This window comes from Leisingera sp. ABM4_101 (genome assembly GCF_056158725.1).
In genome coordinates this window covers 92,501-147,495 of the sequence record NZ_JBSWTV010000002.1, presented here as the reverse complement: position 1 = coordinate 147,495, position 54,995 = coordinate 92,501, and the positions used below count along the sequence as shown (strand labels likewise).

Below are 54,995 nucleotides of genomic sequence, written 5' to 3'. Positions count from 1 at the left end.
AGCTCGACCGAAATCCGCGCCCGCGGCGGCTGGTCAGCGGCGCAGGGCTGCTGACGCCAGCCCGGCCGACAGCACCACCGCCAGCCCGGCCCAGGTCCAGGTGTCCGGCAGCTGGCTGAACACCGCCCAGCCCAGGCCCACAGCCGCGACCAGCTGGAAATAGACCATCGGCGCCAGCTTCACCGCCTGCACCCGGCCATAGGCAAACAGCAGCAGCAGGTTGCCCATCATCGAGAACGCCGCGCTCCCCACCGTCAGCGCCGCGGTGGAGGGGGTGAATTCCGGCAGGCTGGCGAGGCCCAGCGGCAGCATCAGCAGGGCCGACAGCAGCAATTGCGTCAGGCTCAGCTCCAGCGGTGTGCCGACATGTGCCAGCCAGCGGGAACTGGTCAGGAAGCCGCCGTAGAAACAGCCTGCCAGCACCGCCCACAACAGGTTCACGGAGCCGCCAAAGCCCGGCCGCACCACCATCAGCACGCCCAAGAACCCCAGCGCCATCAGCAGGCTGCGCAAGGCGGTGGCCTGCTCGCGCAGCAAAAGAACCGACAGCACGTAGCTGATCACCGGCCCGATGAAGAAGGCGGCAAAGACATTGGCCAGCGGTTCTGTCTGCAGGGCCAGCTGGATTGAGAAGATGCCGCCGGTCAGCATCCCCGCGCGCAGCCACAGCCGCCAATCGCCCAAAAGAGTAAAGGCGCGGCGCGGCACAAAGGGCAGGATCAGCGCGGTGCCGATGGCAAAGCGCGACCAGGCGACAAAGGCGGGCGTTGCCAGCCCGGCACCAGTCAGCAGTTTCCCGCACAGGTCGCCTGCGGGGATCATTGACATGGCCGCAAACATGAGGAGTACTGCCTGTAACATGGCTGCCAGCGGTAGCAGGACTTGCCACGGTGAAAAAGCCCGGACCTTGCGGCGCAAAGCCACGGACCGGGGATTGAACAAGAGCAGCACCTGACCCTAAAAATGAGTAAGATGACTTCACGCCGGACGTTTCTTCTTTCCGGGCTTGCCGCTTTGGCGGGCTCCTCTGCGCTGGCCAATGCGCCGGCGGTTTCGCTGCGGCCCGTTGCCCGCAAGGTGAGTTCTCTGGCCGCGGGCGCCGATGGCCTCAAAGCCTTGATCGAACGCGCGGGGCTGCGCGGCGAGGCGGTCTGCGCGGTGGCCGATGTGAAGACCGGCAAGCTGCTGGAAGCCTCCGGCGGCGCGCAGGCCCTGCCGCCCGCCAGCGTCGCCAAGGCACTGACCGCGCTTTATGCGCTGGACGTGCTGGGCGCGGATCACCGGTTTGAGACCCGCATCCTGGCCACCGGCGGCGTATCCGGCGGCGTGGTGAACGGCGACCTGATCCTGGCAGGCGGCGGCGACCCGCTCTTGAACACCGATCATCTGGCGCTGCTGGCAAAGTCGCTGAAAAACGCCGGCGTGCGCGAGGTGCGCGGCAAGTTCCTGGTCTGGGACGGCGCGCTGCCATCCGTCAAAACCATCGACCCGGACCAGCCTGATCATGTCGGCTATTCCCCCGCAGTGTCCGGTATCGCGCTGAACTTCAACCGGGTGCATTTTGAGTGGAAGCGCGCCGCCAGCGGCGGCTGGGCGATCACCATGGACGCCCGCACCGAGAAATACCGCCCCGAGGTGGCAACCGCCCGGATGAAGATCCAGTCCCGCGCGGTGCCGGTCTATACCTATGCAGAGAAGGGCGGGGTGGATCACTGGACCGTCGCCTCCAAGGCGCTGGGCAAGGGCGGCGCCCGCTGGCTGCCGGTGCGCAACCCCGCGGCTTATGCGGGCGACGTGTTCCGGACGCTGGCGCGTGCGGGCGGCATTAAACTCTCAAAGCCCAAGGTGATCCGCACGCTGCCCTCAGCCACCCTGCTGGCGCAGCACCACAGCCCGCCGCTGGATGTGCTGCTGAAGGCGATGCTGAAATACTCCAACAACCTGATGGCAGAGATGATCGGCATGTCCGCCACCGCGGCCCGCGCCGCCCGCCCGGCCTCGCTCAAGGCGTCGGCGGCAGAGATGAGCCGCTGGGCCGCGGGCAAATACGGCATGTCCGGCAGCCGGCTGGTGGATCACTCCGGCCTGGGCGAAGACTCGCGGATGACGCCCGCGGATCTTACCGGCGCGCTGGTGGCGGCCTATAAGGCGGGGCAGCTGAAGCCGCTCTTGAAATCTTTTCAGATGCGCGACGCCAAGGGCCGCACCATCAAGGGCCACCCGATCAAGGTCGCGGCCAAGACCGGCACGCTGAACTTTGTCTCCGGCCTTGGCGGCTTTATGACCGCGGCAGACGGCACCGTGCTGGCCTTTGCCATTTTCACCGCGGATCAGAAGACCCGCGGCCGCCTGACCCGGGCGCAGCGCGAACGCCCGCCCGGCGGGCGCAGCTGGAACCGCCGCGCCAAGCAGCTGCAGCAGCAGCTGATCGAACGCTGGGGCGCGGTTTACGGCAGTTAGGGTCTGACTGGTCTGGCAGTTTTTCCCGTTACTGGACGTTTCTTGCGGGCCGGTTTGCGGGCAGACCGGCAGATGGCATCTGACCGCCCGGAGTGCAAAGGACCAGACCATGACTGAGCGTATCAATGACCACGGCCAGCCCATCGGTGCTGCGCTGCCGGACTGGCAGGGTGCGCGCCTGCCCGGCCACGACGGTATGACAGGCCGCTATTGCCGGGTGGAGCCGCTGGATGCCGCCCGCCACACCGCGGATCTGTTAGCCGCCTTCAGCCAGGACCCCGGCGGTGCGATCTGGACCTATATCCCCTGGGGGCCTTTCGGCTCCGAGGCGGAGCTGCGGGCCTGGATCCAGGGCGCCAGCGGCGTTGATGCGCAGCCCTATTTCGCCATCGTCAACGGCGCCAGCGGGCGGGCCGAAGGGGTGGCCAGCTACATGCGGATCAAGCCCGAACACGGCGTGATCGAGGTCGGCGGCATCACCTATGCGCCGTCCCTGCAGCGCACGCCCGCCGCGACAGAGGCGATGTTTCTGATGATGGCGCGGGTGTTCAACGACCTCGGCTACCGCCGCTATGAATGGAAGTGCGATGCTCTGAACGCGCCCTCCTGCCGGGCGGCGGAGCGGCTGGGTTTCACCTATGAAGGGCTGTTCCGCCAGGCCGTGGTCTATAAAGGCCGCAACCGCGACACCGCCTGGTATGCGGTGCTGGACAGCGAATGGCCGCGGCTGGAGGCGGCTTATGCCGAATGGCTCGATCCCGGCAATTTCGACGCTGAGGGGCAGCAGAAACAGAGCCTAAGCAAGCTTATTGCGGCCCATCGGGGGTAGCGTCCGCCACTGTCCGCCCGGTTTGCGGATCATACAATCCGCCGCCCAGATGCGCGTGGCCCCAGCCCATGATCTGCAGCAGCAGCCCCTCCAGGCTGCGGCCCGCCTCCGTCAGCGCATAGCGGTAGCGCACCGGCCTGTCCTGGTAGGCCTCCCGCGCCACCAGCCCCAACGCCATCAGCCGCTTCAGCCTCTCTGACAGCAGGTTGGCGGCAATATGCTCCTCGCTCGCCTGCAGCTCCTGGAACGTATGCTTGCCGTGCCACATCAGGTCGCGCACCACCAAGAGCGTCCATTTGTCCCCCAGCACATCCAGCGTCCGGGCAATCGAACAGCGCGAGCGGAATTGGGTCTGCGGCTGGCTCATGGCGTGCCTCCAAAGGTGTTTTCATCCCGCACAATAAGAGACTTTCAAAATGAAAGCCACTGCCGCATAGTCACTTTAATTTTGAAAGTGAGTCGCGCAGCAAGGGAGACCCGCCACATGAACGCCATCGGAAACACGCCGCTTGTTCAATTGAAGCACCTGACCACCCCGGACATGGCCGAGGTCTGGGTGAAATGGGAGGGCGCCAACCCGACCGGCAGCATGAAGGACCGGATGGCGCTGTCGATGATCGAAGGCGCCGAGCGGCGCGGCGACTTGAAACCCGGCGGCAAGGTGGTGGAATACACCGGCGGCAGCACCGGCAGCTCGCTGGCGATGGTCTGCGCCACCCGCGGCTACCGGGCGCATTTCGTCTCTTCCAATGCATTTTCAGAGGAGAAGCTGCAGACCATGCGCGCCTATGGCGCCGAGGTGGAGATCATCCACGCCGAGGGCGGCATCCTGACCGCCAGCGTGATCGACCGCACCATTGTGCGGGCCAGGGAACTGGCGGCGGAGCCGGATGTGTTCTGGACCGATCAGGTGAACAACATGGACAACAAGCGCGGCTATCACGGTATGGGCCGCGAAATCCTGTCGCAGCTGGACGGGGCGGTGGATGAATTTGTCATGGCGACCGGCGGCGGCGGCTGCATTTCCGGCAATGCCGAGGTGCTGAAGGAGGCCAATCCGGCAACCCGCATCATCGCCATCGAGCCCTATCACGTGCGCAACCTGTCGGGCGGTGATACCGGCGGCACCCACCAGCTGGAGGGGATCGGCCTGTCCTTCCAGCCCAAGATCCTGCGCCGCGACCTGATTGACGATGTGGTGCCGGTCCGGGACGAGGACGCCTTTGCCGCTGCCCGCATGCTGGCGCAGCAGGAGGGCTTGCTGGGTGGCATCACCTCAGGTGCCAACATCTGGGCGGCGCTGCAGCGGGCGCGCGAACTGGGGCCGGGCAAGCGGGTGGTCACCGTGGTGATCGACACCGGCCTGCGCTACCTCAATTCCGCGCTCTACCAGTGACCGGTCTGGCGCAGACGTGAAGCCAGGGGAGCGCGCAGAGGTTTGGCATTGCACAACTCAGGCTAGTTTCCTGCCAATGCAGCCGCCAGCAAGGCGGCGCCAGCCAGGGAGAAGCCCATGTGTGACCATTGCGTAATGAATGCCGTCAAGGACTGGATGCTGTCGCGCCGGTCGCTGTTCAAGGCCAGTGCCGCCGCCGCCGCCGGTGCTGCCCTTGGGGCGGGCGCCTCTGCCCCCGCTGCCGCCATGGCGCACGGCGGGGTGGTGGATATGACCCATGCCTATGACGCCGATTTCCCGACCTATTTCGGCCAGCCCGGGTTGGAGATCACCCAGGCCTTCAATTTCAAGGACAACGGTTTCAACCTGTTCAATCTGACTCTCAACGAGCACACTGGCACCCATATCGACGCGCCGCTGCATTTCTCGGCTGACGGGCAGGCGGTGAATGAAATCCCGGTGCAGAACCTGATCTGCCCGCTCTGTGTGATCGACATCGCCGCCCGCGCGGCTGAGAACCCGCACGCCCAGGTGACGCCGGACGACATCAAGGCCTGGACCGCGGAGCACGGCGACATCCCGGACGGCGCCTGCGTGGCGATGCATTCCGGCTGGGGCAGCAAGACCGGCGGCGACGGGTTCCGCAATGCCGACAGCGAGGGCGTCATGCATTTCCCCGGCTTCCACGTGGAGGCGGCGCAGATGCTGCTGGAAACCGGCGCCGTGGCGCTGGCGGTGGACACGCTGTCGCTGGACCACGGGCCGTCCAAGGATTTTGCGACGCATTATGCCTGGCTGCCGCAGAACCGTTACGGGATCGAAAACCTGGCCAATCTGGACCAGGTGCCTGCCAGCGGCGCCCGGCTGTTCGTAGGGGCGCCTGCGCATCGCGGCGGCTCCGGCGGGCCGGCCCGCATTCTGGCCCTGGCCTGATGTGATACGGCCGGTGCAGGGGGCTGTGCCGGCCGGGTCCCCGGAGAACGCTTGCTCAGGTGCCGGATGGCTGCAGCTTGCCGGCCTTCCGGCGCATCAACTCCCCTGCCAGACCGCTGAGCACCTCCATGCTGAAGCCGCCCAGCTGACGGTGGCGTTCCTGCACTGCTTCCCAGATGTCCTCGCGGCGGATGTTGTCCAGCAGCTCATGGCCGCTCCAGGTCAGCCCGCGCACATGCCAGTTGCCGTTTGACAGGCGGCTGAACCGGGCCAGCCCCGCGCTTTCCAAAAGGCTGAGATGATAGGCCAGCCGGCGGGCCTCGGTGTCGGGCAGGCAGTCCTCCACCGGCAGCATCATCGCCTCGGCAGAAGAGCGCGGCAGGGCGCAGAACGCTTCCCTCCCGCCCTCTATCTCAAGCAGAAGCCTGCGGATTTCACCTATGTCTCTTCGCCATGCAGCCATAACCCAATTCCCGGTACGCGTTGAACTAGCGCGAGATGGGAATGTGGCAAATTTAATGCAAGTTTGCGTTGTGCAACCCCGCCATGCACGGCGGGCAAGGGAAGCAGGGTAAACCTGGCCGGCTCAGACCATGTGGCGCGCCCGCGCGCCGCGCTCAATCGCGGCGGCGTGCAGCCGGTCGATGTTCAGCTCATAGCGGACCTCCGCCAGGAACTCCAATTCGGTCTCGCCCAGGGTGCCATCCGCCGCAGCCACGTCGCAGGACAGCGCGTAAGCGGTTTCAAACAGCCGTTCCGGCAGGTCGCCGCGAATGAGACCGAACAGCGCCGCCAGCCCGTCCTCCTGCTCGAACAGGTCGAACACGGTTTGGGAAATCCGGCTGACCCGGTCGATATCGTAGTTGGCAAACACCGGCAGCATGTTCACCGCCGACTGGATCTTGACCAGCTCGGAAGTGCGGATGTTCTCGTCCGAGGCAGACACCGCCACCATCAGCGCCACCAGACAGTCCTGCGGGGACATCGGGTGCGGGGTTTGCTCACTCATGGACGAATTCCTTGTTTGAAGAAAACTGATGCCAGCAGGATAGGTACGCCCGCAGCCGGGTTCAACGGCAGACCGCGGCACAGCGGCATTTTTTGCGCGGCCCATGGCCGCAAATGCCTGCACCGGCGGGGCTGGCATTATTAACTCATGCTGCGCAGGCACAATAGAGGGAAGGGCCGGGTGCATGGGGCATCCGGGATGATCATGCGGCACCCTGAAGAACTGACGCAACTGCCGCCGATGGAGAACACAAATGTCTGATGTGCGCAACGAGGCTCTTAAGAGCAAAGCCTGGCCGTTTGAAGAAGCCCGCCGGGTTCTCAAACGTTATGCCAAGGGCGCGCCGGAGAAGGGCTATGTGCTGTTCGAAACCGGCTATGGCCCGTCGGGCCTGCCGCACATCGGCACCTTCGGCGAGGTGGCCCGCACCACCATGATCAAGAAGGCGTTCGAGACCATCTCGGACATTCCGGCCAAGCTGATCTGCTTCTCTGACGACCTGGACGGCATGCGCAAGGTGCCGGGCAACGTCCCCAACCAGGAGGCGCTGGCAGAGCATCTGCAGAAGCCGCTGACCTCGGTGCCGGACCCGTTCGGCACCCATGAGAGCTTTGGCCACCACAATAACGCCATGCTGCGCCGGTTCCTGGATACCTTCGGGTTCGAGTATGAATTCTACTCCGCCACCGAATTCTACGGCTCCGGCCAGTTCGACGAGGTGCTGAAGCGCGCCGTTGAGAAGTACGACGACATCATGGCGATCATGCTGAAGTCCTTGCGCGAGGAGCGCCGCCAGACCTATTCGATCTTCCTGCCGATCCACCCGGAAACCGGCCGTGTTCTGTATGTGCCGATGAAGAAGGTCTGCGCCGAGACGTATACCATCACCTTTGACGACGAGGACGGCAAGGAATGGACCCTGCCGGTCACTGGCGGCAACGTGAAACTGCAGTGGAAGCCGGACTTCGGCGCCCGCTGGGCCGCGCTGGAAGTCGATTTTGAGATGTACGGCAAGGACCATTCCACCAACACGCCGATCTATGACGGCATCTGCCGGGTGCTGGGCCAGCGCGCGCCGGAGCATTTCACCTATGAGCTGTTCCTGGATGCCAATGGCCAGAAGATCTCCAAATCCTCCGGCAACGGTATCTCGATCGACGAATGGCTGACCTATGCCTCGACCGAGAGTCTGGCGTATTTCATGTACCAGAAGCCCAAGACCGCCAAGCGGATGCATTTCGACGTGATCCCCAAGGCGGTGGACGAATACCACCAGCAGCTGCGCGCCTACCATGGCCAGGACCTGAAGGCGCAGCTGAACAACCCGGTGTGGCACATCCACGGCGGCGACGTGCCGCGCTCGGATATGGTGGTGCCGTTCTCGATGCTGCTGAACCTCGCCTCCGCCTCCAGTGCTGAGGACAAGGAGACCATGTGGGGCTTCATCAACAAATACGCCCCCAACGCCACCCCCGACACCCATCCGGGCATGGACCAGGCGGCGGGCTTTGCGGTGGCTTATTTCAACGACTTCGTGAAACCCGCGAAAGAGTTCCGCCTGCCCACCGATCAGGAGCGTGCGGCGCTCAGCGATCTGGCGGACGCGCTGAAATCGGCAGAGGCCGCGCTGGCCGCGATTGCCAAGAAGAACGAGATCGCTGGCAACACCGACCCGCTGCCCGAGGCGGATTTTGCGGATGAGGAATTCCTGCAATCCGTCGTCTTTGCCATCGGCAAGATCCACGGGTTCGAGCCGCTGCGCGCCTGGTTCTCGGCGATTTACGAGGTGCTGCTGGGGGCCTCCCAAGGGCCGCGTTTCGGCGGCTTCATCGCGCTTTACGGGGTCGACGACACCATCGCCCTGATCGAAAAGGCGCTGGCGGGCGAGCTGGCGTAAGCTTTCGCAGGCTGCCAATCAGCAAGGGCGCGGCTTTCCGCGCCCTTTTCTTTTGCCTCCATAATGCCTGCGCTTTGCGCAGGCAGGGTCTGAACCGGGCCTCCGTCAAAAAAGTTTTGACGTAACGTCACATCGCCCTAACTGGAGTCTGGCGACCCGGGAGGGGCAGATGCTCAAGGTATTGTTAGCGAGTGTTGTTGTTGTCCTTCTGGCCCTTCCGGCCACCGCGCAAAGGGCGGCTGTCACCGATGTGATCAGTGATCAGATCACGGCTTTTCTCCAGGACGATTTTGCCGCCGCCTTTACCTATGCTTCTCCCAATATCCGCAGGATCTTTGTCACTCCGGACCGCTTCGGGCAGATGGTCCGCCAGGGCTATCCGATGGTCTGGCGCCCGGCTGAGGTGCGCTATCTGGACCTGCGCGAGGTGGCGGGCAACCTGTGGCAGCGGGTGATGATCACCGATGCAAACGGTGCCGTGCACCTGTTGGATTACCAAATGGTTAAGCTGGAAAGCGGTTGGAAAATCAACGCGGTACAGCTGCTCAAAGGGCAGGGTGAAAGCACCTGAGCCCGGGGCAGCGTACGCCCCCCTTGGGCGATGTTAACGCGGAAACTGTACATCCTTTTCCCCGAACGCGAAATGCGCAGCAGGAAAGGGTTTTCCATGAACAAGGCAATCACCGAAGGTCTGCAGCTGATGCCCCCCGCCTTTGCGGACGGCCTGGACGTCTGGTCCAGCGGCGACGGCACCCCCGGCTCAGACACGTATGACGGGGCCGCCAATGCCGCCTTTGTGGCGGCGGACGGGGATTTCGGCGGCTGTTTGGAGCTGCAGAAAACCGCAGCCGTGCAAAAGCTGCGGTTTATGGGGCAAACGCCGGTCAGCCCTGGCTGCTACCTGCAGGTCAAGGTCCGCATCAAGGCTGTCAGCGGCGCGCTGCCTTCAGTCCGGGTTGCGGGCTGGGCGGCGCAAAGCAACGGAAACCACATCAGCGGCGTCACCGAAGTTGCGCCGCAGGTGGCGCTCAGCACCTATGGCGCGGTGGTAGAGGCGACCGGCATCATCGGCAGCGGCAGCCGCGGTGGGGTGGACATGCCCTGGGGCCGAACGGCGGCCTACGGCCATTTCGGGCTCGACCTTACCGGTGCCAACGGCGGTGTGGTGCGGATTGATGACATTGAGATCACCGATATCACCAGCGCTTTCCACCGCGACATGCTGAGCCTTGTGGACGTCACCGATTACGGCGCAGTGGGCAACGGCAGCTTTGACTGCACCGCCGCGTTCGAGGCCGCAGACGCCGCCGCAAACGGCCGCCGCATCCTGGTGCCCGCGGGGGAGTTCTATCTGGCCGGCACCGTGTCGCTGAACCACGAGGCGGTGTTCGAGGGCACGGTTGAAATGCCGGATGATCAGATGCTGCTCCTGACCAAGAACTTTAACTTCCCCGCCTATGCTGCCGCCTTTGGCAACGAGGAGCTGGGGTTCAAGAAAGCCTTTCAGGCGCTGATCAACAATGCGGATCATGAATTGCTTGACCTGATGGGCCGCAAGGTCACCGTCACCGGACCCATCGACATGGCTGCAGCGGTGCCCAACAAGAGCTCCTATGCCACCCGCCGGGTCATCCGCAACGGCCAGCTGGAGGCCGCAAACAGCGCTGCCTGGGACACGGATGTGGTGACTTCGCAGGCGAGCTACAGCGCGTCGGACTCCAAGAAGCTGACCAATGTTGCCAATATCGCCAATATCGCTGTCGGCGCGCTGGTCGAAGGCGCCGGCGTGGGCCGCGAGATCTATGTCAAATCCAAGAACACCGGCGCTGGTGAGCTGACCCTCAGCGGTGCGCTTTATGATGCCGAGGGCACCCAGAATTTCACCTTCCGCGACTTCAAGTATCTGGTGGATTTCAGCGGCTTCAGCGCGCTCAGCAAATTCGGCATGGAAGGGATCGAGTTCCAGTGCAACTCCCGCTGCAGCGCCGTGCGCCTGGCGCCGGCCGGGTCGGTCAACGCCTTTGACAGCTGCTTTATCTCGCGCCCCAAGGACCGCGGCATCACCTCCACCGGAAGCGGCTGCCAGGGCATTCTGATCGACAATTGCCAGTTCCTGTCGGCTGAGGATCCGCTGGATGTGCCCGACCGTGCCAGCATTGCGCTGAACGTTAATTCCAATGACGCCAAGCTGCGCAGCAACCGGGCCACGCGGTTCCGCCATTTCGCGCTGCTGGCAGGCGGCAATAATACGGTGACCGGCAATCATTTCTTCCAGGGAGACAGCATTGCCAACGGGGTGCGCACAGCCGGGCTGGTGCTGGCCTCCAACAACTGCACCTCAACCGTATCCGACAACTATATCGACAATTGCTTCATCGAATGGACCAATGAACGCGATGCGACGCCGGATTTCACCGGCGGCTTTTCCTTCAGCGCACTGTCGGTCACGGCCAATGTGTTCCTGTCGGGCGATGTCGCGCCCTGGTTCAGCTATATCGTGGTCAAACCCTATGGCAGCGGGCATTTCCTGAACGGCCTGTCTGTCACCGGCAACAAGTTCCGCTCTCTCAACGGCAGCATCGACCGGGCTGAGCGGGTGGATACCAGTTTTTCGGATCTCGACTTCAGCCGGTCCAAGAATGTCGATTTCAGCGGCAACATGTACCACAATGTCTCGGTGCAAACGGCCAATCCCCTGCGGGTGTGGCATGACCAGTCTTCCGCCTCCTCCTCTTGGACGGTGCCGTCAGACGGGATGCTGCCGTTTCAGGGATTTGCCCGGTACGTGGACAGCGTGGTGCCGCTGGGACCGCTGCGCACCAGCGGCAACAGCACCCGATATGTTGTGCCGTATACGGAAACGCAGCAGGGGTCCGGCAACGACCAAATCCGCCTGCGCTGGGGCGAAGCGGTCAAGGGCGAGGTGCAGGTCCTCATGCGGATGGACAGCTGATCCTAGCCCGCCCCGTGCAGATCGGTTCTGGCAAAGCGGAACGCCTTGCCAAAGCCGCCGTTCAGATGCGCCGCCGTCACGCCAAAGCGGACAAAGGTGAAATCCGCAAGCTGCAGGTACAGCTTTGCCTTCGGCTGGGCCTGCAGGTAATGCGCCGCCAGCGCCGTGTGCTCCGGGGTGGCGCGTTCCAGGAAACGGGCCTGGCACATCAGGCTGAGGCGCGGATGCGACAGCGGATCGCCCTTGGCGCCCGGCTCCCCGACCAGCAGCGAACAGGCGGGATTGCGCCGCAGCGCTGCCGAGTGCAGCGCCAGGCCGGAGATCAGGCTGACCGGCTCCCCCTGCGGGTCCAGGGCAAAGCCGATCCGGGTGACCAGCGGGCTGCCGTCCTCCAGCAGCACGCCGAGCGCGGCAAAGCGGGCCTCAGCCATCAGGCGCTGGGCCAGGGCGCGGGCGCCGTCGTCAGCAGGGCGGACCGGATCGGGCATGTTGGGCGCTTATCTCCGTCAGGGTTCAGAACCTCTGCCACAGCCCCAGCTCCAGGCCAAGGCTTTGCTGGCCGGACTGCCGGTATTCCAGTCCCAGGATCAGCTCCCGCCGCTGCTTCAGCGGGTAGCGCAGGGCGGGGGTCAGCGCATAGGAGAACCGGCCGCCCTCGGGTTTCGAGGTTTCGATCTGCAGCATCGGGGCGGCTTTGCCCCTACGGTTCAGGCCCAGGGTGGCGTCCAGTTTCCAGGCCGCATCCAGCCCGTTGTTGCGCAGCTCATAGGCGGCTTCAATGGACAGCCAGCCATCGCTGCCCGCCGCCCTGATCGTCTGCCCGTAGGAAAGGGTTGTCTTTTGCATCATCTGCCACACGCCGCCCGTGTGATTGCCGCCAATAGCCACCTCAGCCGCCAGCCGGTAGCGGCTGCTGCTGTGCAGCGACAGCCGGGCAAAGACCAGCGCATGGCCGGAGACCTCCGCCGCCTGGTTGAGGTCCGCCCCGAGCGTGAGCCTGGGTGTCAGCCCATAGGCCGCATAATAGCCCAGCTCATGGCTGCTGCCGTTTCCTGCCTGCCGGTAGGTGGCGCTGACTGATGCAAATCCCGCACCCGGCTGCTCCAGCCACGCTCCGGCCTGGACCGGCTGCGCCGGAAGCGCAGCCAGGACCAGGCACAGTATCAGAACCGGGCGGGCGGCACTGGCGGAAATCATCCCAAGGCCTCTTGTCGGACACAGCGTGGCAGGTGAAGTTTCTTAAAATTGAATGAAAATCGTTAACCGCTCTTTAAAGGTGTGTTTCCAAAAAAGACGTGCGCTTGGCGCGCGAACGGGCGTAGGCTGGGATCAGTCAACGGAGGAGCCAATGCCAAAAATAGCAAAAACCGCTGATATCCAGACCGTTATCACCACCTTCGAGATGTCGCCGGGGACGTGCCAGGATCTGCTGGAGGCGCTGCAGGACGCCTATTCCGAATTCATCTCGAAACAGCCCGGTTTCATTTCTGCCGGCCTGCATGTGAATGATGCGCAGACCCGGATAGCCAATTATTCCCAATGGCGCCGCCGGGAGGATTTCATGGCGATGCTGCGCAGCCCGGAGATGCGCGAACGCAACCGCAAGATCAACGAGCTGTGCCGCAGTTTTGAACCGGTCATGTATGACGTGGCTGAGGTGTTTGACAGCTAGGGCCAGACCCCTGGGCCAGGCGGCCGCATTGCCCCCTTCCGCCTGTCTTGACGCCGCTCAAGGCAGGCATCCGCTGATACTGTTATGCTTGCACAGTCATCAACCGATGGAGGTTTGCCATGTATCACAACATTCTGGTGCCCGTGTCCTTTGACCCGGAGCGGGATGTGTCCGGACCCCTGAAGGTGGCCCGGCTGCTGTCCGCGCCCGGCGCCAAAGTGACATTGCTGCATGTGATCGAACAGGTTCCGGCCTATGCGATCTCCTATATCCCGGCGGACTTCATGGAGGGCACCCGCAAGGCGCTGCAGGCCGAACTGGACGGGCTGGCCCAGACCCTGCCCAATGCCCAAGGCGTGCTGATCGAGGGCCATTCCGGCCGCACCATTCTGGACTGGGCGGAGCAGAACAGCCCTGACCTGATCATCCTCGCCTCGCACCGTCCGTCGATGCAGGATCTTTTGTGGGGGTCAACCGCCGGCCATGTGGTGCGTCACGCGGCCTGCGCTGTGCATGTGGTGCGCTGAAGGGGGGGAGGCGGTCAGACTGGAACCGCCTTTTTGAGAAGCTGCCAGGCGAGCCGGACCGCAGCCCCCGGCAGCATTGCTGAGCGCAGCAGCACCTTGTTGGAATTCACCGCCTCGGCGATGCGGGCATAATGCACCTTTTTGTCCGAGGGGGACCGCAGCAGGATGGTCTCTGCCTGCTGCATCGCCCGTTCGGTCTGCCGCTTGATCTGCGGCACGGCGGCGGGTTTGACCGCGCGGTAGAGGTTCAGCCCCTTGCGTTTGGGGTTCTGGCTGGGGTCGAGGTTCTGCTTGACGGCCCGGGTCAGGGTATCTTCCACCAGTTCCAGCGCCTTGGTGGCTTCGGCGTAGGAATGGTTGCCGTCCAGCTTTTGGGCGGCCAGCCTGTAGGTCTGGCGGAAGCAGTCGAATTTATAGACCTGAGGCAGGGTTCCGCAGCGGTCAAAACCGCGGGTCAGGGTGGTCACAACAGCTTTGGTGGCGCGGGAATTCAGCCCGCTTTGCTGGCCGCCGCCACGGTTCATTCCGCTGTCCCGGCTGCCGCCGCCGCCGCCTTCGCCGGCAAATGCCGGGGTGCTGGCAAGGATCAGGGTCAGGACACCCGCCTGGATGGTCTTGCTGCTCATATGCGCCTCCTTGGTTCTGGGGGAAGCTTACCATGGGTCAGGCATCTGAAAACGGGCGGAATCCCGCAATCCCCGGGTTTTTACGCTGCTGTTGCCTTGCAAGCAGCCCCGGCGCTGCCCACCTGAGACGCAGCAGTTGTGCAAGGAGAGATGAATGCAGTGCCCGATTGACGGAACCGAACTTGTCATGTCCGACCGCGCCGGCGTGGAGATCGACTATTGCCCCAGATGCCGCGGCGTGTGGCTGGACCGGGGCGAGCTGGACAAGATCATCGAACGGTCGGCACAGCCGGTGCAGCCTGCGCCGCAGCCGCAGCGCTATGAGGAGCGCGGCCGCGGCCGCGATCATGAGCCGCGCTATGAGAAGAAATACTATAAGAAGAAAAAGAAGAACTTCCTGGAAGATCTGTTCGACTTCTGACAATTGCCGGACGGGCCGCCCCAGCGCGGGGGCGGCAGGCCGGGGTGTCAGCGCCCGGTCAATGCATCGTGCAGAAGGAGCCGTGTTTGGCATCCTTCATCAGGGTGTCGAAATCGGCGCCCTTCATTTCCACCAGCGTCTTGTGGTCGCCGGCCTCGAACCAGACCTTGTCGAGCCCGGTGAGGCTGTCGTCGATGATCGTGGGCACCATATAGGCGGCGCCGACGCAGGGCGCCGCGCCCGGGTCGCAGTCGTCAAAGACCTGATCGAGTTCAATCTCCGGTGCCAGGCCCAGGCGGCGGTCGACCATCGACTGCAGCTTGTGCAGATCGACCTTCTGGTCGGAGGGGATCACCGCCAGGAAGGGGCCTTCCTCCATGTGGATTAGCACCGATTTGGCCAGGTGGCCGCCCGGCACATGGGCGGCTTCGGCGCACTCAGAGGCGGTTGCGGTATAGGGGTGGCGGACGGTGGCAAAGGGCAATCCCTGTGCCTCCAGATGATGTTTCAGGCGTGAGGCAATCATCGAAGGGTCCTCCTGTCTGGGGCGGGACCCCGGCCGCTGGTGGCGCAGGTCATGGGCGCCGCGGGAGCGTTCTGGCTCACTGATCAGGCGGCGGCAGCAGCCCTGGGCGCAGCAAGCGGCAAGCCGGGGCGCGCGCAGGTTTACGGTGCCTGACAGTGTGGGGCAGGAGGGGTGAGTCGGGCAAGGGGGAGGGGCGGCGGAGGGGGGCGGGATGTAAAGGAAAAGGGGTTTCGCTGCGAAACTTTGTTTGTTAGCAGATGGTTAATTGGTTCTCGTGATTTTTCTGAGGAGTTGCAAAGTAAAACTGTGTATCGTTCTTTTGTAAGGTGACGGTTGTGAATGTACCAAATGACGTATTTTAGGTCTTGAGTACACGAATTGAGTTCTAACTCACAGCCAGCTGCACTTAATATTGCAATTTGAAGTGACCTGAGCTAACAGAATTATTGTGGTCTGCTAGAGTGTGGGGGTGGAGTCCACCTCTAGCAGAGCCGCGGTGTGCGGGTATTCCCGCAAGGCGATCTCCTTTTGGACGGGAGTGCCAATTCCTTCAATTTCGCTTGCCTTTAAAACCGGTTTGCAATTGCTGCTCACCAGTGCGTGTCACAAAAAACAAGCTTTTGTCCATTGGATCAGTACCAATCCAACCCTTGTCCATCGCTGTCTGGAAGTCTCTTGAATAGTTCTTGGGAAGAGCTTCCCCGGCAGAAGGGAACTTGGGTTTTATGTGATCACGCTTAAATCTTTCTAGGCTCTCATGGTCCGCCAAGTATTGAGCAATACATAAGATGATTTGAGCGTTAGTTTTGGGTTCAAATTCATTTACGTATTCCCTCAAAGAGAGCGGTTTTTCACGCGGTGGCGCCGGCATCTGCGGTGTCGGTAATTGAGCAGTGTCCGAGGAGAAAGAGCCCTGTGGTGCTACAGCAGGCGGGAGGCGCCCAGACAGGGGGTGGCCGACTATTTCCTCTGCTTGATTATTGACATCATCCCGCGGTGCTGGCGCACCTCTGTGGGAGGTTGGCGCCAGAACACTATTCAAAATCGCTAGGGCAGTGGCGCGATCTACGGGACGCTTCACCGTAATCCCGTCCCCTTCCAATGTAAGCATGAAATCTTCCATTCTTGTGCCCTCTGGTGTGTCTTGCACAATATATAGCGCGGGCTGGTGGTGGTGGCAATACCTGATTACGCCATGGAGTGCAAATTCTTCAATTTGACGTATGTGTATGTCTACTGTACGTACACTAAACATTTTGATTTGTGTAACATGTTGAAAATAATCAGTAAAATAGCGCAAGAGAATTTGGTGGATGCAATCATTACCCGAGGTGACGGGTCTCTGTCGGCCTTGCTTGCTGAATTTAAACAGAAAAATTCTTCGATGCATGGAGTGGGGAGGTCCAGTGCACGGTAGAAATGATTCGAGTAAAAGGAGAGGTCAACTTAGTGCCCTCTCAACGCGAAACCAACGCAGCCCTTTTCAGACTAGTGGCTCCCTACGAAAACTTCTTCTGCGATTTCCCACTGTACGCCCGCGTCCCGGCCTTGCCGGCCGTTGACCGCCCGCGCGATTTGACTGCGGCCTCGGACGCGGCCTCCACCGCCGATTGCCGCGCCAGCGGGTCGTCGGAGATGGCGAGGTCGACCGCTTCCAGCCGTTTGACCTCGTCGCGCAGGCGGGCGGCTTCTTCGAATTCGAGGTTCTCCGCGGCCTTGCGCATCTCGTCGCGCAACCCGTTCAGATGCGCCTCCAGGTTGGCGCCGTGCATCGGCTTGTCGACCGTGGCGGTGACGCAATTCATGTCCACATCGCCCTCGTAAAGGCCGGCCAGAACATCCTCGACGTTTTTCTTGACCGTTTCGGGGGTGATGCCGTGCTCGAGGTTGTAGGCGATCTGCTTTTCGCGGCGGCGGTTGGTTTCGCCGATCGCACGCTCCATCGAGCCGGTGATCTTGTCGGCATACATGATGACGCGGCCGTCGGCGTTCCGCGCGGCGCGGCCGATGGTCTGGATCAGCGAGGTCTCGGAGCGCAGGAAGCCTTCCTTGTCGGCGTCCAGAATGGCGACCAGCCCGCATTCGGGTATATCCAGGCCCTCGCGCAGGAGGTTGATGCCGATCAGCACGTCGAAGGCGCCGAGGCGCAGGTCCCGCAGGATTTCGATCCGCTCCAGCGTGTCGATGTCGGAGTGCATGTAGCGGACCTTGATGCCCTGTTCGTGCAGGTATTCAGTGAGGTCCTCGGCCATGCGTTTGGTCAGCGTGGTGACCAGGGTGCGGAAGCCGTTTGCGGTGACTTTGCGGATTTCGTCCAAGAGGTCGTCCACCTGCATGCCGACGGGGCGGATTTCGACCTCCGGATCCAGAAGGCCGGTGGGGCGGATCACCTGTTCGGTGAAGACACCGCCGGATTGCTCCATCTCCCAGCCTGCAGGCGTCGCGGAGACAAAGACCGACTGCGGGCGCATGGCGTCCCATTCCTCGAACTTGAGGGGTCTGTTGTCCATGCAGGACGGCAGGCGGAAGCCGTGTTCGGCCAGGGTGAATTTGCGCCGGTGGTCGCCCTTGTACATGCCGCCGATCTGCGGGACGGAGACGTGGGATTCATCGGCAAAGACGATGGCGTTGTCGGGGATGAATTCGAACAGGGTGGGGGGCGGCTCACCCGGGGCGCGGCCGGTCAGGTAGCGGGAGTAGTTTTCGATGCCGTTGCAGTGGCCTGTCGCCTCCAGCATTTCGATGTCGAAGTTGGTGCGCTGCTCCAGCCGCTGCGCCTCCAAAAGTTTGCCGTCGTTCACAAGGCCGTCGAGGCGCTGTTTCAGCTCGGCCTTGATCGAGATGACGGCCTGGTTGAGGGTCGGCTTGGGCGTCACGTAGTGGGAGTTCGCATAGACGCGGATCTGCTCAAACGTGCCGGTCTTTTCGCCCGTCAGCGGGTCAAACTCGGTGATCTGCTCCAGCTCCTCGCCGAAGAAGGAGAGTTTCCAGGCGCGGTCCTCGAGGTGGGCGGGGAAGATTTCCAGCGTGTCGCCGCGGACCCGGAAGGAGCCGCGCTGAAAGGCCTGGTCATTGCGTTTGTACTGCTGGGCGACGAGGTCAGCCATGATCTGGCGCTGGTCGTACATTTCGCCCGCCTTCAGGTCCTGGGTCATGGCGGAGTAGGTCTCGACCGAGCCGATGCCGTAGATGCAGCTGACGGAGGCGATGATGATCACGTCGTCGCGTTCCAAGAGGGCCCGCGTGGCGGAGTGGCGCATCCGGTCGATCTGCTCGTTGATCTGGCTTTCCTTCTCGATATAGGTGTCGGAGCGCGGGACATAGGCCTCCGGCTGGTAGTAGTCGTAGAAGGAGACGAAGTATTCGACCGAGTTCTCCGGGAAGAAGCCCTTGAATTCGCCGTACAGTTGCGCCGCCAGCGTCTTGTTGGGGGCGAGGATGATCGCCGGGCGCTGGGTTTCCTCGATCACCTTGGCCATGGTGAAGGTCTTGCCGGTGCCGGTGGCGCCCAAGAGCACCTGGTTGCGCTCGCCCTCCAGCACGCCCTGGGACAGTTCCTTGATCGCGGTGGGCTGGTCGCCTGCGGGATCGAAGGTGGTATTCATGACAAACCGCTTGCCGCCCTCCAGCTTGGGCCGCTGCTGCGGCGCGCGCTGGGTCATCATCGGCATGGTCTTGTCGGAATGGGCATAGGGCATCGGGCGACTCCTTGGAACGGCGCTGATTTTGGTCTGTTTTTGTTCCGGTTCAAGGGGCATTCGGAGCCACGAGGCCTAAACACCTGTGGCAGCGGCGCAAAACCACAGAAATGCGGTGCATTTGCCACCTTGCCGCAGCGGCGCATCCGGCGCATAAAAGACCCGGATTGAGACTCAAGGAGAGACAGCCCATGCAAGCGCGGATTTACCGGCCGGCACGCAACGCCATGACCTCGGGCATGGCGAAGACGCGGAAATGGGTTCTGGAATACGCGCCTGCGTCTGCCCGGGAAGTGGATCCGCTGATGGGCTGGACTTCTTCCACCGACACCCAGGCGCAGGTCAAACTGCGGTTCGACAGCAAGGAAGCGGCGCTGGAATACGCCAAGGACCACGGCATCGACGCCCAGGTCGTGGAGCCGAAACTGCGCAAGGCCAACATCCGCGCCGGCGGCTATGGCGAGAACTTCGCTACCAACCGCCGCGGGCCCTGGACGCACTGAGGCTGTATGTAAATCTTGATCGAGTTCCCACCGTTTCGGCATGAGTTCTCGCCAAGATCTACATATAGGGCGCCCGGCGGGCGCCTTTTCTATATCTGGGTTGGAGCATTGTGGCAGAGGCCGACTGCATTGCGGAAACAGAGCACAGGCGCTTTCGTTTTGCTGCGCCTGCATATTCGGGGGCCAGGTAGCTTCATGCACGGCGATGGGGGCAGCCGCCGCTTTCTGCAACAGTGAAAAGATAGAGTTTCACATCAGCCTGCTCCAAGACAGCAGTTAGTCCAAACTTGCCGTTAAGTTGACATGCTTGGCGCCGATCGCTGCATGTGCGAGCTTTTCCGAGCCTTCCAGCAAAAGCGGACCTTCAGCAGGGCGCAAGCACTTGTTTTGATACCGCCAGCTGGCCGAAGGCAGCCCCTTTGTGGTGCGCGGCTTGGAAATGATGCAGGCCAGTGTTGAAAACCCGGTCCCCGGGCGCTTGCTGGCCAAAGCCCTGGAGGTGCCGCCGCGCCAATTTGCGCGCAGTTCCCGCAGCAAGCTTGGAGAAACCCCGATGGCCGTCTGCCGCAACATCCGGCTGGAGCACGCGCATCAGCTGCCCAGCCAGACCGATCTGCCGATGCTGGAAGTTTGCATTGCCAGCGGCTTTTCCTCCAAGTTCAACTTTGCGAATTGGAACCGGGAGCACGTCATGCAGATGCCAACCCAGGCGCGTAAGTTGCGTTACACCGGGGCGGCTGTCAGACAAGCAGAACCCGGCCCCGCTGCAAGAAACCCTGGTATTCGCTCTTGGGTACCAGACACCCGCCTGTGGCCCACATCACATGAGTGCCTTGCCCTGCGGGGGGCACTAGCCCGTGCTGCGCCAAGTAGCCTTGGCCTTCCGCAGTTGAAAACAGCATCTGCGGCCCCCCAAGGCAAGCTGCCGCCGAGGGTTCCAGCTGCAGCCCGGCATGGTCCTGCGCCAGCGCAAGCCAGCGGAACAGGTCATCGTCGGCCACCGTATAGACTCCGCTCAGCAGCGGCCGCATGACTTGGGCCACAAACTGACTCACCTCGGCCACCGCCATGCCGTCAGCTTCGGTCTTGTTGGTGAGGCCCGCGTCATAGACATTGACCACCTTCTCCAGCCCCGAAGCCAGCTGCACCAGCGCGCAAGGCGATTGGACCGGCTCGGCAAAGAAGCAGTGGGCATGGTCGCCGAACACCTGTTTCAGACCGTAAGCCACGCCACCCGGTGCGCCGCCGATGCCGCAGGGCAGATAGAGGAACAGCGGATGCTCTGCGTCCACTGTGATGCTTCGTTCTGCCAGTTGATCACGCAGTTCAGCGGCGGCGGCGGAATAGCCAAAGAACAGCAGCTCCGAGCGCTCGTCATCTACGAAATAGATCGAGGGATCCGCCTCCGCCTGCTGCCGGGCTGAGGCCACCGCGGTGCCGTAATCCGCCTGATGCTGCACCACCTCAACCCCATGGCGGCGCAGGCGCTCGACCTTCCAGGGTTTGGCATCCGCCGACATATGCACCACCGCACGGAAACCAAGCGCCCGGGCGGCGATCCCAACACTCAATCCCAGATTGCCGGTCGAGCCTACCGCCACCGTGTAGCTGCCGAAACGATCACGAACGGTCCCGGACGCCAGCGCTTCCGGTGCGGCATCCGGTGCAACCAGCCCCAGCTCCCGTGCAAGTGACAATCCATGCAGGAAGACTTCGTAAACACCGCCGCGCGCCTTGACCGAACCAGCAACCGGCAAGGCATGGTCGCCCTTTATAAAATACCGCCCGGCGCCGTGCCCCATGGCCACGGCCAGATCCGCCGATTCGATGAGGTCCGAGGCAATCACGCCGCCGCTTTGCTCCAGTTCAGCAAAGCAATGCTGCAGCAGCGGGGCCAGCGCGCGCCAATTGGCTTCGGCTTCCGCCACTTGTTCTGGCCGCACCGGCACCTGTGCTGACGCAACAGGGCCCGCCACGGGGTTGATCCACATCAGCGGCTGCAGCGATTGCAGACGGCGCAGCAGGGTTTCATCCATATCCTTGTCCTCTTGATTGCAGGCACAATGCCTGGATTCGCCGCAGCCGCCACCTGGAAATGCGCCGGGCAGGAAACGTGTTTGCGGCAGGAAAAAGCCCCGCCGCGAAATGGAGCGCGGCGGGGCCGGGTCAGCAGGCCGTGGCTGGCCTGCCGGGGAGAACGCGGGCGTCAGCCGCGGTAGACTGGGAAAGCGGCGCAGAGCCCGGCCACTTGCGCGGCACAGTGCGCCACGGCGGCATCCGTATCCCCGGCCGCCTCTGCTTCCACCAGGTCCGCGATCATTTCACCCAGCGCCTCGAACTCCGCCTCCTTCATGCCGCGGGTGGTTGCGGCTCCGGCGCCGAGCCGCAGGCCGACCCACTCGGGCGGGCGCGGGCTGTCGTTCGGGATGGCGTTTTTGTTGGCGGTGATGTTGGCTTTATCCAGCACCGCCTCTGCACGTTTGCCGGTGATGCCCTTGGGGCTGAGGTCGACCAGCACCAGGTGGGTGTCGGTGCCGCCGGAGACGATCCGCAGGCCGCGCTTTTGCAGGGTGGTTGCCAGCGTGGCCGCATTGGCCTTCACCTGCGCTGCATAGGCCTTGAACCCATCCGTCAGCGCTTCGCCCAGGCAGACCGCCTTGGCCGCCAGCACCTGACTGTGGATCGAGCCCTGGACACCCGGGAACACCGCCGACTGGAGCTTTTTGAACCATTCCTCGTTGTTGGTGAGGATCAGGCCGCCGCGGGGGCCGCGCAGGGTCTTGGTGGTGGTGCAGGTGACGATATCCGCATGCGGGAACGGCGATGCATGTTCACCGGCGGCAACCAGGCCCGCGATATGCGCCATGTCGACGTGGAACCAAGCGCCCACCTTCCTGGCAATCGCCCCCATGCGCTCGAAATCAATTGCCCGCGGATAGGCTGAGCCGCCGGTGATGATCAGCTTGGGCCGGATCTTTTCGGCTTGGCGTTCCAGCGCGTCATAGTCGATGACTTCGCTCTCTGCATCGACACCATAGTGGTGCGGCTCAAACCAGCGGCCCGAGAGATTGGCTTTCAGGCCGTGGCTCAGGTGGCCGCCCGCAGCCAGATCCAGTGACAGCACCTTGTCGCCGGGCTTCAGCAGCAGAAAGAACACCGCCAGGTTGGCCTGCGAACCGGAGTGCGGCTGCACATTGGCATAATCGCAGCCGAACAGCTGCTTGGCGCGGCTGATGGCAGCCTCTTCCACCACGTCGACAAAACGGCCGCCGCCGTGGAAGCGGTTGCCCGGGTAGCCTTCCAGCGTCTTGTTGGTCATCTCGTGGCCAAGCGCATCCAGCACCGCGCGGCTGACGATGTTTTCAGAGGCAATGAGCTCGATCTGATCCTGCTGACGGGACTTCTCGCCAGCCAGGGCTTCGGCCACCAGCGGATCGGCGGCGGCGACGGTTTGGGTGAAATGCTGCGACATGAGGGCTCCTCCGCATCACATGTGGAACTGCCCAAAGGATGCGGTTTCAGGCCTGTTCACAGCAAATCAGTATTGCTATTATTTTGGCGTAGAAAAACTCAGGCTTAGATCATGGCGCTTGCCCCCATCCGCCCCAAAGGGCCGCATCTGAATGCGTTGCGCGCCTTTGAGGCCGCCGCCCGGCTGGGTAGCTTCACCGCTGCGGCGGATGAACTGTCGGTCACCCCCGGTGCGGTGACCCAGCATATCAAGTCTTTGGAAGCCTGGGCCGAGGCGCCCTTGTTCTACCGCAATGCCCGCGGAGTGGTGCTGACACCGCTGGCAGAGGAACTGCTGCCGGGGTTCACTGCGGCCTTTGACCAGCTTGGCCTGGCGGTGCAGGCGCTGCGCACCAAGGCCGCGCCGGGCAAGATCAAGGTTGCGGCACTGCCGTCGATTGCCCAGCTGTGGCTGCCGCCGCGTCTTGGCCGGCTGCGCAAGGCCGCACCGGAGATTGCGGTGTCAGTCGTGGCGATGGAGACCCCGCCGAATCTCACGCGCGAACCCTTTGACCTGACATTGTTCTACAGCGCCAGCCCGTTGCGCGCCGATGAAACGGAAGTTTCAAAAGACAGGATCTTCCCGGTTTGCGCGCCGGAGATTGCCGCCCGCCTTAGCACGCTAGCCGATCTGAACAATGAGACGCTGCTGCATGACGGCGCCTGGGCCAAAGACTGGGACATGTGGCTCAGCGCCCAGCCCGATGGCAGCGCCGTCACCCGCAGTGGCACTGTGCATTCGCTGTTTGCCGTCGCCCTGGAAGAAGCGCGCCATGGCGGCGGTGTCCTGATCGCGCATGAGGCCCTGGTGCAGCCGCTGCTGGAAAGCGGCGAGCTGGTGCGCCCGTTTCCAGCGGGCCTGGAGCTGCCCGCCAGGATTGTTGCAAGAACCGCCCCGGCCTTTGCCCGTTCCCCCATTTTCAGCCAGGTTCAGACCTTCTTGCTGGGAGCTGTCCAGGCACCTGCAAGCGACCGTTGATCAGCCCGGCCGCGGTTTTGGCGGCCGCTGCGGAAGTCAGGCTTGCCTTCAGTGGTCCGGAGTTCCGCAAGATCGATGTGAACGAAGCAAATCGGATTGCGTGCGTGCCCTCCTGGCAGATTTGTTGTGCAAATCGCCTGCCGGCAGCATTACGTGGCGCATCCATGGCCTAACTGTCCCGTAGGGCATCCTTCCATTCCATCGAATGGATCGCACCATCCATCCATGGGATCAAACACCTAGGTCTTGAAAAAGCTGCCTGCGCGCCTCCGGTCCACGTCAGGATAGCTGTTGCTCTATGGCAGAACGTAGTTTCGCGGCAAACAACGCACCCTGTGCGCGCACTTCCCGCGGCCCTTGAAGGCGACGCTGACAATTTGCTGAGACGTGCGGCAAGGCCGCCATCCGCGATTTTGGGGCGAATGGCGGCGCAGATGCTTAGTAGGTCTGTTTGATACCGCTGTATGCGCCGCGCAGGCGGACAGTAACAGTGACGTCGTTGCTGGTGCGGTTGCGCCAGAACCAGCCGTGGTTGCCAGTGAACTCTGCCTTCAAAACGCCGGTTGCACCCGGCACGCCGCGGCCTTTCTCGTAGGAAATCGAATTGCCGCCGCCGTCGCCGTGCAGGTCGTAGTTCACCACGCCCTCGGAAACTGACCAGTCAAAAACCGCTTCCGCGTCCTTGTCCATCACCAGCTTCCACTCAACGCCCTGGCCGGGGGTGAGGGTGAAGGAAAACTCATCCTTCCAGGCCGGGGCCTCTTGCGCCTGGGCGCTGGAGGCGAAGAGGCTCATGAAGCCGCCGGACGGCTGCAGCCCGGCCTGCTGGTCGGCTTCGGCCTCTTCGGCAAGCTGGTTTTTGATCTCGCCCATTTCGGTCAGGCCCAGCAGGCGGCCGATGCCGGTGGGGTCGATGGCGTATTCCGAGGGCAGCACCACGGTGATCAGGATCGCTGCAGCCGAGGCGGCGGCGATCACGGTGGATTTTACCAGTTTTTCCGGGGTGGGCAGGTCTTCGGCTTTGGGTTTGTCTGCGTTGTACATGTTTGAATTTCCTATGATCAGAGGGAGAGGGCGAGGCCGGTCAGCTGATATCCCATCAGCACAAAGCCAGCCGTCATCATCACGACATTTGCGGTATAGGCGTGGCGCCAGAAGCTGTCGGAGCGGCGCCACCAGCTCATCCCGATCAGGATGGCCGAAAGCGCCAGCACCTGGCCGATTTCGACGCCGGCGTTGAAGGCCAGGAGGTTGACCAAGAGCCCGTCGGGGGCGATGTCGTAGTCGAGGATCTTGGTCGCCAGCCCCAGCCCGTGGAAGAAGCCGAAGATCAGCGTTGCGGCTTTGGTATTTGGCTGCACCCCGAACCAGTGCTTGAAAGCGCCGAGGTTGTCGAGCGCCTTGTAGACCACCGAAAGCCCGATGATGGCGTCGATCAGAAAGGCGTTGACGTGCCAGCCGAACCAGACGCCAAGCAGCATCGTGGTGGAATGGCCGAGTGCAAACAGGCTCACGTAGATTGCCACGTGGTTCATCCGGTAGAGGAAGAAAACCACGCCGAAGAGGAACAGGATATGGTCGTAGCCAGTGACCATATGCTTGGCGCCGAGATACATGAAGGGGATCAGCTTCACCCCCCAGATCTCCTGGATATAGCCGGCATCGCCGGGAGTGACGTTATGGGCAGCCGCCATTGTGGCGCTGAAGATCAGCACCAGAGCCGCCAGCAGGACAGGACCCGGGCGCGCATGGCGCTTGGGCCTGCCGAAAGGGGCAGAGTTCATTGATATTCTCCGTTGGTTTGGATGTGTTCTGAGGGTTGGTCAGGACATCCAGACGCGCGGAGGCCGCTTGTTGAGAAAAACGGGACCCGGGCGCCATGACGGCCCGGCGGCAGAGACCGCCGCTTCGGGGATATCCGGCGCTTCGGAGAAGGCGCCGCGGACAAGCAGCACCGGGCTGTGGTCATGATCGGCAACGTCATGGCTGTGGCCATGCAGAGCCCAGGCGAGATCTTTTTCGAACCCGTGGCTATGGCCATGGGATTCGATGATCTCCCCATGGTCCTGGATTGCAGCAAGCGCATCCGGGATGTGGGACCTGACTGGCAAGAAAGACCAGCACACAAAGCACAGGCAGAGGAGAGCGGCCAGGCCCCGCTGCACCAATCCCGTCCATTTTCCGGCAATTCGCGCCTGTGCCATGTCCCTGCCTTTGGCTCTTGCCATCTTGCTTTATCCTCCCTGGGAGGATAGCTCGTTCTTATGATGGAAATACACCGACATGCAAGCCACCCCAAGCTCTCCGCGCGGCTGAAACGTGCCGAAGGCCATTTGAGATCTGTCATCGGCATGATTGATGACGGGCGCCCCTGTCTCGACATCGCGCAGCAGCTTCAGGCGGTGGAGAAAGCCATCCGCAACGCCAAGCAGGTGCTGATCCATGACCACATGGATCACTGCCTGGACGGGGAAAACTCCGAAACCGACCGGGCCGAACTCAAGGCCATCTCACGCTATCTTTGAGGCAACCATGCTGGACGTTTTGTCTGACCGCACCTACCGGCACCTCTTCCTGGCCCAGCTTGTGGCACTTCTGGGAACGGGCCTTGCGACTGTCGCACTCGGGCTGCTGGCCTACGATTTGGCGGGCGACAGCGCTGCGATTGTGCTGGGCACGGTCTTCACCATCAAGATGGTGGCCTATGTGGGGATTGCCCCGGTTGCGGGTGCCTTTGCGGACCGGGTGAACCGCCGCCGCCTGCTTGTCGTGCTTGACCTGGTGCGGGCGGGGGCGGCGCTGGCTTTGCCCTTCGTGTCCGAGGTCTGGCAGGTCTATGTGCTGATCTTCCTGCTCCAGTCTGCCTCGGCGGCCTTCACGCCGACGTTCCAGGCTACCATCCCCGATGTGCTTCCCGACGAGGCGCGCTACACCCGCGCGCTTTCGCTCTCCCGGCTTGCCTACGATCTGGAAAACATCATCAGCCCGACAATGGCGGCGCTGCTGCTGGCGCTGATGAGCTACAATACGCTGTTCCTGGGCACTGCGGCGGGCTTTGTCGCTTCCGCGCTTCTGGTGGTTTCAGTGATGCTGCCGAGCCCGCAGGCCGCGCAGCCGCGGGGAATTTATGACCGTACCACGCGCGGAATACGCATCTATCTGGCTACCCCGCGCCTGCGCGGCCTGCTTGCGCTCAACCTTGCGGTTTCGGCGGCCGGGGCGATGGTGCTGGTCAACTCGGTCGTGCTGGTGCGCGGTTTGCTCGGCCTGCCGGAAAGCGCGCTGGCCTGGACGATGTTCGCATTCGGGGCGGGCTCCATGGCGGCGGCGCTGCTGCTGCCGAGGCTTCTGGACCGGGTGCCTGACCGCCCTGTCATGCTGTCGGGTGCTTGGCTCATGATCCTTTCGTTGCTGGGGCTCGCTGTGGTCACTGCCGCATCAGGCCTGCACTGGGGGGCTCTGCTTTCCGCCTGGCTGCTTGCGGGCTTCGGGTATTCCGCAGTGCTGACCCCTTCAGGCCGGCTGCTGAAACGTTCTGCGCACCCCGAGGACAGGCCAGCGGTGTTTGCCGCGCAGTTCGCCCTGTCGCATGCCTGCTGGCTTGTCACCTATCCGCTTTCCGGCTGGCTGATGACACAGTTCGGCGCCATCCCCGCGCTGGTGGTCCTGGCCGCGTTGGCTGGAACAGGGATCGTGGCCTGCCTGGTGCAGTGGCCAGGCGGAACAGCCGGGGAAATAGAGCATACCCACGACGATCTGCCGCCTGATCATCCGCACCTGCGGAAGCACGGAACCAGCGGCCACAAGCACGAGATTATCATAGACGATCTGCACCGCAGCTGGCCCATGCGCTCCTGATATGCCCACCTTAGCCGGTCTATTCGCGGCGGCCTTTGTGGCCGCAACGCTCTTGCCTGCACAGTCAGAGGCCGTGCTGGCTGGAATGCTGATCGGCAGCAGCCACCCGGCTTGGCTGCTTCTGGGGGTGGCAACGGCTGGAAATGTCCTGGGTTCAATCGTCAACTGGGCGGCGGGGCGGTATCTCATGCATTTCTCGGACCGACGCTGGTTCCCGGTTTCGCCTAAGCGGCTGGATCAGGCTTCGGCGTGGTATGGAAAATGGGGCCGCTGGAGTTTTTTCGGGTCCTGGGTGCCCGTGATTGGAGATCCGCTGACGCTGGCCGCGGGGATCTTGCGTGAACCGCTTTGGCGCTTTGCGCTTATCGTGACCATTGCGAAAGGCGGAAGGTATCTTGCTGTTGCGGCTGTTGCGTTTTCCGCAACCTGACACCTACCGGCTCCGTATCCAGGTTTGTCTTTGACCGGAACATCGGCCGCACCCTGTTCCGGCTGCGGTTTTGAAAGCGGTCAGCAGCCAGGCGTGAGGCACCCGTTTCCGGAACCTTGCCGATGTGCACGCTGACCGGGACTGGCGGCTGCCGCCAAGGGCGGATTAAGGGTGCTTGCGGTTGCGAGGCTAGTTGCTCAGCAACTCTTGGATATTGGCATCCAGTCGCGCGGTAAAGCCTGCGTCATTGCCCGGATTGGCGGCGCAATGGCCCCAGGGGGAGTTATAGGGGCGGAAGATGGCGTTGGGCATATGGCGGGCCTCAAGCTCGTTATCTGCGGGCGGGAAGTAGAGGTCTTGGGTGCAGGGCATCAGGATGGCGCGGGCCTTGATGGCTTTCAATGCGGCTTCGAAATTGCCGTTGTAGAGTGGCCCGGCAGAGATGTCGCCGGCCTGCCAGGTGGCGAGCTTGGACAGCAGGTTGTTGGCGTCCCAGCCCTGCACGTGGTCCTGCTCCCAGTCCTGCAGCAGGTCCTCGATGGTTTCAAACCCCAGCTGACGGTAAAGGTGCGCGCGGTAGAAGGTTTGCGAAAACGCCCAGCCGGCATAGACCCGGCCAAAGGCCTTGAGGCCTGCCTCGGGCGGGGTGGTGTAGTTGCCGTCCTGCCAGGTTTGGTCGGCGCAGAGGGCGGATTTGACACCTTCGAGGAAGACGAAATTGTGCGGCGAGGTTTTGGCCGAGGCGCAAAACGGCAGGATCGCCTGCACCATGTCCGGGTATTGCGCCGCCCATTGGTAAGACTGGCAGCCGGCCATGGACCAGCCTGCAACCAATGCGATTTGTTCGATGCCCAGGTGATCATGGATCAGCCTGTGCTGGGCGGCGATGTTGTCCCACATCTGCACCAGCGGAAAGCGCGGGCCGTCTTGCGGCGCAGGGGTGTTCGACGGCGAGGAGGAGCGCCCGTTGCCAAACAGGTTGGGGCTGACGATGAAGTGCTTTGCCGGGTCGATGGCGCGGCCGGCGCCGAAGAAGCCCTCGTTGCGGGAATTGGTGCCGGTGTAGAAGGTGGGCAGCACGATGACGTTGTCGTGCGCGGGCGACAGGGTGCCATAGGTCTGATAGGCGAGCTTGGCGTCTTTCAGGACGTCGCCTGACAGAAGCGGGAAGTCACCCAAGGCAAGAATTTCATAGTCCGGCATTTTGAGGCTCTTCTTTCATGAAAATGGGATGCGCCCCGGCCTGTTCCCAAGCCGGGGCAGGGTTTTATTCGGCAGGGCTGCTTGCGTCCTCGCCGTGGCGCGCCCGCATGCCGTCGCGGATCACCGCCTTGAACAGGGCGATTCCCATCAGCGCCATCACCACTGAAAACGGCAGCGCACCGATGATCATGGCGGTGTTGATGGCACCCAGGCCGCCTGCCGCCAGCAGGGTGCCGATCACCAGCGTCAGGGCGGCGCCCCAGACGATGATGTGGATCTTGGGTTTCTGCTGGGCGTCGCCGCCGGCCGCGATGGTGTTGATGATCAGCACCGCCGAGTCTGCCGAGGTCACCAGATAGGTGAGCAGCAGCACCACGATGACGGCGGTCATCAGCAGCGCGAGGCCGGAGGGCAGCATGTGGTTGATCATCGCAAACAGCTGCGAGGAGAGGCCCGCGCCGGTGATCGTGCCGCCTGCATCGCCGTTTAGGGTCAGGTCGATGGCGGTGCCGCCGACAAAGGTGAACCAGACAAAGCACATCAGCGACGGCACGATCATCGCGCCCAGAACGTACTCGCGGAAGGTCCGCCCGCGGGAGATGCGGGCCAGGAACAGGCCGACAAAGGGCGCGAAGGCGATCCACCAGGCCCAGTAGAAGATGGTCCAGCCGCCCTGCCAGCCGGCCAGTTGCGTTGCAACGCTGTCCGCCACGCCGTCACCTTTCCAGACGGTGACCGCCATGGCCGGGAAGCTGATCAGATAGTCCCAGAGGCCGATGAACAGGCTTTTCAGCGCAAAGGCGGTGGAGCCGAAGATCAGGAAGAACGCGAGCAGGAAGAAGGACAGCCCCATGTTGATGTTGGAGAGCCACTTGATCCCCTTGCCGACGCCTGAGAGCGCGGAGAGGGTGGAGGCCAGCATCACGATCCCCAACGCGACGATCATGGCGGTGATGGTGGGGGTGCCCTCGGCGTCCATCATCCATTCGGCGCCGGTGATGTTGAAGATGCCGGAGGCAAACTGCGAGACGCCATAGCCCAGCGTCACCGAGACACCGAGGATAGTGGCAATCACCGAAACGATGTCGATCGCATGGCCCAGCGGGCCGGAGAGCGCATTGCCGAACAGCGGCGTCAGGCCGGAGCGGATGGTCAAAGGCAGCCCGCGCGAATAGCTGAAGAAGCCGAGTGTCAGGCCGACAATCGCGTAGCAGCCCCAGGCGGAGAAGCCCCAGTGCATGAAGGACCATTTGTAGGCGGAGCGCACGCTGCCGGCGGTGGAGCCTTCGGCCTGGCCCTGGATCACATCCGGGTTGGTGGCAAAGTGGTAGATCGGTTCAGCGGTGGCATAGGTCAGCATGCCGATCCCGATCCCGGCACCGAACATCATGGAAAACCAGGAGAAATTGGAGAACTCCGGCTTTTCATCCGCAGTGCCCAATTTTAGCCGGCCGGTGGCAGGCCAGGCTGCCAGCGCGACGCAGACCACGATGTAGAACGCCATCACATACATGTACCAGCTGCCGGTATTGGCATCGATGGCGCCGCGGATGCTTTTGAGCACCGCGCCCGCCTGATCCGGCCAGACCGCGGCCCAGAGGATCAAGAGGCCGATGGCGATCTTGGAGCCGAGGGCGACCATCCTGTTGAACCCGCGGTAGAACCCCTCGTCATGGGTGTCTATGTGCAGATCCGTCATCGGTGGCTTTATTGGCATGTGTCTTTCCTTCCTGTCGGGAGTTTTGGTGCCTTGCGTTTGCCGCAAGTGCGGTTTTGCGGCCCGTTCGGGCCTGCGGAATGCGTGAAGTCCCTATTTCACGGATGGGTTCAGGCGTCCTCTTCCTGTTTGGCCTCATTGCGCATCAGCTGCATGATTTCGCGCTCGCACTCGGGGTAGCCTTCAAGCTCGACCAGATCCTCCTTGCTGCGGATCTCTTTGCCCTTCTTGAAATTCAGTTCGAGGATGGTCTTGAGGCGGCCCGGATGGGACGAGAGGAAGACGATGCGGTCGGCGAGAAAGATCGCCTCCTGAATGTCGTGAGTGACCAGCAAGATGGTGGTTTGCGTCGTGCGCATGATGTCCAGCAGCATTTCCTGCATGTGCCAGCGGGTTTCGGCATCCAGCGCGCCGTAGGGTTCATCCATCAGCAGGATTTCCGGCGCATTGGCCAGGGTGCGGGCGATGGCCACCCGCTGTTTCATGCCGCCCGACAGGGTCTTGGGGTAGGCGTCGCGGAATTTCGTCAGATGCACCAGATCGATGTAATGCAGCGCGCGCTCGCGGCGTTCCGCCTTGGGGATGCCGTTCAGCTTCATGCCGTATTCGACGTTTTCCAGCACCGTCAGCCAGGGAAACGACGTGTAGCTTTGAAACACCATGCCGCGCTCGCGCGCAGGGCCGTGGATCGCGCAGGCCCTCCAGGCTGAGGCTGCCGCTGGTGGGGGTGTGGAGGCCCGCCACGATGTTCAGAAGCGTGGACTTGCCGCAGCCCGAGGGCCCCAGCAGCACGCAGAGCTCGTTGCGGGCCACCGAGAAGGACACATCGCGCAAGGCCTCGACCCCGCCGCCGCGTGTGGGGAATGTCTTGCAGACATTCTGGACGGATAGAATGGTGCTGGATTGCATGATGCGCCCCTCTTTGCTGGTTCGGTCCAGGGTGAGTCAGCCGCGGTAGCCGCTGTCATAAAGCTCCTTGTGCAGGCTGCATTCGACACCGGTTTCAGGCGCCTTGACCTCCTGGATCAGGCCGAACTTGACCCACCATTCGCTGACCAGGTTCCAATGGTCCGACATCTGGCCGTTGGTCTGTTCAAACGGCGGGTTGCCCGGGGCCGCGCCGCAAAATTGCGCCGCTTCGATGAAGTCGTAGACATATAGGCCCCCGTCCAGCGAAGTGCCGTCCTTGCCCAGCACCAGTTCGACGTCGGCGATGCTCATCCCCATGCCCTTGGCGATGATCTCGTTGCCCTCGGCTGGGTTCTGCTTCCACCAGGCAATGGCGTCATACATGGCCTGCATGGTCTTCAGGGCCACATCGCGGCGGTCGTTGATCAGGGCGTTGCTCATGTAGTGGCCGTCCGCGACAACGGCGTTCTTCAGCCAGAAGGGTTCGTCCGACTGGGTCAGGATGCTCGAACCTTCCAGCGCTTTCAGCGTGTTGGTGCCGTAGGGTTCCCAGAACTCTGAGGCCGCCACGCCGCCGCCGATCATGGCAGCAAAGGCATCGTCGGCGATGATGTTGCGGTAGACGACGGAGTCATAGGCGGCGCCGTTCTGCTCCAGCCACATGGCGACATAGATTTGCGCCAGGCCGCCTTCGAGCACGGCAACCTCTTTGCCGGCCAAGTCGGCGGCGCTTTCGATACCGGGGCCAGCAACAACCTTGTCGGTGCCGTTCGAGAGGTTGCCAAAGGCCACGAGCTTGACCGGCAGGCCGCGCTCGACCCCTACGGGGGTGAATTCAGCGGTGGAGGAGACCACATCCAGCTGGCCGGCGGCAACCAGATTGAAGCTTTCATAGGGGTCTTCGATGGTCTGGTACTGGATGTCCAGATCCGGGGCGAGGCCCTTTTCCGCCGCGATGTGCCAGAAGCCGTAGCCCGGCCAGGTGAAGCCCGCGATCTTGACGTTTTCTGCGGCCCATACGGGGGCGGCGGCGCCTGCCAGTGCGAGGGCTGCAATGCAGCCACTGGCGGATTTCAGCAGTTTCTTGGTCATCGTCACGATACCTCCCTTGCGACGTCGATTTGTTATTTGGCTTGTTGTTCTCGGGTTCTGCTCCGGCTCCTCAGGAATATTCGTCGAGATACTGGAACGCGCGGCGGTGCAGCGCCCGCAGCAGGTAGTCGAAGACCAGCCCCAGCAGGCCGATTACCAGGATGCCGGCCATGATCTGATCCACATGCAGGAAACGTTTGGCGCGCATCATCATGGCGCCGATGCCGGCGTCGGCGGCGGTGATCTCGGCGATCACCAGATAGGTCCAGCTGACCGCCAGCATCTGGCGCATGGCGATCACGATGTTGGGCAGGGCGGCGGGGACCACCACCGTGCGCAGCACCTGCCAGCGGGAGCCGCCCAAGGTCACGGATGTATTGATCAGATCCTTCGGCACCGCCTTGGTGTGGTCGGCGATCAGGGTGATCAGGAACCAGATCACGCCGATGAACAGCAGTGCCAGTTTTTGCGCATCGCCCGCCCCGAACCACATCAGCAACAGGGGAATGAAGGAAGGGGCGGGCAGGTAGCGCCAAGCCGAAACGAAGGGGGAGAAAAACGCTTCGACCGACTTGAACGCGCCCATCAGGATGCCAAGCGGCACCGCCACGGCGCAGGCCAGAGCAAAGCTGAACATCACCCGCCAGACACTGACTAGCACATCACCAAGGAAACCGTTCTCAGCAAACAGCGTGTAAAGCGCTGTCAGGACCTTGCCAGGCCCTGGCAGCAGGATTGCGGGCATCACGCCGGACCAGGCGGCGATCTGCCAGATGGCAAAGAACAGGACCCAGACCGCCACCCCAAGGGTGAGGCGCCAGGATGCGGGGATGTCCGATTTGAATTCGAAAATCCGCAGTTTCGGGCGCGTGTCCTTGGCCCGGGTTGCTGGTATCGTCCGAAGGGCCTGGGTCATGGGTCTGTCCTTTGCTGGGTCGCTTTAGTAGAGGCGCAGGTATTCCTGCACTTCCCAGTCGGTGACCGACTGGTGGTAACGCTCCCATTCGTCGTTCTTGTATTCGAGGAACGATTTGCGCATCACCGGGCCCATCACATGTTCGGCCATCTCGTCATGGCGCAGCGCCTCAATGGCGTTGAACAGGGTGCGGGGCAGGCGGCGGATGCCCAGTTCGGTGAGCTCGGCCTCGGTTTTCGAGTAGAGGTCGAAATCAGTGGGCTTGCCCGGGTCGATCTTTTTCTTGATGCCCTTCAGCGCGCAGCTGAGATGCATCGCCATCGCCAGGTAGACGTTCATGGTCATGTCGCAGGCGCGGTTTTCGATGCAGTGGCGGCTTTGCGGCAGGCGGAACTGGGCCGAGCGGTTGTTGAAGCCGTAGGTGATGTTGGTCGGTGCCCAGGTGACAGTGCCACCTTCAAAGCCGCCCACACGCGGCACCAGGCCGTTGTAGGAGTTCACGGTCGGGCAGGTGATCGCGGTGATCGCCTCGGCGTGCTGCATCAGGCCGCCCACGGCCCAGCGGCTTTCGTCGGACCAGTCGCTGCCATCTGCGGTTTCAAAGATGTTCTCGCCAGGGCGGCTGTCGTGCTGCATCGACATGTTGATATGCGCGCCGGAGCGCCAGTCGCCCACGGTCGGCTTCGGCATGAAGGTCACAAACATGCCGTGCTTCTTGGCCACTTCCTTGAGCGTGATGCGCAGGAAGGCCAGCCGGTCGGACATCTCCAGCATGTTGGTATAGTGGAAATCCAGCTCGAACTGGGAATAGGCGCCTTCGGCCACCACGTCATGCAGGTTCCAGCCCAGGTCCTCGATGATGTCGATCATGTCCTTGAGGAAAGGCATGGAGTCGATGGAGTATTCCACGTCATAGCCAAAGGCCTGGCGGCGCGGGCTGATCGCCTTGCCCAGATCGTCGTCGAAGGCTTTCACCGGCAGGCCGTTTTCATCGTATTTCATTACGATGAATTCAGGCTCAACCCCGGCATAGCCGGTATAGCCTTCCAGCTTGGCCTCATGCATGGCGCGCTTCAGCGCCTGGCGCGAACAGACGTTGTAAGGTGCGTCTTCCCAGTAGAGATCGGAGAAGATGATCGCCATCGAATTGTCCCAGGGGCAGACATAGACGGCGTCGAGATCCGGCACCACCACCTGGTCGCTGTCGGCGGGGCTGAGCTCCGGCACGAAGGAGATCGAATGCACCGCGAACTGCGGGCCCTTGCCCAGGCAGAGCGGCTCAAAATCGCTCATCGGCACCGGTTTGGTTTTGGGGATGCCGTGCAGGTCGATCCAGGCGGCCATCACGTATTTGACGCCGGCCGCTTCCAGGCGTTCGCGCACTTCGGGGATGCGCGGGCGGTTGCGCTCCACAGCGTCGTGGAAGCTTTCGTAGTAGATCTTCTCTTCGGGATTGGCCTTCAGCATCGTTGTTCCTCCCTTGGAAAGGCAATCGTTTTCTGTTCGCTGCCCGCGGCCGGTCAGCGTTGTTTTGGTTTTGTTTTCTGCAGTAGCCTGGCGGAAAAAAAGGGGTGGGCAGCCCGTCGCCCGGGGTCAGACTAGGGCGCCCAGTCACCAGGAGTTGCGTGTGTTAGCCCGGAACGAAGTCCGAGGGATCAATGCCCGGTACCTCGGTGATCCCGGCCAGCTGTTTCCAATTATGCGGATAGGCGGCGTAGAAGATCACGCATTTGCCGTCCGCCTCGTAAGAGATATGGTTGTCCTTGGGCACAAACAGCACGTCGCCGCGGTTGCAGATGTATTCCTTGCCGTCGCAGACCAGGCGGAATGTGCCCTCCAGGCAGTAGATGATCTCGTCGCAGGTCAGGTCCCACGGCACCTTGATGTTGTTCAGCACATTGATGCCGCCGCACATGGACTTGCTGAATTCACTGGTGACCATCGGCTTGATGTAGGTGTCGCTGTCGCCCATGGAGTCATAGCGCTCCTGGACCAGGTCGAATTTGAAGAGTTGAGGTGCGTCGCCCATGGGTTAGTTCCCCTCGCTGGCAAGGTGTTTCAGGATGCTCTCGTTCAGTTCGACCTTGTAGCCGTCCGGGTCCTCGCAAAAGGCAATAACCCGGGTGCCGTTCTTCATCGGCCCCGGCGGGCGGGTGATCTTGACGCCCGCCGCGGCCAGCTGCTCGCAGGCGGCATAGACGTCCGGGGTCTCAATGCAGATGTGGCCCCAGCCGTTGCCCTTGTCGTAAGGCGCTTCCTGGTCCCAGTTGGCGGTGAGTTCCAGGGTCGGGAACTCTGCCTCCGGGCCGTAGCCGATAAAGGTGTTGGTGAATTTGCCTTCGGGGTAGTCGGTGCGGCGCAGCACCTCCATGCCCAGAATTCCGCAGTAGAATTCCAGCGATTTCTCCATGTCCATCACCCGCATCATCGTGTGGGCCAGGCGGAAACCCTTGGAAATGGGTTTGCTCATTTGTCTTGTTCCTTGTTTTTCACTGTTGGGCCGGGGCACTGGCCAGGTCGCGTTCGATCAGGTCCTGGAAGGCGCGGACACTGTCCTCCCAGGCGGGCGACAGCAGGCCGCCGCCGGCTGCAACCGGGGATTTGCGGCCCTCGTACATGCGCTCGACCATCTCGTGGTCTTCCTTGTGGACGTCCCACCAGAGGTCCTTGAGGCCCTGAACTTCCTCGGCGGTCAGCTGCTGGCCTTCGGTGGTGTAGAGCGCGCGGTACTGGCGCATCTTGCCGGGGCCGATGGGGACATTCAGGTAAACCCCCAGCTGGTCGGGGAAATACCGGCCCAGGATGAAGTTGGGATAAAGCGTCAGGTAGCGGGAGCTGACGCCGAGGCTGCCGGAAGTGCCGATCTCCTCTTTCAGGTCCACGGCGCTGCCAATGCAGTTGCCGTCGGTGATGGTGTAGTGATCCTCCAGCGGCTGGTCGGTGGTCGAGGAATGCACGAACTGGACATGGTAGGGCTCGATGAAGTTCTCCATGATCAGTTTCCAGTTGGTGCCGATCTCGCCGAAATCGAGCAGCCCGACAGGTTCCAGCTTGCCGTAGTCGATACCTTCCAGGCGGCTGATCAAAGGCGCGGCATAGTCTTCGAACTCAGGCGCTGTGCCGTCCAGGTTGACGAAGATCCAGTCGTGCCAGACATGGGTGCGGACCGGCTTCAGGCGGTGCTCCTTGAGGTCAAAGCCGTCAAATTCCTGCTTGCCGGTGCCGGCGAAGTGCGGCGCTGCGCGCAGGCGGCCTTCCAGGTCGTAGGCCCAGGCGTGGTAGGGGCAGCGAATGAGCTTGCCCACATTCTTGGGCTTGTCGACCAAGGTCATGCAGCGGTGCAGGCAGACGTTGTGAAACACTTGGATGCTGCCGTCCTGGGCGCGCACCGTCAGCAGTGGCAGGCCTGCGCAGCTGACCGGATTGGCGTCGCCCGGATTGGCGATCTGATGCGCAAACCCAATAAACACCCAATTCTGTGACAGGACCGTCCGGCATTCCTGCTGCCAGATGTCTTCGCTGCGGTAGGCGTCTGCAGTCAGGCCATGCTGCGGCCCGCCGGCTACCCGCGTTTTTTCTTCGGCAATTGTCATTCGTCCTCCCTTCGACACTGCCACATGCTGCACGCCCTTGGGGGTGTGTGCATGGAAACTGTCCCTGTGCCGGCTGCCCCTATTGGGATTTGCGCCATTCGCAGGGATTGAACATCATGCTTGCGAAAATCGTATGCTTTGGCAACAGTTTTTTACGATTTTCGTTACATTGCGGAATTTTCAGGCAAGAATCAGGAGAATGCTGTTCAGAAAACGCCATGAGGGTGCGAAATTCGCATGGGGTGGCCATGTTGCAGCCGGGAATCGCAATGTATAGCAAGGGAAAAAGCCGGATTTCGTGCCTGCCGCCGGGATTGCTTGGTGTGGCAGGGTAAACCGCGGGTGTCTGGACCTCCGGCTGCTTGTATTTCTGCATGAGTGGTTTGCGGATTCCGCTGTGGGTGCCTATGATCGGCTGCGGATACAGTAACCGGGCAGCAGGCAGATGGCAGGCAAGCAGCAATCATCGGCGCGCAGCAAGCGCGCCAGTCAAAGCATCCGCTCTCCAGGGGATGATTTGAACCAGCAGATCATCCGGCTGCTGCAGCAGGACGGGCGGATGGCCTTTTCGGAAATTGCCCAAAAACTGGACGTCTCCGAAGGCACCATCCGCAACCGGGTGAGCGGCCTGAGGGAAAACAACATGCTGCGAATCGTGGCGATGTCGGACCCGGTGGCCACGGAATACACCACCGATGCGATGATCGGGCTGAACGTGGCGGCCGGTGTTACCCCGCGGCAGGTGGCAGAACGGCTGGAGAGTGATCCGCGTGTTGTTTTCATACTTTGGGTCGCGGGACGCTATGACCTGATTGTCGAGCTGGTCAGCGATGACGCCGATGCGCTGAAAGCGTTTCTGGAGCATGAAATCCACGCCAGCGACGATATCGCCAAGGCGGATGTTATGTTTGGTTTGAAGAACTTTAAGAACCAATTCCTGCTGAAGCGGGATGTGAAGGACTGAGGTTAGGCTGCCGTTTGCGGTTGCCCGTAAATTGGGTTCACAGCGGTACAAAAAGGGAAGGTGGCGGTGCGCCTGCCATATTTAGCTCCAAAGACCTCCGTCCGGGCCTGAGCACTAGCTGCTGCAACCGGTGTTTCTTCGCACATAGCATTTCGGCCTTCCATCTGGCAGGGGTGCCCGGGTAGGAGAGCGCAGCGCAGGCCGCCGGTCTGCAGATCGTTTCAGCCACAGGGGGTCAAATGACCGTTCAGCACCTTGTCACCCATTCCGGCGGATTTCATGCGGATGAACTGCTGTCGACTGTGATCCTCAGCCGGTTGTACCCCGCGGCAAAGCTGGTCCGAAGCCGGGCGCAGGAGTGGATCACGCCGGTGCCGGACAAAGTCATCTATGATGTGGGCCGCGGCTATGATGCCAGGGCCGGGATCTTTGACCATCACCAGCGTCCCAATCCGCTGCGGGGGGACGGCCTGCCCTACAGCTCCTTCGGGTTGATCTGGAAGCATTTCGGCCACGCCTATCTGCGTGACCTGGAGGTGCCGGAGCAGGATCTGGAGGAAGTCCACGGCAGCATAGACCGCAGCTTTGTTCTGCCGGTCGACCTGATGGACAACGGGGCGCTGGAGCCATCCGCGGCGGGGCCTTTGACAGCGCTGACTTTGCCGGTGCTGCTGGAAAGCCTGAAACCGGTCTTTGACGACCGCAGCCCGGAAGCGGAGGACCAGGCCTTTGCCGCGGCACTGCCGGTGGCGCGCGCCTTTGTCGAGGCTGCGGTCAAGGGCCAGGCGGCCAAGCTCCGGGCAGAGGCGGTCGTTATAGCTGCCATCGAGGCGGCCGGGCGGTCGCACATCCTGGAACTGCCGGCGGGGATGCCTTTCCGTACAGCCATCGAGAAGGCCGGTGCGGCACATCTTCTGTTTGTCATTCACCCGCGCGGCAGCGACTGGGCGCTGACCACGATCCGTAAGAGCGGCGACACTTTCGAAAGCCGTGCTGATCTGCCGGCGGCTTGGGCTGGTTTGACGGATGCCGCCCTGGAAAAGGTTTCCGGCGTGCAGGGGGCCAAGTTCTGCCATAATGCCCGCTTTATCGCTGTCGCTGAGACACGCGAGGCGATCATTGCGATGGCCAGGTTGGCGGTGGAGGACTGCAGCTGACAGGCTGTCCGGCTTCGTGCCAATGAGGCACAACCTTGCATCCCATTCGACTCTCATCGGCACGGCGCAAAAATATGTTCTTAATCAACTTTTTGCTGCTTTCTATTCTGCTCGCTGAGGCAAAAGCAAGCCTTCCCTTAGCCAAGAAAAGGGCCCGCGAATGCGAACCCTTTGTGCGGCTTTCGGTTTAGCCGCATCTGCTATGGCTTGCTGATTACCTCTAGGCGCTTCGCCCGATCGGCGATGTTCCGGTAGTCTGGCGCTGTGAAAATTGATAGGGCTTTGGGGAGACTGGGGCCCTTCTTGAACGCTTTCTAGATCATCTCGAGCGTGGCGATTTCCTTTCAGCGCCTCCGGCACAACTCGAATGCCCCAATCATGAGCTCAATGACCAGTGCCCGGCGTGAGCAACATTCAAAGCCCATCCGCTCCAGGAAGCCGACATTCACTACCGCCTCGACATCCATCTCAGCAAGTTCGGCATTAGCATAAACAAGTTTGTTCAGCTCGATCATGTCAGGGCCTTGGCCGGATCAGGAGGAAAGCCGCCTTTCCGCTAAGATCAGGTTTGCGGTCGTGGTGATTAGCGTTCCCGGAAGGCGCGCCCAATCGGCTCGGTTATGGGCGAAAGCACATAGTCAAGCACGGTACGTTCGCCAGTCCGGATCGCTGCATTGACTTCCATTCCGGCAGTCAAGCGGCGGCTTAGGGCCGCTCCTGGCGCTTTGTCATCTGCAAAGGAAATCCGCACCTCGAAGTAAGCCTCTTTGCGGTCATTGAGGCGTGAGTTTGGCGAGATTTCGAACACCTCACCCGCTTGCACGCCATACCGCCTGGGATCAAAAGTCGTCGACTTCAGTTCAACCGGATCACCCACCGCCACATGGCCGATGTCCTCCGGCCGGATTTCCACTTCGGCGATCAGGCGGTCCTGGGTTGGCAAAATCTCGGCAATCGGCTCACCTGGGGCAATGACCTCGCCCGGTCCGGTGACATGCAGCTTTTGAACAATTCCCGGCACCGTTGCCAGAATCGTCAGCCTCTGTTGCCGTGCAGCGTTGTCTGCCAGGGCTTGGGCGACCAATGCCAGAGCCTCTTCCTCTGCCTCCAGTTCCGACAGCAGGCTGTCCTTGATCCCCGCGACAAATTCCTGTTCTTGGCGGCGGGCCTCGTGCAGGTTGCGCTCGCCATCTGCCAGCGCAGCGAAGGCGCGCAAACGATCGCCTTCGATCTCCAGGGTCTGAGCACGCAGACGGCTCAGCGCGGTGGTGCTGAGCAGCCCCTTGCGGTGCAGGGTGCTTGCGGCAGATTGCTCGATTGCAAAGGCTTCTTCCCGGCGGCGCGCATTGTCGAGGATTTGCTTACGGATTCCCAGCGCCCGCTCCAGCTCCTGAACTCTGGCCTGATGGCGGACACGGCTGGCCTCAAACGCATCAAGCTGCACCAGCAGCCTGTGCCCCGGTTCCAATTGGCCACGGGCTGCGCTCGCGGATAAGGTGCCGCTGATCACCGCCACAACTGCCTGCAAGCGGACCGTGTCCCGCTTCAAGGCAGTTTCCCGCAGGGACAGCTGCCCCTGTTCTTCTGTCAGCAAGCGTGCCGAAAGGCGGGCGACCGGAGCGCCCGCCTCCAGGAAGTCGCCTTCGCGCACAAGGATTTCGGCCAGAACACCGCCATCGGGATGTTCTACCGGGCGGGCGTTCGACGAAGGTACGATACGCCCCTTGGCATAGGTCATTTCAGGCAATTCCGCATGCCAGGCCCAAACCGCCGCCGCGAGCAGCGCAGCCATCAATATCCGCGCCACCTGGCGGGCCGTGCCTGTGACTGGCGTGTGGATGACATTCAGTCCACGCTTTTTCGCCTCATCCAGGCTTGGTGTCCAAAAGGCTGTTGACCTCTGTTCCATCTCGCGTTCTCCTTACCGATCGCCGCTGGCATGAGGGCCGAACAGGTATGCGGAAACCTTTTCCCGCCCCTTGCGGCCCTTACCGTTCAGCACTGTCCGCCCTTGCTGCAAGACTGAGAACTTGTCGCCCAAAGCGAGATCCTCGGGCCGGTTCGAAACCAGCAGTGTGGCGCTGCCCGCCCGCCGCCGGGCAATCGCGGCGCGGATCAGGCTGGCATGGCCGGAGGCCAGCCCCTCGCACGGCTGATCGAAAATGCGGACCGGGCCGGGATGCAGCAGCGCCCGCGCCGCAGACAGGCCCTGCAGCAATTCATGCGGCAGGCGGCTGCAGGCCTCGACTGTGAGGCGGGTGTCCATGCCCTCTGGCAAGGCGCCGACTTCGCGCTGCACCCCGGTTTCCTCAAGAACATCCAGGACCTGCCGCTGGGAAACGCCGGGCAGCGCCAGTTCGAAATTCTGCCAGATGGTGCCATAGACAAAGGCCGGCTGCTGTGGGGCAAAGGCAATGGCCCGGCGCAAGTCATCGACCGGGATCTGCCGCTGGTCGGTGCCATTGAACAAAACCCGCCCCGCAACAAGCTGATGCAACCCGGCGAGGGTTTCTGCCAGCAGGGTCTTTCCGGACATGTTTGCGCCCGACAATACCGTTATTTCATCCGGTTGCAGCATCAGACCCGCCCCGGCCAGAACCAGATCGCTGCCGCCGGGCAGCCGCAGCGCTGCCTGCTCCACAACCACCGGTGCTGCAGCAGGCGGTGCGGTCCGGGGGGCTGCGTCGCGGCGCAGCTCTTCCGGCTGAGCCAGCACCCGGTCGATATCCCGCAGGCTTTGACGGACCGCCATCGCCTGTCCGGCTGCCCTCGCAAGCGACTGAACTGGTGACAGAAACCGCCAGATCACCACAAGAAGGGCGACGAAGCCGCCGATGGTGAGCTCCCCCTGGATCGCCATCCTGGATGCCAGCAGCCCGCCGGCGACACCGGAAAGCAGGATCAGAAGCTGCGAGGCATGGGCCGAAAGCTCAATCAGGTATTGCTGCCGCATGGATGCGTTCAGGACATTGCCGAGCGCAGAGTGGAACCGGCGCTGCCAAGGGGCGGTGCAATTCAGCCGGCGCAGATGCCAGCGCTGCGCCGTAACCGTCTCGCAAAGCTGGCGCCATTCCCGTGCAGCATCGTTGGCACGCACCTCCTGGCGGCGAAGATGCGGAGCGAAGGCCAGCAGGAAAGCAACCTGCGCACCCGCCGCAGCCAGCGCCGCGAACCCAACCGGCGGCGCGATGTAAAACAGCAGCGCACCAAAGATCAAAACAAAGGGCGCATCCAGGCCAACTTGCATCAATGGCCCCACCAGCGCATCCCGGACCGTTTCGAACTGCTTGAGCCGGGCCCGCTGCTGTTGCGTGGTTGACTGCTGCTGCGCGGCATCCGGCAGCGCCATCAGCTTTTCCAGCAGTGCGAGGCTCAGCCGGTGCTCCAACTGCGCAGCCAGGCTGACCAGCGTGCGGCTGCGGATCCGGCGAACCGCCAGTTCGGTTGCCAGCCCAAGGAACAGGCCCGCGGTCAGCACCGCAATGACCCCCGGCACGCCCGCCGGGATCGCGCGGTTGTAGACAAGCACCACAAAGACCGGTGCCAGCAGACCGGCAAAGTTTATTGCGGAGGAGGCAAACAGAAGCGGCCAGACGTGGTCCTGTACGCCTTTCAACAGTGCAGCAGTGCTGTGCGCGGCGGGCCTGCGGCTCGCGGCAGCGGATGGCAGCACCGATAGCCGGGCTTCCTCCGGGCTGGCCGCCGCGGCGGCGGTCCCATCGGGATAGCCAAAGACCCGGAAGCTTCCGTCCGGAGATATGAGTAAACCAATTTCAGGATCGTCCGGACCGGCCGGCGAAGTGTCCTTGCCACGCAGGAACGGCACTCGAAGCGCAATAAGCGCATCGCATAGGTCCCAGCCATCATAGCGGTCCCGCGCGTGCGGCAGGGCAGCCCGGACCTGTGCCTCGCTTGCTTCCCAGCCGCCAAGATGCAGCAGGGACGCCAGCAGCGCCGCGGCACGGGCCGGTTCCGCCCCGTCCCGGCGGTCTGTTGCCCAGTCCAGCAAGGCTGCGTTCGGCAGGAGAGCCTGCGCGCTGTGCCTTTGCCCGATTCCGGTGCTGATGCTGTTCATAGCTGATTTTCCCCCTGCTGTGTCATGCCGCCCCACTGGAATCCGCTTTGCCGGGCTCCAGCCGGATGACGATATCGGCAGCATCGAGAACCGCCTGCGTCGGACGGGTTAAAACGCAGGTCGTCTTGCCGCGCAGCGACAGCAGCATAGTTTCGAGCGCGCGGGCACCGCTGGGATCCAGATCCGCAAACGGATCCTCCAGCAACAAGACGACAGGCTGCGCTGCAAAGGCCCGTGCCAGCGACAGGCGCCGGAAGAAGCCCGGGCTGCCAACCCCCTGGCCGTCGCGGGCAACCCGGCTGTGAACACCCTCCTGGAGCAGCGCCAGTTGGCCGCTGATCCCCAGATTTTCAGCCGCGCTTTGCAAGGCCTCAGTGTAGCCTTCCGGATTGAAGGCCGTGAGGTTTTCCAGGATGTCGCCATCCGTGACCACGGGCTGCCGGGGTTCGAACACCAGGCCTGGCGGTGCCGTAGGGGCATGCGGGTCCGCATCGCCGGCCCCTTCAAGCAGCACTGTCCCTTTGTCTGCACGGGTTTCACCCGCAAGGATCTGCAGGAACACGCCGCTGCGGCAACCGATCCCGCCGTCGGCGGCAACCAGTTGGCCCGGCGCAGCCGCAAAACTGATGTCTTGAAACCAATTCCCCATTTGACCGGGGCGGCTGAGCGTCAAGTGCTGCACGATGAGCCCGCCCGTGGCGGCCGTCCGGTAAGATCCCGCCGCGGCGTCCGTCACCCCTGTAACTTCTGCCAGCCCTTTGGTCCGCGCGGACGCATCATCCTTGACGGCGCTGAGGAACGTCAGCTGGATCACCGGCTGCACTGCACGCCCGGTTAGCAGCATGCAGGCTGCCAGTTCTGCCACCGGCAGTTTGCCTTGGATGGACAGCCAGCCGCCCAATGCGCAGGTCAGAACAGTCGCGATCTGGGAGCCTGCGCTTACCGCGGCCTGCCCGCTGCTGCTCAGGCGGATGATCTTTTCGCTGGCGGCAGAGGCGCTGGCATGCAGCAGCTCATACCGGCGCAGCATTTGATGTTCCAGGCCAAGCAGCTTGATCAGCCGCGCGCGCCGCAGGATTTCCTGCAGGAACGACAGCCGGCGCTTGTCGTATTCCCGTTGCAGGAGCGAAGCTTTGCGGTAGGGGCGACGGAGCAAGGCAACTGTCAGCAGCAGCCCGGCAATAACTGCAATCGGGGCGGCAACCAGCCAGCCTCCCAAGGCCAGGATGATCAAAAGGAAAAATACAGAAAACACCAGGTCAACGGAAACCTTGACAAATTGCTCCCGAACCGCGTGGCGCAACCCGAGCACCCCCATCAGGCGGTCGACCGTGGCTTCCTGCCCCAGTTGTTCCAATGCTTCCGGCGACCCCTCAAACAGCGCATCCGACAAGGCTTTCCCTGCCTGTTCACCTTCCGCGCATGCCGTTTCCAGCACGTAGTGTGTCCGGGCGGCCTTCAAGGTGAAGTCGATCAGCAGGACGGCAATCAGGACCAGGAATATTCCAAACAATGTGCTGTGGGATGCATTTGGTATGACCCGGCCGAACACAAGCAGCATGCTTATTGGAAGCGCAAGCGTGAACAGGTTGATCACGATTGCCGAAAGGATTGAATCCGCATCAAGACTTTTCATGCCTGCCCAAAGGGCGGCAGCATCTGGCGGGCGTCTCCCCATCATCGTTACCCTAACACTAATAAACCACTATAGATTGAGTATCCGGAATCCCCCTTTATCGCTGGTAAAGACACGCGCCTTAATGGGGACAATTTTACAGCAAGTGAGTCATCTAATTAATCGCTCTCAGCGTGCGCCGATGGTATTAACAAAATGAAAAGCTACTGGCGGCCGGTTCTTTAACACCCCTCCGTCAAAGCTCAGTGTTTTGCGTTTTGTGGCAGTGTTTGCCAGGGAGGCCGTATTGGCTGAAGAAAATCCGTTCGGCGCTGGGAGCGCCGGAATGACCGGTGGTGGACCGGTTGAAAACCGCATCGAAGAAATGGAGCGCGAACTGCGCACAAAAACTGCCAACACCGCACCGAAGTTCGGTGAGGGGGATGGTACGGACGATGGTGAACGGCAGTCGCTCTTGCACCGTGGCACCATGGATTATCCCGGAATGGAACGGGCCGGGCGCGATGACTGGGACATTTTTCCGAAGGAAGATGAGAGTTCGATTGACCAATCCGCACCCCGGCCGCCCAAAACCAGTCAATTGGAAGACCTGCAAAACACGCTGCCTGAGCAGATGGGTGTTTCACAAGAGTTTTCCAAAGATCCCAGGGATGGCGCCGGTGACGTCTTTGATTTGCCGATGGCATCAACCGAAGCGGCTTCTTCCGGCAGTTCACCCAGAGAAATTGAGCCGCTGTCCCGGCCTGCGCAGAATTTGGCTTCTACCGGCAATCCGCCGCTCTCTGATCCAGGCCCGGTGGACCCGAACCCTACCGACCCGGACCCGGTGGATCCGAACCCGACTGATCCAGACCCGGTAGACCCGACACCGACCGATCCGGACCCGGTGGATCCGACACCGATCGATCCGGACCCGGTGGACCCGGACCCTACCGACCCGGACCCGGTGGATCCGAACCCGACTGATCCAGACCCGGTGGATCCGGACCCTACCGACCCGGGCCCGGTGGATCCGACACCGACCGATCCGGACCCGGTAGACCCGACACCGACCGATCCGGACCCGGTGGATCCGAATCCTACCGACCCGGACCCGGTGGATCCGGACCCGACTGATCCAGACCCGGTGGATCCGGACCCTACCGACCCGGGCCCGGTGGATCCGACACCGACCGATCCGGACCCGGTGGATCCGAATCCTACCGACCCGGACCCGGTGGGTCCGGACCCGACTGATCCAGATCCGGTAGACCCGACACCGACCGATCCGGACCCAGTGGACCCGGACCCTACCGACCCGGACCCGGTGGATCCGAACCCGACTGATCCAGACCCGGTGGATCCGACACCGATCGATCCGGACCCGGTGGATCCGTCACCGATTGATCCAGACCCGGTGGACCCGGACCCGACTGATCCGGATCCAGAGGAACCCGAAGTCAACAGCGCTCCCGATGAGCCGGCCTTGGATAACGCCGTGGTCGCCGAGAATGCCGCGGGCGCCGCCATCGGCACGGTCTCGGCCAGCGATCCCGACGGCGATGTGCTGAGCTACAGCGTCGATGACGCCCGCTTCGAGATTGACGGCACCACCCTCAAGCTGAAGGACGGCATCAGCCTCGACCATGAGGCCGAGCCCACGGTCGAGGTCACCGTCACCGCCACCGACCCCGGCGGCCTTGCCAGCAGCAGCTTCACGATCACCGTCAGCGATGTCCCGGTTTCCCCTGCGACTGTAACGGTCAGCACGGGTTTTCTTGTGGAACAGATCGCAGTTGCCGATGGGGTTCTTGGCCTCCTCGGAGTGGACTACGGCAGTGCGCCAGTGGATGATTTCTACACATCGGCCATCGACTTCCCGAGTACCCCTTTCTCTTTCTTTGACGCCACGTCAGCCGATGTTTTTGCAACCCGTGTCACCGGGCGCATCGAAGTGGAAGACCCGGGCAGCTACGAATTCCGCCTGACAAGCGGAGATACCGTCGTCATGTGGATTGACGGGGATCCGGTTGTCATCAATGCGGTCGAAGGGCTGGCCTCCGTGCAGCTTGGAACGTCCAGCTTGAGTGCCGGCGAGCATGAAATTGTCATTCACCATCTCGATCTCAACGGGGATGCAGAAATGACTCTGGAATGGCGCGGCCCGGGCGAGACGGATTTCAGCCTGGTCACGCCGAGTACAACCGGCACGATCGAGGATGACGATGACGCAGGCTTCATAGTCGATATCGACACTGGAACCAGCAGTCTTTTAGGGGTCAAGCTGACAGATGTGCCTGACAACTGGGTGATCAGTTCGCAGGACAATGCGGGGGTCCCGGCCGATGGAGAACTGGACGTCACAGGCTGGGACTTGTCGCAGCTTAAAATCGCGCCGGCTACCGGCGATTTGGGTGCCGTATCAATCAATGTCGAGACGACCCTGCAGGCAGCGGATGGAGAAATCGAAACATCTGCCAGCAGCTTCGATGTAACGGTTGTTCCGGAAAACGGCATCGTGCTTGATCTCGATCTTGGACTGGGCGGGCTCCTGGCGCCACCCCCGCCTGATCTGAGCCTTTTGGCCCAAGCCTCTTTGCCGGAAAGCGGAGACCTCGCAGATCCTAAAATCGAAGACGTAATTGAAACAACTGATCAGCCTCCTGGTGCGCACATTTTTCCTGGCGCAGAACTGGATGTGATTTAGCCTGTCTGAAAGTCGAAACGCCGGACAATGTGGAGACCGCAACCAGAGGGGCTTTGACGAGCGCGCTGGCGGGTGTGACGAGTTTGCGAGCGGCGGGCGTGATAATGACTTTGTGAGGTTTGCCTGCATCGCGAAGCCGGTCGGTAAAGACTTTCAGGACCGGATTGCGATGGCGGGCAACGTTAGCGCCTGGAACATCACATGCCGCAGAATTCGCCGTCCCGCCGCCGGTAATGCGCTTGCCTTTCAGTGCGCCGCTGCCGTGTGCAATGGGAGCGAGGCCAGTCAGAGTGAAGGCCTGTTTTCGCGGGAGATGGCCAGGCAAAGGCGTTCGCCATTGTGCCCGAACCAGTGGCGCATCAATGGCTCACTCTGTGCGGGTGGGAATTGCCGGGTCCGGGCGTCCGCTGCATCCAACGCTGCCCATAGCCGTCATTCCTGTCCACCGCCGCTCGGGAAAACGATTCCCCGGATCGTTCTCTGTTCCTCGCAGCACTCAAAACAAAAGGGCGCATCCTGCGGCATGGCCACCCTGACAACTTTCTCGTCACCATCCGCAGTGTTTGACCGCCTTGCGCGCTCACCATTTGGTATGCTCAGGATTTAATCCGGGGGATCAAATCAACTGAAAAGGGGCGGCATGAACTCCAAGCAGCATGCCATCTGTAACTGCCAGGGCCGGCCGCTCAGATCGTTCGTCGCCGCCGGGCAAGTCAGCTGGTACATTGGAGCACGGGCACTGCTAAGCAGCTTGCCGAAGGTGAAGTGGCTCCTTGGCGATAAAGGCTGCGACGCCGGCTGGTTCAGAGAAGCATTGAACGACAAAGGGATACGCGCATGCATCCCTGATCGGAAAAAGCGCAAAAAAGCAGGTCAGATACAGCAATCACCGCTACGAACACCGCGACCGCCCCTCTCGGCGATGCTTTGCGTTGCCTGCCGGCAGTTGATGCCCAAAGGTGTTTTTCTACGCCATCGCTCTGGCTGCAACGGTCACCGGCTGGCTCTGAAACTCAAAGTGTCCAGACCCTGCGTGAGGTTGCGCCAATCCTGAACACGCTCATGAGCTGAGATTTTCCGGGTGGCGCCCTGGGGCCGGTCGAGGGGGGAAAGTGTATTCTCCCTGAGCCTTTCCTACTCTTAATTTCACTTGGCATTTTCCACTTCACACAGGGTATGCATCAAAACCCCTAGAAGTGTGCAAGGCTATGCCTAATTGGCAGTTTTGGACGGTATGGCGATCCCTTGAGGACTCGAACCCCAAACCTGCTGATTAGAAGTCAGCTGCTCTATCCAGTTGAGCTAAGGGACCGCTTGAGGCCTGTTATGACAGCCTTGGGCCAGGGGTCAAGCGGCTGTGCGCAGATCCAGGTGCATGAAAACGGACCAGGGATCTTCGGCATAACTGCCAAAGGGGCCGCATTGGACAAACCCGAAGGACTCATAGAGCTTGCGCGATGGCAGGAATTCGGTGGTGGAGCCGGTTTCCAGATAGACCCCTGCAGCCGCTTCCTTGCGGCACTGGTCCAGCAGGAAGCCCAGCATCGCACGGCCGGCGCCGCCGCCGCGAGCCTCTGCTGCGGTGTGCATGGACTTCAGCTCCAAGAAGCCGTCGCCAAGGGTTTTCAGCGCCCCCATGGCGATCGCCTGGCCATTCTGACGCAGCAGGTAGAACTGCACGTCAGGGTCTTCCAGCCCGCTGGTCCCCAAGGCGTGGCAGCTTTCGGCAGGGGATTGCGCCGCCATCTGCTCCAGGTGGCGGCGGATCAGGGCGGAGGCATCCGGTCCAGCCGGGTCGGAGAGGCTGATGTCAAAACGGGGCATAGGCGGCAACTCCTGCGTTAGGGGCGAATCCGGATGGCAGCGATCCGCTCCCGGGCCCAGAAAGTCAGCCGGCCGGTTGCAGTGTCAAGCCCGTCCGGAGCCGCCGTCCTCCCTTGCCGCTGCCGGGCGTGCGTGTTTGGGCCAGGTAAAACGGACTTCGCAGCCCTCGCCTGGGGCGGAATGCAATGCGATTGCGCCGCCGGCTTGGTCCACATGCTTCTTGACCAGCGCCAGACCGATTCCGCTGCCTTCGACCGCGTCGCGGGATTTGAGCGTTTTGAACATTTTGAAGACTTGTTCGTGAAACTGCGGGTCGATTCCCGGGCCGTCATCGGCAACAGAAAATTCGTAGTTGGTGCCACACTCCCGGGCGCTGAGGCGGATCAGCCCGGTGCCGGTTTCACTATGTTTGATCGCGTTGGAAATCAGGTTGGTGAAAACCTGTTTCAGCGGCATGACCGGCACCTGAAGGCTGCTGAAGCCGGGATCCGTGGTGATCGTAAACCCCTGGGGCTTGTCGACCAGCAACAGAACTTCGCGGATCAGGTCTTGGCCGCTGACCAACTGTTTGTATGTGGCGTCTGTTTTACGTCCCGCACGTGCGTATTCATGAAGGTCATCCAGCAGCCGTTCCATCCTGGATACCCGCGACAGCATCAACTGCAGATTCTCGCGGCTGTCTTCGTCGAGCATGGGATCCAGGTCTTCTTCCAGCCAGCGGGCGGCATTGGCGATCACCCGCAGCGGCGCCCGCAAGTCGTGAGAAGCGACATAGGCGAAATCGTCGAGGTCCCGGTTTGAGCGGGACAGATCCTGGATCAGCCTGTCGTTCTCCGCCTCGGCCTGCTTTTTACTGGTGATGTCTCGGACGATGCCGCTGAACAGGTGCAAGCCGCTGGAACGGATCTCGCTCACGGACAGTTCAAGCGGGAAAATACTGCCGTCCTTGCGCAGGCCTTCGACCTCCCGGATGGTGCCTATTATCTTCTTCTCGCCGCTTCGGCGGTAGTGTTGCAGGTAGCTGCCGTGTTCTGCGCGGTAAGGTTCTGGCATCAGCAGAGTGAGGTTCTTTCCGATAGCCTCCTGTGCGGAATAGCCAAAAATTTCCACACACGCGCGGTTATAACTATGGATGGTGCCGTCGCTGCCGGCGGAGATCATGCCTTCGACTGTATTGTCTTGTATTGCCGCCAATTCGCTTTGTTTGCGTTCCAGGGAAATCTGGATGGATTTCTGCCGCGCGACGATAAAGGCAAAGGTCCAAAGCGCAACAATTGTTAAGGCCCTGTTTGTCAGGACAATCCATTCATGAATTCCGATCCGGTGAAAGATAACATAGCCGAGAACTGTGAGTGTGCTGCCCGCAGCGGCATAGAGGTATGCCTTTCCGGGAGTGCCACCCCAAAGCGCGCAAAGGACCACTGCCGTATAGATCAAGCCGCCTGCCACGCCCAGCGGGGTCAGATAGTCAAACAGAAACCCGGCAATCACCAGCAGGGTTGCACAAACTTGATACCCGGGGGCAATAGCTCCGAGCCGGAAGTCGCGCCGCTGACCGGTGGTGTGCTTGGCATAGGTCATATCTGCTGCCCCTTGCTGCTGCCGTGCAGGCCCCAGGGCGGGGGACCGCAAAACCAGGGGCTTTTTCTGCAACTGCGGAAAAATTGTTCATGCAGACAACAGTATAGAGGCCATATGTAAACATGTAGTCAATCTATTGCTGTTTGGTTGGCGCTTAATGCAACTCTAAGGTTGTGCGCGAGACTGCAACCCGGGCCGCGTGCATTAAGATTTTTCTGTTGGTTTCACGCTACTCAATGGCCGAGTCATTGAGAATCAGAGACGCGCGGAGAAATTCATTGTTTTTCAAATCCAAGGCGGCCAAGCCCGCAGAGACGGGCTGCAGCGGCAAGATCATCGGGGAAATGGTCAACCGCACGCAGGCTACGGTTCAATTTAATCCGGATGGCACGATCCTGACTGCGAACGAAATCTTTCTGTCCGCAATGGGATACAGGCTGGAGGAAATTGAAGGCAAGCACGAGTCGATGTTCGTGGCCGAAGGCCTGTCCGCCAGTCCGGACTATCAGGCGTTCTGGCGGGAACTGGCGTCGGGCAAAGTGATCACGGATCAGTTTCCCAGGGTGGCCAAGGATGGTTCCACGGTCTGGATCCAGGCCACATATGCGCCTGTACCGGGGCCGGATGGGGCAGTTGAACGTGTAGTGAAAGTGGCGACCGATGTCACTGTGCGGCGGCTGGGATTGCAGGAAATCGCCCGCGGTCTGGAGGCTATGAGCCAGGGCGACCTGGGGGTGCGGGTCACCTTGTCGGAGCAGGCTGATATTGCGGCGTTGGGCGAGGCCTTCAACCGGTCTGCAGAGCAGCTGGATACTGCCATCGGGGCGGTCACTCAGGTATCGCAGGCGGTCGGCCGCACGGCAGATGAGATTTCGCGATCCGCCGGCGACCTGTCTCAGCGCACCGAAAGCCAGGCCGCAACGCTGGAGGAAACAGCTGCTGCGATCGAGGAGTTGACCAGCACAGTGCATTCTGCGGCAGAGGGCGCGGGCAAGGTAGAAGGTATCGTCGGCGATGCCAAGACGGCAGCAGAGCGCAGCGGCAAGGTGGTGAGTGACGCCGTGGATGCCATGTCCGAAATTGCAAACTCCTCGGAAGAGATAGCCAAGATCATCGGCATGATTGACGACATCGCCTTTCAGACCAACCTGCTGGCGTTGAATGCCGGGGTCGAGGCCGCGCGCGCGGGTGAGGCCGGCCGTGGATTTGCTGTTGTCGCATCCGAAGTGCGGGCGCTGGCGCAGCGCTCGGCCGGGGCGGCAGGCGAGATCAAGCAGCTGATCAGCCAGAGCAAGCAGCAGGTCGCCAGCGGTGTGGATCTGGTGGGCCGCACCGGCGCGGAGCTGAAACAGATCATCGAAAGCGTTGGCACAATCTCCACCCACATTAGCGGCATCGCCACTGGCGCCAAGGAACAGGCCACCTCGCTGAGCGAAATCAATCTTGGGGTGTCGCAGCTGGATCAAGTGACCCAGCAGAATGCCGCGATGGTGGAGGAAACCTCTGCCGCCAGCCGCCAGCTGTCGGCAGACGCGGGCCAGCTGACCCGGGAAGTGTCCAAGTTTAAGGACGGCAAGGCTGCTTCCGCTGCTGCCTCTGGTGATGTGCTGGCGTTCCGGCGTCCGGCTTCCGCCGCCCCGGCCGCAGATGGGTTTGCCGGCGCAGCCATTGCCGCGGCGCAGGGCTGGGACGACTTCTGAGACGGTCCGGCAGCATCGCTTGCTGCCGGCGCAGCGGCTTGCCCGAATTGACGTGTTGACACTCCCCGCCTGCGCCGCAACGCTGGCCGCAAAAATGACGGGGTGAAAACATGAACAGCCATGATGCCGCCGCCTATCCGCTGGTCCGCCGGGCCGGGCTGAGCGGGCTGCTGGTCAGCTTTGATGAAAGGCTGAGCGAGTCGTCAAACCGGGCCGCTTTGGCGTTCCGCACTGCGGTGGAGGAACTGGCATTGGATGGCGTGGTGGAAACCATGGCCTCGCTTGCCTCAGTCTTTGTCCGGTTTGAGCCGTCGGTGCTGCCGCACGACAGGCTGGAGGCTGCGCTGCAGGATTTGGTTGCCGCGCGGGACTGGCTGCAGGCGCCGCTGCCGGCCGGGCGGCGGTTCTGGCGGGTGCCGACGGTTTACGGCACCGACCTGGCGCCGCAGCTGGCAGAGGCCGCCGATGCCGCAGGAATGAGCGAGGCGCAGGCTATCGATAGCCTGAGTGCGGCACGGGTGCGGGTGCTGACCATCGGTTTTGCGCCTGGCCAGCCCTATCTCGGCTCGCTGGGACCGGAGTGGAACTTGCCGCGCCAGACCGAACTGACCCCGATGGTGCCGCGCGGCGCGCTGGTGCAGGCGATCAGCCAGTTCGTGCTGTTTGCAAACCCGGCGCCAACCGGTTGGCGCCATGTCGGCCAGACCGGGATGACGGTGTTCCGGCTGGAGGCGGAAGAGCCCTTTGCCTTGCGGCCCGGTGACGAGATGCAGTTTGAGCCGGTCTCCAAGCCGGAGTTTCTTAATCTATGTAGTGCCGATCCGCATCTGGGCGGCGCTACGGCTGAGGAGATCCAGTCATGAATGGCCTCAGGATCCTGCGGATTGGCCCGGCGGCATCGGTTCAGGACCGTGGCCGGCCCGGGCTGCTGGGGCAGGGGGTATCCCAAGGGGGGGCGGCGGACCCGTTGGCTTTGGCTGAGGGCGCGGCGCTGCTGCGCCAGGATCCGGGCCTGGCAGCGCTGGAAATGGGCGGCATGGGCGGCGAGTTCGAGGCAACCAGGCCACTGCGCATCGCCTTGACCGGCGCACCGATGGCTGCGGCGCTGGACGGCGAAGCGCTGGTCTGGAACGCCTCGCACCGGATGGAAACGGGGCAGCGCCTGACCATCGGTGTCGCCCGCGCAGGCGTTTACGGCTATTTGCATCTGGGCGGCGGCATTGCCACGGAACCGCTGCTAGGCGCGCGCGCCGTGCATCTGATGGCCGGGTTGGGCAGGGCGGCTGAGGCCGGTGACCTGCTGCCTGCCGGGCCGGATCCGAACAGCGAAACCGGGCTGGTGCTGGAGGCCGAGGACCGGTTCAAGGGGGGCGAGCTGCGCATTGTCGAAAGCTTCCAAAGCCACTTGTTTTCCGAGGCGGTCCGGGCCCGCTTTGCCGCCACGGCTTTCTGCCGTGGCAGCCGCGCCAACCGGATGGGGGGCGAAATGGTCTCGGACGGAGTAGGGTTTGCCGCCGAAGGCCAGCTCAATATCCTGTCCGAGGTGATCCTGCCCGGCGACGTGCAGATGACCGGCGACGGCAAGCCCTTTGTGCTGCTGCGCGAGTGCCAGACCACCGGCGGCTACCCGCGGATCGGCACCGTGCTGCCCTGCGACCTGCCCAGGGCGGCGCAGGCCCAGGCCGGAGCGGCGCTGCGCTTCCGATGGATCAGCC

The 54,995-nt window shown here is 62.3% G+C and carries 53 protein-coding genes, 1 tRNA gene and 3 pseudogenes (2 of these 57 running past the window's edge); 24 read left to right on the top strand and 33 right to left on the bottom strand.

Features of this window, described 5'->3' with window-relative positions; translation table 11 throughout:
• On the top strand, positions 1–54 hold the end of the coding sequence (locus ACXAEK_RS01765; RefSeq protein WP_475039484.1) for a nicotinate-nucleotide adenylyltransferase. The gene continues 579 nt to the left of window position 1, outside the view; only the last 54 of its 633 coding nucleotides appear in the window; its start codon lies beyond the left edge, outside the window; the stop codon is at positions 52–54.
• Here ACXAEK_RS01765 and ACXAEK_RS01760 read toward each other — a convergent pair.
• Positions 34–840, bottom strand: coding sequence for a DMT family transporter (locus ACXAEK_RS01760; RefSeq protein ID WP_475039482.1), 807 nt, complete (start codon positions 838–840; stop codon positions 34–36). The genes ACXAEK_RS01765 and ACXAEK_RS01760 overlap by 21 nt on opposite strands.
• Before the next feature lie 132 nt (positions 841–972).
• Here ACXAEK_RS01760 and dacB point away from each other — a divergent pair, with 132 nt between their 5' ends.
• Together dacB and ACXAEK_RS01750 are read left to right on the top strand one after the other, a co-directional pair.
• Positions 973–2,460, top strand: a complete 1,488-nt coding sequence (dacB, locus tag ACXAEK_RS01755; protein ID WP_475045159.1) for a D-alanyl-D-alanine carboxypeptidase/D-alanyl-D-alanine endopeptidase — start codon at positions 973–975, stop codon at positions 2,458–2,460.
• Between the two features lie 109 nt (positions 2,461–2,569).
• Positions 2,570–3,289, top strand: coding sequence for a GNAT family N-acetyltransferase (locus ACXAEK_RS01750; RefSeq protein ID WP_475039481.1), 720 nt, complete (start codon positions 2,570–2,572; stop codon positions 3,287–3,289).
• Here the strand turns inward: ACXAEK_RS01750 and ACXAEK_RS01745 are convergent.
• On the bottom strand, positions 3,267–3,656 hold the full coding sequence (locus ACXAEK_RS01745; RefSeq protein WP_475039480.1) for a winged helix-turn-helix transcriptional regulator: 390 nt from the start codon (positions 3,654–3,656) through the stop codon (positions 3,267–3,269). The genes ACXAEK_RS01750 and ACXAEK_RS01745 overlap by 23 nt on opposite strands.
• 117 nt (positions 3,657–3,773) lie before the next feature.
• Here ACXAEK_RS01745 and ACXAEK_RS01740 point away from each other — a divergent pair, with 117 nt between their 5' ends.
• The gene (locus tag ACXAEK_RS01740) at positions 3,774–4,685 is read left to right on the top strand and encodes a PLP-dependent cysteine synthase family protein (protein ID WP_475039479.1); all 912 of its coding nucleotides are present in this window, start codon (positions 3,774–3,776) and stop codon (positions 4,683–4,685) included.
• A 117-nt stretch (positions 4,686–4,802) separates the two neighbouring features.
• Positions 4,803–5,618 (top strand): cyclase family protein, encoded by an 816-nt coding sequence (locus ACXAEK_RS01735; RefSeq protein ID WP_475039477.1) that lies wholly within the window; start codon positions 4,803–4,805, stop codon positions 5,616–5,618.
• A gap of 55 nt (positions 5,619–5,673) precedes the next feature.
• Here the strand turns inward: ACXAEK_RS01735 and ACXAEK_RS01730 are convergent, their stop codons facing one another.
• Positions 5,674–6,081, bottom strand: a complete 408-nt coding sequence (locus ACXAEK_RS01730) for a DUF2513 domain-containing protein (protein WP_475039476.1) — start codon at positions 6,079–6,081, stop codon at positions 5,674–5,676.
• Between the two features lie 123 nt (positions 6,082–6,204).
• A complete protein-coding gene (locus ACXAEK_RS01725) occupies positions 6,205–6,627 on the bottom strand; it encodes a tellurite resistance TerB family protein (protein ID WP_475039474.1) in 423 nt (140 codons plus the stop codon).
• 253 nt (positions 6,628–6,880) lie between these two features.
• Between ACXAEK_RS01725 and ACXAEK_RS01720 the strand changes: the two genes are divergently transcribed.
• The 3 genes from ACXAEK_RS01720 (at position 6,881) to ACXAEK_RS01710 (ending at position 11,477) form a co-directional block, all read left to right on the top strand.
• On the top strand, positions 6,881–8,524 hold the full coding sequence (locus tag ACXAEK_RS01720; RefSeq protein WP_475039472.1) for a lysine--tRNA ligase: 1,644 nt from the start codon (positions 6,881–6,883) through the stop codon (positions 8,522–8,524).
• 169 nt (positions 8,525–8,693) lie between these two features.
• Entirely contained in the window at positions 8,694–9,095 is a 402-nt protein-coding gene (locus ACXAEK_RS01715) for a DUF4864 domain-containing protein (protein ID WP_475039470.1), read from the top strand.
• Between the two features lie 96 nt (positions 9,096–9,191).
• The gene (locus ACXAEK_RS01710; protein WP_475039469.1) at positions 9,192–11,477 is read left to right on the top strand and encodes a right-handed parallel beta-helix repeat-containing protein; all 2,286 of its coding nucleotides are present in this window, start codon (positions 9,192–9,194) and stop codon (positions 11,475–11,477) included.
• Positions 11,478–11,479: 2 nt separating this feature from the next.
• On the opposite strand, the gene ACXAEK_RS01705 is transcribed toward ACXAEK_RS01710, so the two are convergent.
• Both ACXAEK_RS01705 and ACXAEK_RS01700 read right to left on the bottom strand, forming a co-directional pair.
• Positions 11,480–11,965 carry a HugZ family pyridoxamine 5'-phosphate oxidase gene (locus ACXAEK_RS01705; protein WP_475039467.1) on the bottom strand — a complete coding sequence of 162 codons (486 nt, stop codon included), beginning with the start codon at positions 11,963–11,965 and terminating at the stop codon, positions 11,480–11,482.
• A 25-nt stretch (positions 11,966–11,990) separates the two neighbouring features.
• Complete coding sequence (locus tag ACXAEK_RS01700) at positions 11,991–12,674, bottom strand: hypothetical protein (RefSeq protein WP_475039465.1); 684 nt, start codon at positions 12,672–12,674, stop codon at positions 11,991–11,993.
• 151 nt (positions 12,675–12,825) lie between these two features.
• Here ACXAEK_RS01700 and ACXAEK_RS01695 point away from each other — a divergent pair, with 151 nt between their 5' ends.
• Positions 12,826–13,149 carry an antibiotic biosynthesis monooxygenase family protein gene (locus ACXAEK_RS01695; RefSeq protein ID WP_475039463.1) on the top strand — a complete coding sequence of 108 codons (324 nt, stop codon included), beginning with the start codon at positions 12,826–12,828 and terminating at the stop codon, positions 13,147–13,149.
• 119 nt (positions 13,150–13,268) lie between these two features.
• The gene (locus ACXAEK_RS01690; RefSeq protein WP_475039462.1) at positions 13,269–13,676 is read left to right on the top strand and encodes a universal stress protein; all 408 of its coding nucleotides are present in this window, start codon (positions 13,269–13,271) and stop codon (positions 13,674–13,676) included.
• Positions 13,677–13,690: 14 nt separating this feature from the next.
• Here ACXAEK_RS01690 and ACXAEK_RS01685 read toward each other — a convergent pair whose 3' ends face one another.
• Entirely contained in the window at positions 13,691–14,302 is a 612-nt protein-coding gene (locus ACXAEK_RS01685) for a hypothetical protein (protein WP_475039460.1), read from the bottom strand.
• Positions 14,303–14,456: 154 nt separating this feature from the next.
• Here ACXAEK_RS01685 and ACXAEK_RS01680 point away from each other — a divergent pair, with 154 nt between their 5' ends.
• Entirely contained in the window at positions 14,457–14,723 is a 267-nt protein-coding gene (locus ACXAEK_RS01680) for a TFIIB-type zinc ribbon-containing protein (protein WP_475039458.1), read from the top strand.
• Positions 14,724–14,781: 58 nt separating this feature from the next.
• On the opposite strand, the gene ACXAEK_RS01675 is transcribed toward ACXAEK_RS01680, so the two are convergent.
• The 3 genes from ACXAEK_RS01675 to uvrB form a co-directional block, all read right to left on the bottom strand.
• Positions 14,782–15,249 carry an aminoacyl-tRNA deacylase gene (locus ACXAEK_RS01675; protein ID WP_475039456.1) on the bottom strand — a complete coding sequence of 156 codons (468 nt, stop codon included), beginning with the start codon at positions 15,247–15,249 and terminating at the stop codon, positions 14,782–14,784.
• A 550-nt stretch (positions 15,250–15,799) separates the two neighbouring features.
• Positions 15,800–16,372, bottom strand: a complete 573-nt coding sequence (locus ACXAEK_RS01670; protein ID WP_475039455.1) for a basic helix-loop-helix domain-containing protein — start codon at positions 16,370–16,372, stop codon at positions 15,800–15,802.
• Between the two features lie 376 nt (positions 16,373–16,748).
• Positions 16,749–18,947 carry an excinuclease ABC subunit UvrB gene (gene uvrB / locus ACXAEK_RS01665; protein ID WP_475039453.1) on the bottom strand — a complete coding sequence of 733 codons (2,199 nt, stop codon included), beginning with the start codon at positions 18,945–18,947 and terminating at the stop codon, positions 16,749–16,751.
• A gap of 191 nt (positions 18,948–19,138) precedes the next feature.
• Between uvrB and ACXAEK_RS01660 the strand changes: the two genes are divergently transcribed.
• Both ACXAEK_RS01660 and ACXAEK_RS01655 read left to right on the top strand, forming a co-directional pair.
• On the top strand, positions 19,139–19,450 hold the full coding sequence (locus ACXAEK_RS01660; RefSeq protein ID WP_475039451.1) for an ETC complex I subunit: 312 nt from the start codon (positions 19,139–19,141) through the stop codon (positions 19,448–19,450).
• 439 nt (positions 19,451–19,889) lie between these two features.
• A pseudogene (locus ACXAEK_RS01655) lies at positions 19,890–20,108 on the top strand (helix-turn-helix domain-containing protein); the annotation flags it as partial.
• 82 nt (positions 20,109–20,190) lie between these two features.
• Here ACXAEK_RS01655 and ACXAEK_RS01650 read toward each other — a convergent pair.
• Together ACXAEK_RS01650 and ACXAEK_RS01645 are read right to left on the bottom strand one after the other, a co-directional pair.
• Positions 20,191–21,486, bottom strand: coding sequence for a D-serine ammonia-lyase (locus ACXAEK_RS01650; protein WP_475039449.1), 1,296 nt, complete (start codon positions 21,484–21,486; stop codon positions 20,191–20,193).
• A 170-nt stretch (positions 21,487–21,656) separates the two neighbouring features.
• Positions 21,657–22,922: a serine hydroxymethyltransferase gene (locus ACXAEK_RS01645; RefSeq protein ID WP_475039448.1), complete on the bottom strand. Its 1,266-nt coding sequence runs from the start codon at positions 22,920–22,922 to the stop codon at positions 21,657–21,659.
• A gap of 111 nt (positions 22,923–23,033) precedes the next feature.
• Here ACXAEK_RS01645 and ACXAEK_RS01640 point away from each other — a divergent pair, with 111 nt between their 5' ends.
• Positions 23,034–23,939, top strand: a complete 906-nt coding sequence (locus tag ACXAEK_RS01640; RefSeq protein WP_475039447.1) for a LysR substrate-binding domain-containing protein — start codon at positions 23,034–23,036, stop codon at positions 23,937–23,939.
• A 438-nt stretch (positions 23,940–24,377) separates the two neighbouring features.
• Here ACXAEK_RS01640 and ACXAEK_RS01635 read toward each other — a convergent pair whose 3' ends face one another.
• Genes ACXAEK_RS01635 through ACXAEK_RS01625 form a run of 3 tightly spaced genes read right to left on the bottom strand, consistent with a single transcriptional unit; the run spans position 24,378 to position 26,167 of the window.
• Positions 24,378–24,983, bottom strand: a complete 606-nt coding sequence (locus ACXAEK_RS01635) for a transmembrane anchor protein (protein ID WP_475039446.1) — start codon at positions 24,981–24,983, stop codon at positions 24,378–24,380.
• Between the two features lie 17 nt (positions 24,984–25,000).
• Positions 25,001–25,723, bottom strand: a complete 723-nt coding sequence (locus ACXAEK_RS01630) for a HupE/UreJ family protein (protein ID WP_475039444.1) — start codon at positions 25,721–25,723, stop codon at positions 25,001–25,003.
• A 39-nt stretch (positions 25,724–25,762) separates the two neighbouring features.
• Positions 25,763–26,167 carry a hypothetical protein gene (locus ACXAEK_RS01625; protein WP_475039442.1) on the bottom strand — a complete coding sequence of 135 codons (405 nt, stop codon included), beginning with the start codon at positions 26,165–26,167 and terminating at the stop codon, positions 25,763–25,765.
• 36 nt (positions 26,168–26,203) lie between these two features.
• On the opposite strand from ACXAEK_RS01625, the gene ACXAEK_RS01620 reads away from it, so the two are divergent.
• The 3 genes from ACXAEK_RS01620 to ACXAEK_RS01610 are packed head-to-tail and all read left to right on the top strand — an operon-like array spanning position 26,204 to position 28,227.
• Entirely contained in the window at positions 26,204–26,464 is a 261-nt protein-coding gene (locus ACXAEK_RS01620; RefSeq protein ID WP_475039440.1) for a metal-sensing transcriptional repressor, read from the top strand.
• Positions 26,465–26,471: 7 nt separating this feature from the next.
• Entirely contained in the window at positions 26,472–27,797 is a 1,326-nt protein-coding gene (locus ACXAEK_RS01615) for an MFS transporter (protein ID WP_475039438.1), read from the top strand.
• Between the two features lies 1 nt (position 27,798).
• Entirely contained in the window at positions 27,799–28,227 is a 429-nt protein-coding gene (locus tag ACXAEK_RS01610) for a YqaA family protein (RefSeq protein WP_475039436.1), read from the top strand.
• A 189-nt stretch (positions 28,228–28,416) separates the two neighbouring features.
• Here the strand turns inward: ACXAEK_RS01610 and ACXAEK_RS01605 are convergent, their stop codons facing one another.
• The 11 genes and pseudogenes from ACXAEK_RS01605 to ACXAEK_RS01555 form a co-directional block, all read right to left on the bottom strand.
• Positions 28,417–29,430: an alpha/beta fold hydrolase gene (locus tag ACXAEK_RS01605; RefSeq protein ID WP_475039434.1), complete on the bottom strand. Its 1,014-nt coding sequence runs from the start codon at positions 29,428–29,430 to the stop codon at positions 28,417–28,419.
• 64 nt (positions 29,431–29,494) lie between these two features.
• Positions 29,495–31,147: a BCCT family transporter gene (locus ACXAEK_RS01600; protein WP_475039432.1), complete on the bottom strand. Its 1,653-nt coding sequence runs from the start codon at positions 31,145–31,147 to the stop codon at positions 29,495–29,497.
• A gap of 110 nt (positions 31,148–31,257) precedes the next feature.
• On the bottom strand, positions 31,258–31,809 hold the full coding sequence (locus ACXAEK_RS01595) for an ABC transporter ATP-binding protein (protein ID WP_475039430.1): 552 nt from the start codon (positions 31,807–31,809) through the stop codon (positions 31,258–31,260).
• A 76-nt stretch (positions 31,810–31,885) separates the two neighbouring features.
• Positions 31,886–32,056: pseudogene (locus ACXAEK_RS01590) on the bottom strand (ATP-binding cassette domain-containing protein); the annotation flags it as partial.
• 36 nt (positions 32,057–32,092) lie between these two features.
• Complete coding sequence (locus ACXAEK_RS01585; RefSeq protein WP_475039428.1) at positions 32,093–33,148, bottom strand: ABC transporter substrate-binding protein; 1,056 nt, start codon at positions 33,146–33,148, stop codon at positions 32,093–32,095.
• Between the two features lie 70 nt (positions 33,149–33,218).
• Positions 33,219–34,064: an ABC transporter permease gene (locus tag ACXAEK_RS01580; RefSeq protein ID WP_475039426.1), complete on the bottom strand. Its 846-nt coding sequence runs from the start codon at positions 34,062–34,064 to the stop codon at positions 33,219–33,221.
• 24 nt (positions 34,065–34,088) lie between these two features.
• The gene (locus ACXAEK_RS01575) at positions 34,089–35,531 is read right to left on the bottom strand and encodes a glutamine synthetase family protein (RefSeq protein WP_475039424.1); all 1,443 of its coding nucleotides are present in this window, start codon (positions 35,529–35,531) and stop codon (positions 34,089–34,091) included.
• 163 nt (positions 35,532–35,694) lie between these two features.
• Positions 35,695–36,093 (bottom strand): cupin domain-containing protein, encoded by a 399-nt coding sequence (locus ACXAEK_RS01570; RefSeq protein ID WP_475039422.1) that lies wholly within the window; start codon positions 36,091–36,093, stop codon positions 35,695–35,697.
• Between the two features lie 3 nt (positions 36,094–36,096).
• Positions 36,097–36,534 (bottom strand): lactoylglutathione lyase, encoded by a 438-nt coding sequence (gene gloA, locus ACXAEK_RS01565; RefSeq protein ID WP_475039421.1) that lies wholly within the window; start codon positions 36,532–36,534, stop codon positions 36,097–36,099.
• Positions 36,535–36,553: 19 nt separating this feature from the next.
• A complete protein-coding gene (locus ACXAEK_RS01560) occupies positions 36,554–37,657 on the bottom strand; it encodes an aromatic ring-hydroxylating oxygenase subunit alpha (RefSeq protein ID WP_475039419.1) in 1,104 nt (367 codons plus the stop codon).
• 79 nt (positions 37,658–37,736) lie between these two features.
• Positions 37,737–38,033: a hypothetical protein gene (locus ACXAEK_RS01555; RefSeq protein WP_475039418.1), complete on the bottom strand. Its 297-nt coding sequence runs from the start codon at positions 38,031–38,033 to the stop codon at positions 37,737–37,739.
• Positions 38,034–38,102: 69 nt separating this feature from the next.
• Here ACXAEK_RS01555 and ACXAEK_RS01550 point away from each other — a divergent pair, with 69 nt between their 5' ends.
• Together ACXAEK_RS01550 and ACXAEK_RS01545 are read left to right on the top strand one after the other, a co-directional pair.
• The gene (locus ACXAEK_RS01550; RefSeq protein WP_475039416.1) at positions 38,103–38,621 is read left to right on the top strand and encodes an Lrp/AsnC family transcriptional regulator; all 519 of its coding nucleotides are present in this window, start codon (positions 38,103–38,105) and stop codon (positions 38,619–38,621) included.
• Positions 38,622–38,860: 239 nt separating this feature from the next.
• Entirely contained in the window at positions 38,861–39,778 is a 918-nt protein-coding gene (locus ACXAEK_RS01545) for an MYG1 family protein (RefSeq protein WP_475039415.1), read from the top strand.
• Positions 39,779–40,122: 344 nt separating this feature from the next.
• Here ACXAEK_RS01545 and ACXAEK_RS01540 read toward each other — a convergent pair whose 3' ends face one another.
• From ACXAEK_RS01540 to ACXAEK_RS01525, 4 genes are all read right to left on the bottom strand, one after another.
• A complete protein-coding gene (locus ACXAEK_RS01540) occupies positions 40,123–40,293 on the bottom strand; it encodes a hypothetical protein (protein WP_475039414.1) in 171 nt (56 codons plus the stop codon).
• A 68-nt stretch (positions 40,294–40,361) separates the two neighbouring features.
• The gene (locus ACXAEK_RS01535; protein WP_475039412.1) at positions 40,362–41,687 is read right to left on the bottom strand and encodes an HlyD family type I secretion periplasmic adaptor subunit; all 1,326 of its coding nucleotides are present in this window, start codon (positions 41,685–41,687) and stop codon (positions 40,362–40,364) included.
• Positions 41,688–41,699: 12 nt separating this feature from the next.
• A complete protein-coding gene (locus ACXAEK_RS01530; protein WP_475039411.1) occupies positions 41,700–43,853 on the bottom strand; it encodes an ABC transporter transmembrane domain-containing protein in 2,154 nt (717 codons plus the stop codon).
• Between the two features lie 22 nt (positions 43,854–43,875).
• A complete protein-coding gene (locus ACXAEK_RS01525) occupies positions 43,876–45,489 on the bottom strand; it encodes an ABC transporter transmembrane domain-containing protein (RefSeq protein ID WP_475039409.1) in 1,614 nt (537 codons plus the stop codon).
• A 325-nt stretch (positions 45,490–45,814) separates the two neighbouring features.
• Between ACXAEK_RS01525 and ACXAEK_RS01520 the strand changes: the two genes are divergently transcribed.
• Positions 45,815–48,175 carry a PA14 domain-containing protein gene (locus ACXAEK_RS01520; RefSeq protein WP_475039408.1) on the top strand — a complete coding sequence of 787 codons (2,361 nt, stop codon included), beginning with the start codon at positions 45,815–45,817 and terminating at the stop codon, positions 48,173–48,175.
• A 610-nt stretch (positions 48,176–48,785) separates the two neighbouring features.
• Positions 48,786–49,185, top strand: a pseudogene (locus ACXAEK_RS01515) (transposase family protein); the annotation flags it as partial.
• 225 nt (positions 49,186–49,410) lie between these two features.
• Here the strand turns inward: ACXAEK_RS01515 and ACXAEK_RS01510 are convergent.
• The 3 genes from ACXAEK_RS01510 to ACXAEK_RS01500 form a co-directional block, all read right to left on the bottom strand.
• Positions 49,411–49,487 (bottom strand) — tRNA-Arg (locus ACXAEK_RS01510).
• 35 nt (positions 49,488–49,522) lie between these two features.
• A complete protein-coding gene (locus ACXAEK_RS01505) occupies positions 49,523–49,999 on the bottom strand; it encodes a GNAT family N-acetyltransferase (protein ID WP_475039407.1) in 477 nt (158 codons plus the stop codon).
• An 84-nt stretch (positions 50,000–50,083) separates the two neighbouring features.
• Positions 50,084–51,436, bottom strand: coding sequence for a sensor histidine kinase (locus ACXAEK_RS01500; RefSeq protein WP_475039405.1), 1,353 nt, complete (start codon positions 51,434–51,436; stop codon positions 50,084–50,086).
• A 422-nt stretch (positions 51,437–51,858) separates the two neighbouring features.
• Here ACXAEK_RS01500 and ACXAEK_RS01495 point away from each other — a divergent pair, with 422 nt between their 5' ends.
• The 3 genes from ACXAEK_RS01495 to ACXAEK_RS01485 form a co-directional block, all read left to right on the top strand.
• Positions 51,859–53,280 (top strand): methyl-accepting chemotaxis protein, encoded by a 1,422-nt coding sequence (locus tag ACXAEK_RS01495; protein ID WP_475039404.1) that lies wholly within the window; start codon positions 51,859–51,861, stop codon positions 53,278–53,280.
• A gap of 110 nt (positions 53,281–53,390) precedes the next feature.
• A complete protein-coding gene (locus ACXAEK_RS01490; RefSeq protein WP_475039402.1) occupies positions 53,391–54,143 on the top strand; it encodes a 5-oxoprolinase subunit B family protein in 753 nt (250 codons plus the stop codon).
• Positions 54,140–54,995 carry the 5' portion of a 5-oxoprolinase subunit C family protein gene (locus tag ACXAEK_RS01485; RefSeq protein WP_475039401.1) on the top strand. The gene runs 176 nt beyond the window's last position, so the window shows 856 of its 1,032 coding nt (coding positions 1–856); its start codon is at positions 54,140–54,142; its stop codon lies off the right edge, out of view. Before ACXAEK_RS01490 ends, ACXAEK_RS01485 begins: the two co-directional genes overlap by 4 nt.

Excerpts from the sequence above, each read along its gene's own strand:
- ACXAEK_RS01730 (WP_475039476.1), bottom strand. The coding sequence starts at position 6,081 with ATGGCTGCATGGCGAAGAGACATAGGTGAAATCCGCAGGCTTCTGCTT.
- ACXAEK_RS01750 (WP_475039481.1), top strand. The coding sequence starts at position 2,570 with ATGACTGAGCGTATCAATGACCACGGCCAGCCCATCGGTGCTGCGCTG.
- ACXAEK_RS01690 (WP_475039462.1), top strand. The coding sequence starts at position 13,269 with ATGTATCACAACATTCTGGTGCCCGTGTCCTTTGACCCGGAGCGGGAT.
- ACXAEK_RS01625 (WP_475039442.1), bottom strand. The coding sequence starts at position 26,167 with ATGGCAAGAGCCAAAGGCAGGGACATGGCACAGGCGCGAATTGCCGGA.
- gloA (WP_475039421.1), bottom strand. The coding sequence starts at position 36,534 with ATGAGCAAACCCATTTCCAAGGGTTTCCGCCTGGCCCACACGATGATG.
- ACXAEK_RS01535 (WP_475039412.1), bottom strand. The coding sequence starts at position 41,687 with ATGGAACAGAGGTCAACAGCCTTTTGGACACCAAGCCTGGATGAGGCG.
- ACXAEK_RS01660 (WP_475039451.1), top strand. The coding sequence starts at position 19,139 with ATGCAAGCGCGGATTTACCGGCCGGCACGCAACGCCATGACCTCGGGC.
- ACXAEK_RS01640 (WP_475039447.1), top strand. The coding sequence starts at position 23,034 with ATGGCGCTTGCCCCCATCCGCCCCAAAGGGCCGCATCTGAATGCGTTG.
- ACXAEK_RS01490 (WP_475039402.1), top strand. The coding sequence starts at position 53,391 with ATGAACAGCCATGATGCCGCCGCCTATCCGCTGGTCCGCCGGGCCGGG.
- ACXAEK_RS01570 (WP_475039422.1), bottom strand. The coding sequence starts at position 36,093 with ATGGGCGACGCACCTCAACTCTTCAAATTCGACCTGGTCCAGGAGCGC.
- dacB (WP_475045159.1), top strand. The coding sequence starts at position 973 with ATGACTTCACGCCGGACGTTTCTTCTTTCCGGGCTTGCCGCTTTGGCG.
- ACXAEK_RS01575 (WP_475039424.1), bottom strand. The coding sequence starts at position 35,531 with ATGCTGAAGGCCAATCCCGAAGAGAAGATCTACTACGAAAGCTTCCAC.
- ACXAEK_RS01650 (WP_475039449.1), bottom strand. The coding sequence starts at position 21,486 with ATGGATGAAACCCTGCTGCGCCGTCTGCAATCGCTGCAGCCGCTGATG.
- ACXAEK_RS01520 (WP_475039408.1), top strand. The coding sequence starts at position 45,815 with ATGACCGGTGGTGGACCGGTTGAAAACCGCATCGAAGAAATGGAGCGC.
- ACXAEK_RS01620 (WP_475039440.1), top strand. The coding sequence starts at position 26,204 with ATGATGGAAATACACCGACATGCAAGCCACCCCAAGCTCTCCGCGCGG.
- ACXAEK_RS01550 (WP_475039416.1), top strand. The coding sequence starts at position 38,103 with ATGGCAGGCAAGCAGCAATCATCGGCGCGCAGCAAGCGCGCCAGTCAA.
- ACXAEK_RS01530 (WP_475039411.1), bottom strand. The coding sequence starts at position 43,853 with ATGAACAGCATCAGCACCGGAATCGGGCAAAGGCACAGCGCGCAGGCT.
- ACXAEK_RS01720 (WP_475039472.1), top strand. The coding sequence starts at position 6,881 with ATGTCTGATGTGCGCAACGAGGCTCTTAAGAGCAAAGCCTGGCCGTTT.
- ACXAEK_RS01540 (WP_475039414.1), bottom strand. The coding sequence starts at position 40,293 with ATGATCGAGCTGAACAAACTTGTTTATGCTAATGCCGAACTTGCTGAG.
- ACXAEK_RS01725 (WP_475039474.1), bottom strand. The coding sequence starts at position 6,627 with ATGAGTGAGCAAACCCCGCACCCGATGTCCCCGCAGGACTGTCTGGTG.
- ACXAEK_RS01505 (WP_475039407.1), bottom strand. The coding sequence starts at position 49,999 with ATGCCCCGTTTTGACATCAGCCTCTCCGACCCGGCTGGACCGGATGCC.
- ACXAEK_RS01735 (WP_475039477.1), top strand. The coding sequence starts at position 4,803 with ATGTGTGACCATTGCGTAATGAATGCCGTCAAGGACTGGATGCTGTCG.
- ACXAEK_RS01645 (WP_475039448.1), bottom strand. The coding sequence starts at position 22,922 with ATGTCGCAGCATTTCACCCAAACCGTCGCCGCCGCCGATCCGCTGGTG.
- ACXAEK_RS01630 (WP_475039444.1), bottom strand. The coding sequence starts at position 25,723 with ATGAACTCTGCCCCTTTCGGCAGGCCCAAGCGCCATGCGCGCCCGGGT.
- ACXAEK_RS01680 (WP_475039458.1), top strand. The coding sequence starts at position 14,457 with ATGCAGTGCCCGATTGACGGAACCGAACTTGTCATGTCCGACCGCGCC.
- ACXAEK_RS01610 (WP_475039436.1), top strand. The coding sequence starts at position 27,799 with ATGCCCACCTTAGCCGGTCTATTCGCGGCGGCCTTTGTGGCCGCAACG.
- uvrB (WP_475039453.1), bottom strand. The coding sequence starts at position 18,947 with ATGCCCTATGCCCATTCCGACAAGACCATGCCGATGATGACCCAGCGC.
- ACXAEK_RS01595 (WP_475039430.1), bottom strand. The coding sequence starts at position 31,809 with ATGGTGTTTCAAAGCTACACGTCGTTTCCCTGGCTGACGGTGCTGGAA.
- ACXAEK_RS01615 (WP_475039438.1), top strand. The coding sequence starts at position 26,472 with ATGCTGGACGTTTTGTCTGACCGCACCTACCGGCACCTCTTCCTGGCC.
- ACXAEK_RS01685 (WP_475039460.1), bottom strand. The coding sequence starts at position 14,302 with ATGAGCAGCAAGACCATCCAGGCGGGTGTCCTGACCCTGATCCTTGCC.
- ACXAEK_RS01580 (WP_475039426.1), bottom strand. The coding sequence starts at position 34,064 with ATGACCCAGGCCCTTCGGACGATACCAGCAACCCGGGCCAAGGACACG.
- ACXAEK_RS01600 (WP_475039432.1), bottom strand. The coding sequence starts at position 31,147 with ATGCCAATAAAGCCACCGATGACGGATCTGCACATAGACACCCATGAC.
- ACXAEK_RS01700 (WP_475039465.1), bottom strand. The coding sequence starts at position 12,674 with ATGATTTCCGCCAGTGCCGCCCGCCCGGTTCTGATACTGTGCCTGGTC.
- ACXAEK_RS01670 (WP_475039455.1), bottom strand. The coding sequence starts at position 16,372 with ATGGAAGATTTCATGCTTACATTGGAAGGGGACGGGATTACGGTGAAG.
- ACXAEK_RS01560 (WP_475039419.1), bottom strand. The coding sequence starts at position 37,657 with ATGACAATTGCCGAAGAAAAAACGCGGGTAGCCGGCGGGCCGCAGCAT.
- ACXAEK_RS01715 (WP_475039470.1), top strand. The coding sequence starts at position 8,694 with ATGCTCAAGGTATTGTTAGCGAGTGTTGTTGTTGTCCTTCTGGCCCTT.
- ACXAEK_RS01745 (WP_475039480.1), bottom strand. The coding sequence starts at position 3,656 with ATGAGCCAGCCGCAGACCCAATTCCGCTCGCGCTGTTCGATTGCCCGG.
- ACXAEK_RS01740 (WP_475039479.1), top strand. The coding sequence starts at position 3,774 with ATGAACGCCATCGGAAACACGCCGCTTGTTCAATTGAAGCACCTGACC.
- ACXAEK_RS01555 (WP_475039418.1), bottom strand. The coding sequence starts at position 38,033 with ATGCAGAAATACAAGCAGCCGGAGGTCCAGACACCCGCGGTTTACCCT.
- ACXAEK_RS01635 (WP_475039446.1), bottom strand. The coding sequence starts at position 24,983 with ATGTACAACGCAGACAAACCCAAAGCCGAAGACCTGCCCACCCCGGAA.
- ACXAEK_RS01675 (WP_475039456.1), bottom strand. The coding sequence starts at position 15,249 with ATGATTGCCTCACGCCTGAAACATCATCTGGAGGCACAGGGATTGCCC.
- ACXAEK_RS01710 (WP_475039469.1), top strand. The coding sequence starts at position 9,192 with ATGAACAAGGCAATCACCGAAGGTCTGCAGCTGATGCCCCCCGCCTTT.
- ACXAEK_RS01585 (WP_475039428.1), bottom strand. The coding sequence starts at position 33,148 with ATGACCAAGAAACTGCTGAAATCCGCCAGTGGCTGCATTGCAGCCCTC.
- ACXAEK_RS01695 (WP_475039463.1), top strand. The coding sequence starts at position 12,826 with ATGCCAAAAATAGCAAAAACCGCTGATATCCAGACCGTTATCACCACC.
- ACXAEK_RS01525 (WP_475039409.1), bottom strand. The coding sequence starts at position 45,489 with ATGAAAAGTCTTGATGCGGATTCAATCCTTTCGGCAATCGTGATCAAC.
- ACXAEK_RS01760 (WP_475039482.1), bottom strand. The coding sequence starts at position 840 with ATGTTTGCGGCCATGTCAATGATCCCCGCAGGCGACCTGTGCGGGAAA.
- ACXAEK_RS01605 (WP_475039434.1), bottom strand. The coding sequence starts at position 29,430 with ATGCCGGACTATGAAATTCTTGCCTTGGGTGACTTCCCGCTTCTGTCA.
- ACXAEK_RS01545 (WP_475039415.1), top strand. The coding sequence starts at position 38,861 with ATGACCGTTCAGCACCTTGTCACCCATTCCGGCGGATTTCATGCGGAT.
- ACXAEK_RS01705 (WP_475039467.1), bottom strand. The coding sequence starts at position 11,965 with ATGCCCGATCCGGTCCGCCCTGCTGACGACGGCGCCCGCGCCCTGGCC.